The organism is Streptomyces sp. NPDC005963 (assembly GCF_040638655.1).
In the GTDB taxonomy this organism is placed as follows: domain Bacteria; phylum Actinomycetota; class Actinomycetes; order Streptomycetales; family Streptomycetaceae; genus Streptomyces.
The window spans coordinates 169,805-227,475 of the sequence record NZ_JBEXVD010000004.1 but is presented as its reverse complement, the minus strand read 5'-3'; the positions used below and the strand labels follow the sequence as shown (position 1 = coordinate 227,475).

Below are 57,671 nucleotides of genomic sequence, written 5' to 3'. Positions count from 1 at the left end.
CGGCCGGACCGGGGCGCGGACCACCTGGCGGAGTTCTCCACCATCGCGGGCAACACGATCGCCTACGGTGCGACCGGCGGCGAGATCTTCCTCCGCGGGCGCACGGGTGAGCGGTTCTGCGTCCGCAACTCCGGTGCCACCGTGGTCTCCGAGGGCGTGGGCGACCATGGCTGCGAGTACATGACCGGTGGTCACGCGGTGGTCATCGGCGAGACCGGACGCAATTTCGCGGCCGGCATGTCCGGCGGTGTCGCCTATCTGATCGACCTCGACCGGGACAACGTCAACGCCGGCAACCTGGCCGCGATCGAGCCCCTCTCCGACACCGACAGGCAGTGGCTGCACGACGTCGTGCGCCGGCACCAGGAGGAGACCGGCTCCACCGTCGCGGCGAAGCTGCTGGCCGACTGGTCGGTGAGCGTCGAACGATTCAGCAAGATCATCCCAACCACGTACAAGGCAGTGCTCGCCGCCAAGGACGCCGCTGAGCTCGCCGGTCTCTCCGAGCAGGAGACCACTGAGAAGATGATGGAGGCGGCGATCAATGGCTGACCCCAAGGGCTTCCTGACCACCGGGCGCGAAGTCGCCACGTCCCGCCCGGTGGGCGAGCGTCTCAAGGACTGGAACGAGGTCTACGTTCCCGGCTCCCTGCTGCCGATCATCAGCAAGCAGGCCGGCCGCTGCATGGACTGCGGCATCCCGTTCTGCCACAACGGCTGTCCGCTGGGGAACCTCATCCCCGAGTGGAACGACTACGCCTACCGCGAGGACTGGGCAGCCGCCAGCGAGCGGCTGCACGCCACCAACAACTTCCCGGAGTTCACCGGGCGGCTGTGCCCCGCTCCCTGTGAGTCGGCGTGCGTCCTCGGCATCAACCAGCCGGCCGTCACCATCAAGAACGTCGAAGTCTCCATCATCGACAAGGCGTGGGACTCCGGCGACGTCACCCCCCAGCCGCCCGAGCGGCTCTCCGGCAAGACGGTCGCCGTCATCGGCTCGGGACCGGCCGGGCTCGCCGCCGCCCAGCAGTTGACCCGGGCCGGTCACACCGTCGTCGTCTACGAGCGCGCCGACCGGATCGGCGGACTGCTGCGGTACGGCATCCCCGAGTTCAAGATGGAGAAGGTGCACATCAACCGCCGCATCGAGCAGATGCGCGCGGAGGGCACCAAGTTCCGTACCGAGGTCGAGATCGGCCGGGACATCGAAGCGGCCCAGCTGCGCCGCCGCTATGACGCGGTGGTCGTCGCGGCCGGCGCGACCGTCTCCCGCGATCTGCCCGCCCCCGGTCGTGAGCTGCGCGGCATCCACTTCGCGATGGAGTACCTGCCGCTGGCCAACAAGGTGCAGGAAGGCGACTTCATCGCCCCGCCGATCACCGCCGCGGGCAAGCACGTCGTCGTGATCGGCGGCGGTGACACGGGCGCCGACTGCGTCGGCACCGCCCACCGCCAGGGTGCCGCATCGGTGACCCAGCTGGAGATCATGCCCCGCCCGGGTGAGGACCGCAGCACCGGCCAGCCCTGGCCCACCTTCCCCATGCTCTACAAGGTCACCTCGGCCCACGAGGAGGGCGGCGAGCGGGTGTACTCCGTCTCCACCACCCACTTCGAAGGCGACGAGGACGGTAATGTCCAGTCGCTGCACCTGGTCGAGGTGGAGTTCAAGGACGGCAAGCTGGAGCAGAAGCCCGGCACCGAGCGCAGCATTCCGGCCCAGCTGGTCACGCTCGCGATGGGCTTCACCGGCACGGACCAGGAGAACGGTCTCGTCCAGCAGTTCGGTCTTGACCTCGACGGCCGCGGGAACATCGTGCGGGACGCCGATTACGCGACCAATGTCGAAGGCGTGTACGTTGCAGGTGACGCCGGACGCGGTCAGTCGCTGATCGTGTGGGCCATCGCCGAGGGCCGCTCGGCCGCCCGTGGAGTGGACCGCTATCTGACCGGGGCGAGCGAGTTGCCCGCACCGGTCCGCCCGACGGACCGGGCGCTGACCGTCTGACCCGTCCCCGCCGGGGCTGATCCGCCCCGGCCCATGATCGTCCCGTACAACGGCGTGCGGAACTAGCGCGGCGCCTGCCCCGTCCCCGACCGGACCCGGGCAGGCGTCGCATCGCTTTGTCCGCGCCCCGGTATGACCCGGGTCCGAGTGGTCACGCGCTCGTGATCCGGTTCGTGCTCCCATGACACCGACGGTTCGTGCTCCCGTGAGACCGACGGTTCGTGCTCCTGTGACACCGATGGCTGCGGCCCGTCCACCCGGTTCGCGCCCGGTCGCAACAACCGATGGACCAGCACGGCGGCCAGAGCGAGTACGAGCGCGATCCCCGTCACCACCAGCTGCCACGCGTCGGTGAACTCGCCGGCGACTTCGGGGCGCTGCCCCGCCGTCACCCCGGCGGTCAGTCCGCGATCACCGGTCCGGGCATCCACCAGCGTCACCAACAGGGACCCAAAGCCCGCCATGACCAGGGCGCCCGCCCCACCGCGAGCCGTTCCCAGCAGCCCCGACGCCATGCCCACCCGCTCCGGGGCGACCGCCCCGAGCGCCTGGACCTCGATCTGTCCGAGCGCCAGCCCGTTGCCCATGCCGATGAGCAGCAGGGGAGCGGCCAGCCGTGCGAGCCCGGCGTCCGGCGCGAGGGCGAGGGCCAGCCAGAGGTTGCCCGCGGCCGTCAGCAGTAGGGCGCCCAGGATCAGCTGCCGTGCGGGCAGCCCGCGGGCCACGAGCCGTCCGCCGACGGCGGGGAAGACAAAGACCGGGGCGGTCGCCATCACCAGCACGAGCCCCGCTTCCTGGGCGGAGAGCCCGCCGGTGCCCTGGAGGTAGGTGGGCAGGAAGACCAGCACACCGACGGAACCCGCGGTGATGAACACCGCCCCCACCAGCCAGCCGGAGAACGCGCGGTCGCGCACCAGGCCGAGGTCCAGGACCGGATGGGCACTGCGCTGCTCGACGGCCACGAAGACCACCAGGAGCACCGCGCCCACCGTCAGCGGCGCGAGGACGGCCACGCTGGTCCAACCCGACTGGGAGCCCTGGGTGACGGCGAACATCAGCAGCGCCAGGGCGGCCACGAAGCTCGCCACCCCCGGCCGGTCGACGCGGGGCCGCACGGCCGCGCGTGACTCGGGTATCAGCCGGGCGGCGAGCACGATCAGCGCCCCGGCGACCCCGAAGACCAGGAAGGACGAGCGCCAGCCCAGCGCTCCGACCAGCCATCCCGACAGGGTCGGACCGATCGCCATGCCCACGCCCGCGGTGGTGCCCACCGCGGCGAACGCCCGGGCTCGCGCCGGACCTTCGAAGACGGTCGCGATGATCGCACCCCCACCCGCCATCACCGCGGCCCCGCCGACGCCCGCGACCGTCCGTGCCAGATCGAGGAGCAGTACGTGGGGGGCGGCTGCCGCGCCGAGCGTGCCGGCCGCGTAGAGGAGGGCTCCGAGCGCGTACACCCTGCGTCTGCCGAAGAGGTCGCCGAGCGAGCCGGCCACCAGCATCATGGACGAGGCGGCCAGCATGTACCCGGTGACGACCCACTGGAGGGCGGCGCCGGAGGCGTCGAGGTCCCGGCCGATCTCGGGCAGGGCGACGGAGGTTCCCGTCATGCCCATCGGCAGCGAGAGATAGCCGAACAGGACGACGAGCAGGGTCAGGAGGGGCCGGGACAACCGTGGTGGGGTCATGCGTTCCATCGTTGGACCTCAACTTCGCTTGAGGTCAAGCCCGTTGTCGACGGTGCCGGTCCGATGTCGTACGTATGGCGTAATCTCGGGTGCACTGTCGATCTACGGGGTCGATCCACGAGGGTGACCCGGGGGACGTCAGCCGCGAGCGGCGGACGAAGGGGGAGCAGCGCCATGGCCGTACTGCGCACTGCCGGGGGACCGGCGATCAGTCTTCAGAAGGTCGAACAGCGGGCGCCCGCGCTGGTCAGCCTCTACAAGTCGGCCGGGGTCTCCCTGCGCAAACACGGTCTAGACGGCCATCGCGTCGCGGTCTACCTGGTGTTGGACTACTCCGGCTCCATGAAGGACTACTACCGGGACGGCAGCGTGCAGGCGCTCGCCGACCGGGTGCTGGGGCTCTCGGCCAACCTCGACGACGACGGCATCGTCCCGGTGGTCTTCTTCTCCACCGATGTGGACGCGGTCACCGACATCGCCCTGGACAACCACCGCGGTCGGGTCGCGCAGATAGTCGCCGGCCTCGGACACATGGGCAAGACCAGCTACCACCTCGCGATGGACGCCGTGATCGACCACTACATCGACAGCGGCTCGACCGCGCCCGCGCTGGTGGTCTTCCAGACGGACGGCGGTCCGATCAACAAGTTCGCGGCCGAGCGGTACGTCTGCAAGGCGGCGAAGCTCCCGATGTTCTGGCAGTTCGTGGGCTTCGGCAATACGCGTAGCACCCAGTTCGACTTCCTGCGCAAGCTCGATGAACTGGCGGTTCCCGACAAGCGCCCGGTGGACAACGCCGGATACTTCCACGCCGGTCTCGACCCCCGCCAGGTGCCGGACGGCGAACTCTACGACCGGCTCGTGGGCGAGTTCCCGCGCTGGCTTGCCGCCGCCAGGGCACAGGGCATCGTCGGCTGAACGCGCCGGGAGGGGCCGGGCGGTCGTCGCTTCGGGGCGGGTGTCTCAGGCGGAGGTGTCTCAGGCGGGGGTGCCCTCCTTTCCGCCCAGCCAGTAGTTGTAGACCTCCTGCTGGACGGGCGCCTGTTCGGGGGCGCTCCAGCCGAGTCGTTCGGTGACCGGCATCATCACGGTGAAGAACTTCTCTATGGCTTCCGGGGACTCCCAGAGGTCGTAGACCTCAAGGCCCGTCGCGGTCTTCACGCACGCATGGGTGAGACAGCCGGCGAAGGTGTCGCCCGGGAGTGCCTGGAGTTCCTTGTGGAGCCTGTCGTACTCCTCGGTGGTGACACCGGGCAGTGTGGCGTGCAACAGGATCGCCATCGGGTCCTCCTTCGGGAGAAAGGGGCCAGCGTCCTCCCCGCCGCCGCTGCCGGCGGCACGTTCCCTCCTTCCAGGACAACACGTTTCCCCACGGGCGACACGTCCGCTGACGAAGGGTGCCCCGACACCAGGAAACTCGGACAGGAGATGTCGGGATTCCATGGTGAGGTGTGGCCATGACCGCTCAGACTCCCGCATCCGACGCCTCATGGGCCTTCTTCCTGCACGCCGAACCGGACTTCGCCCGATCCGTGCAGGACCGCTTCGCCCGCCACCGCCACCACGTCCTCGCCACCCTGCGCAAGGACGGATCGCCGAGGGTGACGGGACTCGAAGTGATCTTCCGTGAGGGGCAGCTCTGGCTGGGCATGATGCCCGACTCGCTCAAGGCGCGGGACCTCCTGCGGGACCCGCGGCTGGCCCTGCACGCCAACCCGGGCGCGGACGACTCGATGGACGGGGGAGATGTGAAGCTGTCCGGACGGGCCGTCCAGATCACCGATCCCGAGGAGTTGGCCCGGTTCGCGGCATCCATCGAGCAGCCCCTGCCGTTCCATCTGTTCCGGGTGGAGATCGTCGATGTCGTGCGCACTTCGGTGGAGGGCGATGAACTCGTGCTGCGTTCCTGGCGTCCGGGCGAGGCGCTGGTGGTGCGCCGCCGCAACTGAGCGGGCGCACAGCCCTCGGAGATCGGGCGCGAACGCGCGGACGGGGGCGGAAAGAAGGGGACGCCGGCGCGCGAGGGGCGCGGAGGGTGGATCGGGTCGGACGTCCCGGCCGGTCGGTGGATTCTCTGGGTTGCCGGGCGGGCGGGCCCGCCCGGCTCCGTACGGTACGGCGCTATCGCCCGGGCCGGTCCGGGAGCCCCACCGGGTTCGGGAAGCGCAGCACCTTGGCCACCGCGTCCGCGAGCGGCGTCAGCGTCTCGGCGATCAGGGCCAGATCGGCTCCGACCCACGGCCGTGCGGACACCCGGTCGGTGGTGTCCTCGATCGCCGCGTGCAGCCGCCGGCCGTCCTCGGTGGCCCGACCGTCCGGCGCCAACAGGCCCCGTTCTTTGAGTCGTTGCCCGGCGGCTTCCCACTCCGCGTCGGTCCAGCCGCGGTAGGGCTGGAGTTCACTGCGCGGCAGGTCGATCCCCGTGCGCAGCAGCAGGATCTCGCAGCCGTCCAGGTCGGCCGCGGTCTGTGCGGCCACGTATCCGTCGCCGCGGTGCTCGCGCAGGACGGTCGACGCGTGCCACAGCCGGTCGAGCGGGTCCTTGGGCCAGGGGAGCGCGGCGTTCGCGGCGGCGAGGGTGCGGCCGGCGCAGTCGGGCGCCGCGGCGACCTCCGACAGCAACTCGGCTGCCTGTTCGGCCCGTTCCTCCTGGCCCTCCAGGAGTCGCGCCAGTGCGGCCCGTGCGCCGTCGCGCCGTACGTCGAGCGCCTCGGACGGGGTGATCTGGGCCCAGACCGAGGGCAGTGCCTCGGCGACCATCGTGGGCGCGTACGAGCAGAACGCCCCCGTCGCCGCTCCGGCGCCCACGGTTCCCAGGGGCGCGGACCGTCCGGCGAAGTAGCCGCGCCAGAAGCCGCGCAGTCCGGCCTCCTCGAACACGGAGGTGCCCTCGGGGGTGAAGTAGGTGACGGAGTGGATCGGTTCGAAGAGAAGCCAAAGATCACGGGACGTGACGGCCTTGGTGCTCACGGTAGTGGTCATGAGGGCATTGTGCCGCCACTCGTCAGGCGTTAGTACCTCTTGTCCGAATACGACTGACCTGGTGCGATCATCTGAACCATGAGCAGACACAGAGAACAACAAAAGCAAAGAAGAGTGTTGGGACTTCTCGCTGGTGTGTCCCTTTCCGTCTTTCTGCTTCCCGGCATATCCATGCCGGGGGGCTTTTCGCTCGGCGCGCTGATGGTTCCCCTCGGCCTGTTCCTGATCATCACTCAGCTGATCAGCGCCTGGCCCGAGAACATCAGGACCGCGCCACCGCTGATGGTCCTTATGCTCGCGGCGATCGGGATCGTCCAGGACTTTCTGATCTGGCTACTCGTCTCCTGGGCCGCCGACCAACTGGATCTCTCCCTCGCGATCGACGGAGTTCTCCCGATGGTGTGGGGTGCGTTCGTCGTCAGGTTGACGGCGCTGGCGTTCCTCGCGCTGCCGTCCCGTGTCCCCGAACGCGAAGCCGAGGGCGCATAGCGTCGGGTATGCGCCCGTGTCTCACCTGGTGCGCTCGCCCAGTGCCTCTTCCAGCAGTACCGCGATCTCCCGGTGCCCCGTCTCCCGCTCCTTGCCTGCGAACGGCTCCCCGTCCCGCAGCAATTCCACCACCACCGTCTCGATCCCCTCCCGGTTCGTCTCCCTGCGCACCACGGAACGGTGGCCCCCGCCATGGGCGTGCACCAGTTCGGCGTGCAACCCGTCGGCCACATCGCGGTCCAGCCAGGTCCGGGCCTCAGTGAGGGCAACCCGCTGGTGAGCCGCGCTCACGCCATGGTCCAGCAGCACCCGCACGGCAGGGGACGAGCCCCGGCGTACGGCGGTGAGCAGGGGAGATTCTCCTTCCTCAGCGCAGAGTTCGGGGTCCGCGCCGAAGGCGAGCAACACCCCGGCCGTGGTGGCGTGTCCGTTCCTCAGCGCACTCAACAGCGCGGTGTCGCCGAACTCGTCACGACGGTCGGGGAGCGCTCCGGCCTCCAGGAGTATGCGTACCGCCTCCGTGTGACCCCAGGTAGCCGCCCCGGCGAGGGGCAGTTCGCCCTGCTCGGGGCCGCTGCCCCGGTTGGGGTCGGCGCCGGCGGACAGCAGGAGCCGTACGATCCCCGGTCGGTCCTGGACGGCGGCCAGGTGCAGTGCGGTCTGCTCGTCCTCGTCGGCCGTCTCCGCGCCCACACCGCTGCCGAGCAGTTCGGCGACGGTCTCGTCGTCGCCCAACAGGACCGCCGTGAACAGTGCTTCCGTCCCCATTGCCACCTCGTGTGTCATGCGCGGAGCCTAGGGGGATCGCTCATGTGTCGCATTCGAGAATCGAGCGGCACAGTCCGCAGCGGGCACGGGTGTGTCCGCGCACGGGAAGGCGGATGCGCTGGTGGCAGGTCGGGCAGGGGAAGGACACCCGCAGCCCCTGCGGCCCCGGCTCGAAGACGTAGGACGACGGGTCACCCGACGGACCGCTCGTCGGGCCGTGCTCCAGCGCCTGGCGCCGGTCCTTGGCATAGCGGTGCCTGGCGGTCCATCCCGCCGTGGTCAGCGGTGGTTGCCGTGCCTCGCGCAGCGCCTGCGCGCGTCCCTTGGTGTACGCCGTGTACCCCTGGGGGCTGGTGAACCAGGTGGACGGGTCTTCGTGAAGGAACAGCGCACGTTTGGCAAGGACATAGCCGAACTCCTCGGGCGTGAGATAGCCCAGTTTCTGGCTGGAAAGTCGGTCCTCGCGGAATGCGTCGAGCAGCAGCCAGCCGGCGCCCAGATAGGTCGTCACGGTGTCGGTGAGGATCTCGTTGTCGTGGGTGCCGGGGAACGACAGGTCCAGCCGGTGCAGCCAGACATGGGTGATCTCATGCGCGAGGGCGGCGCCGACGTCGCGCCGGTGCCGGCGGAAGCGGTCGTTCAGTTCGATGAAGTACTCGGGGCCCGCGGTCAACTCGACCGTTGCCGCGTGACGCATCTCGCGAAAGCTGACGACCATCCTGGCGTCCGGTAGTCGCAGGTGGTTGACCAGCGTCTGGGCGACTGCCTGGGCGCCCAGGTGCAGATCGTCGCCGTCGGCGAAGGCCACGTCGGCGAGGAGCACGCTCGATGCGTAGGCGAGCAGCCCGTCGGGGGAGAGCCGGCGGTGGAGTGCGGTGATCGCGCGTTGCACGGTGTCGAGATGGGGGAAGCCGTGGACGACTTCGCTGTCCTTGGTCATGGGATCGCCATCAGATCGCTCACTCCTGCCGCGCGCCCCCGAGGCGCCCCCTTGGGGGATCAACTGTACGAAGAAGCGCCCCTGAACAGCCTTGCTGACATGGCCGAAAACTGCTCCTTGTGGCACCGCTGATCGACTGCTCATAATCCGGATCACCGCTTGTCGGGCACATGACAGTGCAGGCTCAGCAGTGAGATGTGCGGTCCTTGCCCGATGGGAGCGCAATTTCTCAACCCCCCACGAAGGGCAGACCGTTGAAGCTTCTCCGTACCCTCAAGAGATGCGCCGCGGCCGGCGCCGTCCTCCTCGCCGCCGTCAGCCTCCAGCCCAGCACCGCATCCGCCGCAGCCCCGCCCGTCGTCGGCGGCACCCGCGCCGCCCAGGGGGAGTTCCCCTTCATGGTGCGGCTCTCCATGGGCTGTGGCGGTTCGCTGATCAGCCCGCAGGTCGTGCTGACCGCCGCCCACTGTGTGAGCGGCTCCGGTCCCAACACCTCCATCACCGCCACAGCGGGCGTCGTCGACCTCCAGAGCCCCAGCGCGATCAAGGTGCGCTCCACCAAGGTCCTCCAGGCGCCCGGCTACAACGGCACCGGCAAGGACTGGGCCCTGATCAAGCTCGCCCAGCCGATCAACCTGCCGACGCTCAAGCTCGCCGAGACCGCCACGTACAACACCGGCACCTTCACCGTCGCCGGCTGGGGCGCGGCCCGTGAAGGCGGTCCGCAGCAGCGCTACCAGCTCAAGGCCCAGGTCCCGTTCGTCTCGGACGCCAACTGCCAGCGCTCCTACCCGAGCCTGGTCGCCCGTGAGGAGATCTGCGCCGGATACACATCGGGCGGCACCGACACCTGCCAGGGCGACTCCGGCGGTCCCATGTTCCGCCGCGACAACGCCAACGCCTGGGTCCAGGTCGGCATAGTCAGCTGGGGTCAGGGCTGCGCACGGCCCAACTACCCCGGTGTCTACACCGAGGTCTCCCACTTCGCCGCCACCATCAAGTCATCGGCGGCCACCCTGTAGTGAGCTCCGAGACGGCGGGGGCTGGTGTGGTTAAGTCCAACACCTGCCCCCGCTTTGTCCATGGGCCGCGCCCGCCGTCACGGCCAGATTGACGTGAACCGCATCACCGTGACGAGGAGGACGAGCGTGTACGCAGAAGATCGCGGGCCCAGTCGCAGAGCCGTGGTGGCCGCAACCACCCTCGCCGGTGCCGGTGCGGCCCTCGGTGTCGCGGGAACTGCGTCCGCCTCTCCCACCGGACCCGCTGAAACGGTCCTGCGCTCCTCCGTGCTCGACGTCACGGTCGACAGCGGCTTCCCGCGCATCCTGTCGTACACCCACCGTGAATCCGGCGCCCGGCTGTACGGCCAGGAAGACCCGATCACCTCCGTACTGATCGACTCGGTCGCCCGCACCCCCGACACCGTCACCGCCCGCGCCCGCCGCGACCGCGTCTCCTACACCCTCGGCTTCGGCCCCACCGAGATCGACGTCGAGATCCGCGCGGAAGGGTGGCAGGTCCACTGGCGCGTCACCCGCATCGCGGACAGTGGCGCACTGCCCGTGGGCACCTTGCAGATCCCGGACCTCGCGCTGCTCTCCGTGCGCAGCGACCAGCCCGGCGCCCATCTCCACGCCGCCCGCATCCACCTCGACAAGTCCGCCAGCGGCGACACCCTCGTCCGGCTCACACCCCAGACCCCCGCGGAGGCCCGCGCCACCGGTTGTGCGTACGCCGTCGTCGCTCATGACCGGCTCGGCGGGGCGATCGAGACCAACACCGTCTGGGACAAACCCACCAGCGCGGCCGGCACCACCTGGGAGAACGGTCGGCTCTGGCGTCAGACGCTCGTCCGTGACGGCTATGTGAAGGCCCAACTCGCCCCCGGCCAGTGGACCCATCGCGCGGCCACCGCACCGACCGACTCCACCGAACCCCTCCCGTACGCCACCGTCGTCATCACCCGTGACCGCGGCGGGGACGGCGTCGTCGACTGGCAGGACGCGGCCATCGCCTTCCGGGACATCATGGTCACCCCGCTCGGCGCCGACGAACAGCATCTGCGCGTGGTGCCCCACATCCCCTTCAACTTCGCCTCCCAGGCGACCAACCCCTTCCTCGCCACCCTCGACCAGGTCAAACGGATCTCCCTGGCGACGGACGGGCTACGGCAGTACACCCTGCTCAAGGGCTACCAGTCGGAGGGCCACGACTCCGCCCACCCCGACTACGCCGGCAACCACAACAAGCGCGCGGGCGGACTGGGCGACCTCAACACCCTGCTCCGCGAAGGGCAGAAGTGGAACAGCGACTTCGGTGTGCACGTCAACGCCACCGAGTCCTATCCGGTCGCCAACGCCTTCTCCGAGACGCTCGTCGACAAGTCCAACGAGCAGTGGGACTGGCTGGACCAGTCGTACCGCATCGACCAGCGGCGCGACCTGGTCAGCGGTGACATCGTGCAACGCTTCGCCGATCTGCGCGCCGAAACCCATCCCGCCCTGAACATGCTGTACATCGATGTCTTCCGCGAATCCGGTTGGACCTCCGACCGGCTCCAGCGCGCCCTGCGCGACCAGGGCTGGCAGATCACCACCGAATGGGGCCACGGTCTGGAGCGCTCGGCGCTGTGGGCGCACTGGGCGACCGAGATCGACTACGGCCCCGACACCTCCCGCGGCATCAACTCGCAGCTGATCCGCTTTATCCGCAACCACCAGAAGGACGTGTTCGCCGACAAGTGGCCAACCCTGCTGGGCATCCCGCGCACCAGCAACTTCGAGGGTTGGGTCGGCAAGATCGACTGGCGCGCCTTCTACGAACTGATCTGGACCCACTCCCTGCCCGCCAAGTACCTCCAGGCGCACCCCATCAAGCGCTGGACCGAGCACGAGATCACCTTCTTCGGCCCCACCTCGGTCTCGGACGTCGACGGCAGCCGCAAGATCACCACGGACGGTCGTCTGGTCTACAGCGGCGGAACGTATCTGCTCCCCTGGGAGCCACAGCGCGCCACCGACCCGGACAAGCTCTACCACTACAACCCCGCGGGCGGCAGCAGCGAATGGCGCCTCCCGCGCGGCTGGCGACACCGGACCCGCGTGACGCTCTACCGCCTCACCGACCAGGGCCGCGAACACATCCAGGACCTCCGGGTGCGCAGCGGCGGCCGGATCACCATCGACGCCGAGCCCGGACAGCCGTACGTCGTCCACCGCACCCGCCAACCCGAACAGTCCGACCCCGACTGGGGTCAGGCCACCCCCCTCCACGACCCCGGATTCACCTCCGGCACCCTCGACGGCTGGCGGACCACCGGCCCCGCGTCGGTCGCCCTGAGCGCGATCGGGGACTACGAACTGGTGATAGCGGCCGGGGCCGCGGCTACCGTCAGCCAGCGGCTGAGCCGGCTGAAACCCAGCAGCTACGCCGCATCAGTGCAGGTCGAAGTGGGTGAAACCGCGGGCGAGCGCCGCCGTGCAGCCCTGGAGGTGCGCACCGCGGACGGGGTGCGGGCCGAGAACTGGACCGACATCTCAACGGCCGTCAACCAGGTGGCCGCCGACCGTAAACACGGCACGCGGTTCCAGCGGATGTTCACCCACTTCACGGTCCCCGAGGCCGGCGGCCCCATCACGCTCACCCTGCGGGCGGCGCCCGGTGACGCCCGCATCCGCTTCGACAACGTCCGTGTCGTCGCCGCCCGCCCTACCCGCAAACCGGGCACGGTGGCGTACGAGGACTTCGAGAACGTGCCCCAGGGCTGGGGCGTCTTCGTCAAGGGCGACGCGGGCGGCGCCACCGACCCGCGCACCCACATCGCCCAACGCCACACCCCCTTCACCCAGCGCGGTTGGAACGGCAAGGTGATCGACGACGTCATCGACGGCACCGAGTCCTTGAAGTCCCGCGGCGAGAACCAGGGCCTCGTCTACCGCACGGTCCAGCACCTGGTGCGCTTTGAGCCGGGCAGGCGCTACCGGGTGCGATTCCGCTACGAGAATGAAAGGGCGGGGGAGTACGCCTGGATCACCGGCGTCGACACCCGCGAACTCGACCGCGTCCCGATCCCGGTGGCCACCGAACCGACCCTGTGGAGCCATGAGTTCACGGCTCCCGACCAGGGCGAGGCATGGGTGGGGCTGCGGAAAACGGGCGGGGCGTGGGGGGCGGAGTTCGTCCTGGACTCCTTCGAGGTACGGGAGCTCTAGGAGGCGCTCACTGCGCCGCTGGGGTCCCTGCGACCTCTGCGTTCACTGCGCTCTCTGGGCTCTCCTGTCCATCGCGGAACAGCAGATACGCGTCGATGATCTCGTGCATCCGCTTGGCCCCGAAGCTCCCCCCGTGACCGGCGTGGACGAGGTCGACGTCGAGCCGGCGCAGCCGCTTCATGGTCGCGATGTACTGGCCGATGTCGGAGCCCTCCAGCGTGTCGAGGAGTTCGTCGTCGTAGAGGACGTCGCCGGAGAAGAGGACGCGCCGGTCCTCGTCGTACAGACCGATGCTCCCGGGGGTGTGCCCGGGCAGATGCAGTACGCGCAACTGCCGGTCACCGAGGTCGATGGTGTCGCCCTCCCTCAACTGCCGGGTGATCGAAACCGGATGCAGTTGGTAGGCGAGGGGGTCGTAGTCCGCGGTGGGCAGGGCGTTGATCAGCACCGGAGGGAGCTTCGCGGCTTCTTCGGGATCCCCGCCGAGGGCGTCGTTCAGCACGCGGGGGAGCAGGGAGCCGCGACCGGGTACGTCGACCGGTTCGGCCGGGTGGGCCCAGCACTCGGCGAACTCATGGGCCGAACCCATGTGGTCCAGATGGGCATGGGTGATCACCACGATCGGTTCGCGCCCGCCGAAGAGGTCCGGCAGCGCTTCCCGCAGGGAGGCGATCCCGAGCCCGGCATCGATCAGCAGATCGTGACGGGAGCCGCGCAGATGCCAGGTGTTGGCGCTGAGCAGCGGGTCCACATGGGGTTCCTGGATGAGGGTCAGGGACTCGTCGACGGGAGTGACGGTGTACCAGCGCTCGGCGACGGGCAGGTCGGTTCGGGCGGACATGCGGGTCAGTTCTCCTTGCCAGTGGTGCTCGTCGTGACCGCATGGGCGAGGGGCGCGGTGCGGTTGCGGGCGACGGCGTACTGCGCCGGGTAGAAGGCCCTGACCAGTACGAGGTAGAGGGTGGCGGCGACGATCGGCCCGAAGACGAAGGTGAGGTCGGCGCCACCGAGGGACGAGGCGATGGGGCCGGTGAACAGGGTGGTGTTCATGCACAGGGCCCCGACGCCGGTGCCCGCCACCAGCGCGGTACAGCCCGCCCAGTTGGTACCGCCGGAGAACCAGTACGGGCCCTGTGGGGATTCGTCGTGCAACTCCACACCGTCGTAGCGGTTGTGCCGCATCAGCAGGTCGGAGGCGATGATCGCGATCCACGGCCCGGCGAAGGCGACGGAGAGTTCCAGGATGTTGCTCAGGGCGTCGGTGAAGTCGGAGATGAACAGCGCGTAGCAGGCGATCGCGGTACCGAGCAGACCGCACAGCAGAACGGTGGCCATGCGGGGCAGTCGCAGTCCGACCGACTGGAGGCAGAGGCCGGAGCTGTAGAGGGTGATCACGTTGTTGGTGATCGAGCCGATGACGATCACCAGCAGGAAGACCGGGTAGAACCAGCCCGGCAGGATCGTGGCCAGCGACTTCTGGGCGTCGGCCATGTCGACGACGCTGCCGGCCAGTACGCCCACCGACCCGAGCAGGACGGCCGGGACGAATCCCCCGAGGGCGGTCCAGACGGCGACGGCCCTTCGGGAGGTGTCCGCGGGCAGATAGCGGGCGTAGTCGGGGCTGATGGCCCAGGACAGCGGGGACGAGGCGGTCAGGGCGATACCCGCGGTGATCACGGCCCAGAGCGCACCGCCGGACAGTGCCGACTCGGCGGCGGGTGCGTAGTTCCAGTCGGCCTTGGTGAGGACGAAGCCGCCGAGGACGGCCATGCACAGAGCGAGCGCCGTGGTGATGGCACCGCTCACCTTGAGGATGGTGGCGTACCCATACACGCTGATCGTCAGGGTGAGGGCGGCGATCAGCAGCACGATCACGATCTGTACGGGCCGCTGGGCGGCGAGGCCCACCTGTTCGGTGAACGCGAAGGCGGCGAGCCCTCCCACCGAGAGGTTGATGGCCCCGTAGGCGATGAAGCTGGGCCAGCTGAAGAGTCCGACGATGACCCGGTTCCCGCGGGTCCCGAACATGGCTCGGGTGATGACCCCGCTGGGTGTTCCGGACACCGGGCCGCTGGTGGCGAGCAGGCCGATGGCCGCCCAGAACAGATTGCCCACGACGACCACGGCGAGGCCCTGCCACACGGTCAGTCCGAAGACGATCAGCAGGCCGCCGAGGATGATGTAGAGGTAGTTGACGCTGGCGAAGGCCCAGATGCGGACCAACTCGCGCGGGTGGCCGTGGCGTTCGTCGTCGGGGATGCGGTCGATGCCGCGGCTCTCGATCTTTCCGAACGCGTTGGCGTTCGTTCTCTCCGGGTCTGTCTGCTCGGCTATGGACATGGGACGCTCCTGAACTGGTGCAGAGCCTTATTGAGCATGTGCTCAATTGCCTGTTGAGCGAGCAGTCAATAGAGTCCTCCCCGTGACGTCAACCCCTAGAGCCAAAGTCCGTCGGAAGTCCGCCGAAGACCGGCGCGCGGAGATCGTGGCCGCAGCCTCCGCCTTAGCCCTGAGTGAGGGGCTGGAACACATCACGCTCCGGAGCGTCGCCGACCGGCTGGGGGTGGCGGGCAGCCTGGTCAGCCACTACTTCCCATCGGTGGACAGCCTGCTCGCCGAGGCGTTCACGGCCGCCGCCGTGGCGGAGAGCCGCGAGATCGACGCCGTTGTCGAGACGGCGGATCTGCCGGTCGACCGGCTGCTCGCGCTGCTGCGGTTCCACACCGCCGGAGATCGCGACCGGATGAGCCTGCTCTGGCTGGACGCCTGGCGGCTGGGCCGCAAACGGCCCGCACTGCACAGCGCGGTCGCTGCCCAGATGGGGGCGGACGTCGGCCAACTCGTCGGCCTGATCGACGAGGGCATCCGGTCCGGCGACTTCACCACCGCCGACCCCCGGGTCAGCGCCTCGCGCATCCTCGCCGTGCTCGACGGGCTGAGCGTCCAGGCCGCCATGCTCAAGGCGGTCAACTATGGCACGGTCGAGGAACTCGTCTTCATCGTCGCCGAACGCGAACTCGGCCTGCCGGTGGGCGCGTTCAGTCCCTAGAGCGCAGGTCGGGACGGCCCCAGGGGAAGCCCTGGCCGCTCGCAGGAACGGCCAGGGCGGCGCTTCGCTTTTACCTCGTCCGCTGCGCGCGCTCCGGGAGGGTCAGCTCGGCCCAGACGATCTTCCCGGGGCCAGTGCGCGAAGCGACGCCCCAGGCATCGGAGAGCGCCGCCACCAGCGGAAGCCCCCTGCCTCCTGTCGCATCCTCCGCGGGTACGGTCAGCCGCGGCCGTGCGTCGGAAGCGTCATGCACTTCGATCCGCACCCCGCGCCACAGCGGCAGATAGCGGGTCTCGATTTCACGCCCGGGTACCCGCGCGTGCCGCACGGCATTGGTCAGCAACTCCGACAGCACGATCAGCGCCGCCTGCTCGATGGGTGCCAGCCCCCAGCCATTGAGAACGTCCTGGAATTCCGCCCGTGCCTGCCCGACGCTACGGGGAGTCGGACGCCATCGGGACAGGGGGAAGGCGCCGCCGCAGGTGTCGCTCATGGGGCGACCTCCACAACGCCCTGAGAAGCCGCCTTTTGCGTCATCGAAGGCGGATCTTCGGACGTTGGCAAGGCGTACGGGTGAAGAGCAATGAAGTGGTCGATAGCGTTGGTCATGCCGACGCTCCTTTCAAGCGTTGGCCAATGCCCCCGCACCGCTTACCCGGTTGCGGGGGTCCTCGCTGTGGCCCGATACATCGGGCGAGGGATTCCGCCCCGACTGCCGGGGCGTCGCTATTACCATCGACGAAAGGGCACGTCAGGTACCTGTTCTACCTGTCACCAAAAGCTCTCTGTGGACAGGGAATTGAAGGTGAGTTCGATCGTGGAGCTGAACAACGAGGACGGCGGGAAACCCACTCCGCGCACGGTGCTGGGGCGGCGCTTGCAGCGCCTGCGGATGGAAGAGGGTTTGTCACAGCGCGCACTCGCTGAGCGGGTGACGTATCCGCACACATATCTCAGCCGGGTGGAGCGCGGGGAGCAGTTACCGTCGGAGGCGCTGGCTCAGGCACTGGACATGCATTTCCGCACCCATGGATTGTTCGTCGAACTCTTGGACATGGCTCAGGATTCGACGATTCCTGACTATGGCCGGACGATCGTAGAAAGTGAAAAGGGTGCCGCCCGGATTCAGGTGTTTGAGTGCAGCCTGGTGCCCGGTCTACTGCAAACCGAGGGTTACGCTCGTGCGCTGTTTCAAGCGTCGCTCCCCGGATTTTCGGGGGATGACGTTGAAAGCCGGGTTGCCACTCGGATGCGGCGCAAGCAGATCTTTGAGCGCGAAGATCCGCTGCTCTACTGGGCAATCATGGATGAGGCGGCCGTTAAGCGCCCCATGGGTGGAATGAGTTGTATGGCCGGCCAAATCGCTCACCTTCTCGCGGCTGCTGAGAGTTGGAACATCTCGGTCCAGATCTTGCCCTTTGCCCGTGGTCAACATCCCCTGCTGGGTGGGAGTCTGAGCCTCCTGACCCTGGCAAACGGCGCTACGCTCGGGTACGCAGAGAGCTTTGTTTCCGGCGAACTGGTCGAGTCACCGAAAGGTGTTCTCGGTCTGACCCAGCGCTTCGACGTGGCTCGCTCCATGGCTCTGCCGGAGAGGGAGTCGCTCGGCCTCCTCCGCAGTTACCTGAAGGGGTACGAAGAAGGATATGAAGATGACGACCATTCCTGAGTCCTCAGTCCTCACCGGCTGGCGCAAGTCCAGCCACAGCAACGGGGATGGCGCTGCCTGCGTCGAGGTGGCAGATGTCCACGTCGGCCTGCTGCCGGTGCGGGACAGCAAGAACCCCCAGGGCCCTGCTCTCCTCATTCCCACCCACGCCTGGGCCGACTTCATAGACGACATCAAGGCCCGCCGCCCCGGCCTGTGAACGGACCTCGCCCCCGATGCGGAGCACCAGGCATCGGGGGCGAGGCGTGTGTGGGGGGTGGAGGGTGCGAGGGGTGGTGGGGTCAGCGGTCTCCGGGGAGGGGTGGGCGGACCCAACGGCCGCCGTGGCTGCCGCACTGGTCGTACGCGGAATCGAGGCGGCTCATCACGACCACCGGGCACCTCGGTGCGTGGGCTTGGGCCGGTGACGGGGGTGGTGTCCGTCGTGGGGAGCCCCTCGCGGACGTGGTCGTTCCCACCAGCATCACCAGGGGAAGCACCGTCACCAGGATGCTGAGCGCACGCTTCTTGGAAGGGAGCTTGGTGCCAGTTCTCACGGACACTCCTCCGAACGGTCCGGGAGTCCCGGACGGGAGATCAGAAACCGTGCGCCGCACCGCGTTGACTTGAGCGTAGGAAGGGGCTCCGCTCCCGGTCAACGATTATGGGTGGATTGTCATGTGATGAGAGAGACCTTCATTCGGTGGTGCGGCGCGCCCCGGGCAGGAGCACCGAGCAGGCCCGTACGAGAAATCTGCGTGGGTGCCGACGGCCATCTCCCGTCGGCACCCACGGCCGGGCTCAGCGGAGCGTGACCCCCGATCCCGCCTCCTCCAGCTCAAGGATCCAGATGTCGTTCGTGCCCCGCTTGAGCACCGAACCCGGCAGGAACAGGCCCTGTTGGGGGCCGACCCACCAGTAACGGCCCAGGCAGAAGCCGTTCACCCAGATGAAGCCCCTCGTCCAACCGGGCAGTTCGACCCTGGCGTCCCCGGGGGTGTCGATCTCCGTCGACGCGCGGTACAGACCCGGGGCTCCCGACCCCGCGGGCAGGAACGGCACGCTCTCCACTGCCTCCGGAGTGAACGACGCCAGCCGTAGCCCCCGTGCCCGTACGCCGTGCAGATACTGGCGTTCGTGCAGCACGCCCCCCGTGATGCCCTTCGGTTCGCCCAGGCGCGGACCGTAGTTGACCCTTCCCTGCGACTCCACCCAGAGATCCACGTCGGCCGGGCCGGGCACCAGGTCGGGGAGGGTGTCGTGGTCCTCGCTCAGGACACCCGCACGTACGCCGTCCACGTACACCACCGCCCGGTCACGCAGCCCCGAAGCGCGCAGCGGAAGTGGTCGGCGCAGTCCCGGCACGCGGACGCGGTAGCGGACCAGGCCCCGGTCCACGCCCAACTCCTCGAACGTCGGAGGGGTGGGGGCCGTCGTCTCCGGGTCGCCGAGGACGTCCAGTACGGCATCGAGCGGTGACCAGTCGGCGGGGCGCACATCGACCGGTGCGCCCAGTACCGGGGGAGCGGGCGGGACATCGGGGATGGGCTGCTCGGCGTACTCGGCGAAGACGTCCCGGAAGGCCCAGAACTTCTCCGTCGGCCGGCCGGACTCATCGATCGGTGCGTCGTAGTCGTACGAGGTGACCGTCGGCTCCAACACCCCGTCGTGCAGGGCACCCGCCCGGTTGGCGCCCGCCCAGCCGGCGAAGTTGGTTCCGCCGTGCGCCATATAGAGGTTCACCGAGCCGCCGAGTTCAAGGACCTCGCGGAGTTCTTTCGCGGCCTGTTCCGCGTCCCGGGTCACGCACTCGTCGCCCCAGTGCGCGAACCAGCCGCACCAGAACTCCATGCACATCAGCGGCCCGCTCGGGCGGTGGCGGCGCAGGGCGGCGAAGGCATCCATCGCACCCGATCCGAAGTTGACCGTGGCGAGCACGTCAGGCAGCGAACCGCCCGTGAGCATATGGTCCTCGGGGCCATCCGAGGTGAACAGTGGGACGCCCACCCCGCAGTCGCGCAGGACGTCCGCCACGTGTTGCAGATAGCCCTGGTCGCTGCCGTAGCTCCCGTACTCGTTCTCCGCCTGGACCATGATCACCGGACCGCCGTGGTCGATCTGGCGCTCCACGACCTGGGGGAGGAGCCGGGTGAACCACCCGTCCACGGCGGCCAGGTACTCGGCGTCGTCCGTGCGCACCCGTCGACCGACCAGGCCGGTCAGCCACGTCGGCAATCCGCCGTTCTCCCACTCGGCACAGATGTACGGTCCCGGGCGCACGATCGCCCACAGACCTGCCTTCTGCGCGGCGTCCAGGAACCGGCCCAGCGCCTCCACGTCGACGTACTCGCCGCGGGCGGGCTCATGGAGGTTCCACGGAACGTATGTCTCCACGCAGTTCAGCCCCATCGCGCGGAGCATCGCCAGCCGATGGCCCCACTGCCCCTCTTCCACCCGGAAGTAGTGCAGGGCGCCCGACAGCAGCCGCACCGGCCGTCCATCGAGCAGAAAGTCCGTCTCACCCACGCCGAATTCAGCCACCCGCCCACCTTTGACCCCTGGCGGCCGACCGGTCCATGGACAAAGATCGGCACTGTTTGGACACAAGCGAGCACGCAGAAGCGCAGACGATCAGCCGAGAAGGGGCAAAGGCGGATGTATCACACCTGGATGCGCTACTTCACCCCAGGTGCGGTCCATCGTCGGCTGGGCCTGGTCTGCCTCGGTGTCGGTCTGCAACACGGCAGCCTGCCGACCGTGGGACCCCGCACGCTCGATCACCACGTGGCCGTGGTGATCAGCTCGGGCAGCGGCTGGTTCCGCGCACCGGACGGACAGCACCTCGCCGTCTGCGCACCCGCCCTGATCTGGATCACCCCCGGCGTCCCCCACCACTACGGACCCGATCCCGGCGGCTGGGACGAGAGCTTCGTCGACTTCGACGGCCCCGCCACCGACACCTACACCGAACTCGGGTACATCGACCCCGACCGGCCCGTCGTCCCGCTCTCCGACGCGGCGGGCCCGCGCGCCGCCATCGGCCGGATCGCCCGGGCCGCCCGTCGCGGCAACCCCCTCCTCGAAGTCGAGACCGCGGCGGCCGTCCATGAACTCCTCGTCGCCCTGCGCCGAGCGCGCGCCGACACCAGCCCCGCCGGAGACCCCGTACTCACCGCCCTCGCGCGTGACGCCTTCCAACCGCTCTCCGTCGCCGAACACGCAGCCCGACACGGAATGACTCCCGCCGAACTACGGACGGCGGTGCGTCGGGGCGCCGGATGCAGCCCCAAGGACTACCTCCTCTCCATCAGGCTCCGACGGGCCAAGGAACTCCTCGCCGCCACCGAACTCTCCGTCGCGTCCATCGCCCGAAGGGTCGGCTACGAGGACCCCGCGTACTTCTCGCGGCTGTTCACCCGACGCGTGGGCACCGCGCCCGTCCGCTTCCGTGAGCAGCAGGGACGTTCCGTACCGGGCGGGTGGAGCGACCGCATCCCAGACCCTGAACACCCGCCCACCATCAGCACCCGGTCCACGTAAGCTCACCAACCATGACGACCAGGGACATCGACGAGAACGTACGGGCCGAGCTGGACCGGCTGCGCGGAAGCATCGACAACATCGACGCCGCCCTCGTCTACATGCTCGCCGAGCGCTTCAAGTGCACCCAGCAGGTCGGTCATCTCAAGGCACACCACCAGTTGCCGGCCGCGGACCCGGCGCGCGAATCCCGCCAGATCGAGCGGCTGCGCAGGCTCTCGGAGGACGCCCGGCTCGACCCGGCGTTCGCGGAGAAGCTGCTCAACTTCATCATCGCCGAGGTGATCCGTCACCACGAACAGATCGCCAGCGACCCCCTGACCGGCGAGTAGCCCCGTCCGGCCGGTAGCGCGACGGCTCGCCGGCACTCAACTGCGAGCCAGCGCACATTGCTGCCGCGGGAACGGTAACCGCGTCGAGCCGCGCTGGCCGACCGTCCTCCACCAGGTACTTACCCAAGGGTGAGTACCTGACTTATTTGTCCGTACTGGTCAACCCCATCGACTCCGGAGAGGATCGAACGGAAGGGCAAACACAAGGGGGAGCGCTCAAACAATGGCAACAGACCGCAGTGTTCAGGTGAGTGTTCTCGGGCTGGGGGCCATGGGCAGCGCCCTCGCCGGAGCCCTGGTGAAGGCGGGACACGAGACCACCTGTTGGAACCGTTCGCCGGGGAAGACGGACGACCTCGTTGCGCAGGGCGCCCGGGCCGCCGACTCGGCGGCGGACGCGATCCGGGCCAGCCGACTGGTGATCGTCTGCCTGTTTGACCATGCGTCGGTCCACGAGGTGCTCGATCCGCTCGCCGCGGAGCTGGCCGGACGAACCGTGCTCAATGTGACGACGACGACCCCGGTCCAGTCACGGGAGTCGGCCGAGTGGGCCGCCCGGGCCGGAATCGAGTATCTGGACGGCGGCATCATGGCCGTACCGGAGATGATCGGACAGTCCGGGGCATCGGCCCTCTACAGCGGATCTTCCGATGCGTTCCACCGGTACGAGCCGCTGCTCGACCTCTGGGGTACGAGCACCTACTTCGGTGAGGACGCCGGGCTGGCGTCCCTGTACGACCTCGCCCTGTTGGCGGGTATGTACGTCATGTTCGCCGGCTTCATCCACGGCGCCGCCATGGTCGCGCCGGCCGGAGTGACGGCGCGTGCGTTCGCTGCTGCGGCCACACCATGGCTGACCGCGATGACCAGTGCTTTCGACGAGTTCGGCGCGATCATCGACGGCGGGGACTACACCGTCGAAGGGCAACAGAGCCTCCGGTTCTCGAACCTCAGTGACCTCCTGACCGCCAGTTCCGACCAGGGCCTCAGCACCGAGGTGGTCGCCATGGTCCAACGGCTCATCCAGCGCCAGATCGATGCGGGCCACGGAGAGGAAGGATTCGCCCGAATCATCGAGAGCATCAGACAACCGGGGTAGAGCCTGCGCCGACAGGGTGCATGCGCCGACCGACGGGCGGGTCGCCCCGGAACTCGGAGGTCTGCACGGCGCAGAGGGGGAGACGGGCCGTTCGCCCGGGACGCGCGGGGCCCGTGCGGCCCTCCAGGACACGGGCCCTCCAGCGCTGGTCCGGTCTACTCGCAGCCGACTCCGTCTCCGTCGCGGTCCAGATGGCGCCCGTAGCCGGGGTCTCCGCTGCGGATGGGATCGGCGTCTGCGGCCCGGACCGCCGTGCAGTTCGCGTAGGAGACGGAGTTGCCGCCTCCCCCGAAGTCGTCGCCCTCGACGCTGACGTCCGCGGGGGCGACGGTGACGCGTACGGTCTTCGTCTTGGTGACGGTCGGGACGGGTGCGGGGGAAGCGGTCACCGTGGCCGTCGCGGCGGGGGCCGCTGCGGTTTCCGTGGCGGTTGCCGTGGCCGTCACCGTGGTGGTGGGGGCGGGCCTGGCGCTCGTGGCCTTCTCCGTCTCGGGCGCGTCGGTGCCGGCCACGACCCCGATGAAGAAGATGAGCAAGCCCGCCGGGATGAGGACGCGCTTCCGGGCCCACTTCGGCCGCCCGGCCGGCGGAGTGGGTGCGATGTACGGGTGGGGCGCGGCGGGTGGTTGCGGCTGGTACTGAGACATATGTCCCCCACGGTGCGATAGGTGGAGGTTGACCGTAGCGAGGCATTGGTCACTCGACGGCGACTATGAGCGGTTAGTGACGCTTTCGTAACTCCAGTGCTGTGACCGGAAAGGTTTGCCGTGGGTCGGTGAACGTTTCCGGTCACAGCACGAGGCACCGGTGCGGGGCCACCGCCCCGCTCCGGGCGCGGCCACTCACCATCGGGGACGTGCGCCACATCACTCGCTCCGTCCTCCTGGTGGCACCACCGGTCCACCCACGACCGCCGGGCGCAGAACCCACACGCGGCACACGCCCGTCCTCCCACCGGTTGCTCCCGGGACACGCGGGACACCACGCAATCGAAATGTGCCGCAGCAGCCCTTTATGCGAGGCCCTCGTGCGCTCAAAGCGCAACCGATACCCCATGTGCTCGGCCCCGTCGATCAGGCAGCATGGCACCCATGTCCGTACTCACGCGCGACGAAGCGCAGACTCGTGCACAGCTTCTCGACGTCCACCGCTACACCGTGGATCTCGACCTCACCGCCGGGGCGGGGGTCCCTCCCGGGAAAGAGGCCGAGACCTTCGGCTCCACCACCGTCATACACTTCACCGCCCGCGCGGACGGTGACACCTTCGTCGAGGTCAAGCCGGCCGAACTGCACTCCGTGACGTTGGACGGACATCCGCTCGACCCCGCCGCGCTCGACGGCAATCGCTTCCCGCTGACCGGACTGGCACAGGGAGAGCACGAACTGCGCATCCAGGCGGACATGCGCTACTCGCGCACCGGCGAAGGAATGCACCGCTTCACCGACCCCGCCGACGGCGAGACCTACGTCTACACCCAGCTCTTCCTGGACGACGTCCAGCGGGTCTTCGCGGCCTTCGACCAGCCCGACCTCAAAGCCGTCTTCGACGTGTCGGTGACCGCACCCGACGGCTGGACGGTCCTCGGCAACGGTGTCGCCACCCACCAGGGCGACGGCACGTGGACGTGCGCGACCACCACCCTGCTCTCCACCTACCTCGTCGCGGTCGCCGCCGGCCCCTGGCACTCGGTGCGCACCGAACACGCCGGGCTCTCCTTCGGCCTGCACTGTCGTCGCTCGCTCGCGCCCCACCTCGACGCGGACACGGACGAACTCTTCGAAATCACCCGGCAGTGCTACGACCGGTACCACGAGAAGTTCGAGGAGCCCTATCCCTTCGACTCGTACGACCAGGCGTTCGTCCCCGAGTTCAACGCGGGGGCCATGGAGAACCCCGGGCTGGTCACCTTCCGTGAGGAAATGGTCTTCCGCTCCGCCGTCACCGACACCGAGCGCCAGACACGGGCGATGGTCATCGCCCACGAGATGGCCCACATGTGGTTCGGCGACCTGGTCACCATGGTCTGGTGGGACGACCTCTGGCTGAACGAGTCCTTCGCCGAGTACATGGGCTTCCAGATCCTCACCGAAGCCACCCGCTTCACCGACACCTGGGTCGACTTCGCCGTCGCCCGCAAGGGCTGGGGGTACGACGCCGACCAGCGGCCGTCCACCCACCCCGTGTCGCCGGACCCGGACGCGGTCCCCGACACCGCCGCGGCCCTCCTCAACTTCGACGGCATCTCCTACGCCAAGGGCGCCTCCGCACTGCGCCAACTGGTCACCTGGATGGGCGAGAAGGACTTCCTCGCCGGCATCAACACCCACTTCGCGCGCCACAAGTTCGGCAACGCCACCCTCGCCGACTTCATCGACTCCCTGTCCCAGGCCACCGACCGCGACCTCCCGGCCTGGGCCGAGTCGTGGTTGCGCACCACCGGCGTGGACACGCTCACGCCCACGGTCACCGAGGCCCCCGGTACCTGGTCGCTCTCGGTCGCCCACCAGGGCACCCGCCCGCACCGCATCGCCGTCGGCGCGTACGACATCGACCCCGTCGACCCGACCCGAGTCGTCCTACGCAACCGATATGAACTGGACATCCCCCAGGGAGACGGTGCCACCGAGCAACACCCCGGACGGCGCCCCGCGCTCGTCGTCCTCAATGACAACGACACCACCTACGCCAAGGTCCGTCTCGACCCCGGCTCGTGGGAGACCGCGGTACGCATCCTGTCGTACGTTCCGGACGCCCTGACCCGCGCCGTCATCTGGAACGCGGCGCGCGACATGGTCAGGGACGGAGAGCTGGACCCCCGGGCCTATCTGGAGGCCGCCCGGGTGCAACTGCCCCGGGAAACGGACCTGGCGATCGCCCAGGGCGTCCTCGCCTTCGCGACCGCCCACATCGCGGACCGTTACGTACCGGCCGCCGAACGCTCCGCGGCCCTCGGTGCGATCCGTGACATCTGCCGCGGACTGATGCGGCGCACCGAGGACGGCAGCGACCCGGGGCTGCGGCTGATCGCCGCACGCCACTTCATCGACGCGGCGGCCCAACCCGAGGCGATCCAGGAATGGCTGGCCGAAGGCAGCGTCATCGGCGGCCCGGAACTCGACCCGGAACTGCGCTGGCGGATCCTGTACCGGCTCGCCGTGCTCGGTGAGACGGACGAGGCGGCCATCGCCGCCGAACTGGAAGCCGACCCGAGCGCCACCGGCCAGCAGGGGGCGGCCCGATGTCGCTCCGCGCTGCCGACCCCGGAGGCCAAGGAAGCGGCCTGGGAGCGGCTGTTCGCGTCGGACGACCTCTCCAACTACCTCTTCCGTGCGACGGCCCAGGGCTTCTGGCAGCCCGAGCAGGCCGAACTGGTCGCCCCGTACCTCACGCGGTACTACCCCGACACGGTCGACCTGGCGAACCGCAGGGGCCCGGCGATAGCGGAGGCCGCCGGCCGGTACGCCTTCCCGCTGCACGCGGTGGACGAGGAGGCACGGGAGTTGGGCGAGGCGAGTCTCCGGGACGCGCAGATGATCCCCGCCCTGCGCCGCAGCCTCTCCGACCAACTGGACGACCTCCGCCGCGCGCTGGCGGTACGGGAGGCCAACCCGGCCTCGTGATCGACTCCGGGGGCTGACCGACCGCCGGTCAGCCCCCTCACGTGCTCGCGCCCGGTCTCGCGCCGAAACGCCGACGACAGGGTGTGCGCCGGGCGGTCACCGGCCGGCGCCGAGCGCTTCGACGCGCCCTCCGGGCGCCGGCACCACGCCCGGGCCGAACCTCCTCCTCGCCAGACTCGTTGAGCACGGCGCGCACCCCTCCCACCGGGGTCGCCCCGCCCACGCAGCCCGCGGAGGACGCCCATGAGCACGCCGAGCGCACCCGACCCGAGATCCTCACCGGTACCGGCCGCAGCCGCCACGGCCCCCGGCGAAGCCGCCGCAACCAGCCCGGGGCCCGCACCTCTCGCCGGCGGCACCCACGGCCCCGACGCCCTGCGCCCCCTTATCGGCCTGGTGCTCGAAGCACTCAGGGAAGGCGCCGCCGACCGCGGAGGCCCCTTGCCACCGGGCGGGCCCCCGAGCGTTGCCGCCCAGGTCCGGCAGGCAGCCGAACCGGTGCTGCCCGACCAAGGCATCGGCGCGGGCGACGCCCTGCACCGGCTCGTACGGACCATGGCGTACGGCGCGGCCGACCCCGCCGACCCGCTGTGCGCCGCGCATCTGCACACCCCACCGCTGGCGCTCGCCGTCGCCGCCGATCTCGCGGCCTGCGCACTCAACCAGTCCCTGGACTCCTGGGACCAGGCGCCCGCAGCTTCCGAGCTGGAACACCTGGTGGTCGGGGCACTCGCCGCCGAGGTCTATCCCGACGCACCCGAGCCCGACGCCCTCGTCACCACCGGAGGCACCGAGTCCAATCAACTCGCCCTCCTCCTCGCCCGTGAACGCCACGGCGCGATCCAGGTGATCTGCGGCGCAGGCTCCCACCACTCCGTACAGCGCGCGGCCTGGCTGCTGGGCCTGCCAGCGCCCGTGGTCGTACCGGCGGGCGGCGGCACCCTCGACCCGGTCGCGCTCGACGAGGCACTCACCGAGCTCCACGGACCGCGGCTCGTCGTGGCCACGGCCGGAACGACCGACTCCGGCCGGATCGACCCGCTCCCCGAGATCGCGGCACTGTGTGAGCGACACGGCGTCGAACTCCACGTGGACGCGGCGTACGGCGGACCTCTGCTCTTCAGCGAGCGCCACCGCCCTGCGCTCGCGGGGCTGGAACACGCCGACTCCGTCACCCTCGATCTGCACAAACTCGGCTGGCAGCCCGTTGCGGCAGGACTGTTCGTGGTGCGCGAGAGGTCCCGACTGGGCCCGTTGGCGATCACCGCCGACTACCTCAACCCCGACGACGACACCGAGGCCGGACTCCCCGACCTCCTCGGACGCTCCCTGCGGACCACGCGCCGACCCGACGTCCTCAAGGTCGCCGTCACCCTCCGGGCCCTCGGCCGCAGCGGGTTGGCCGAGTTGGTGGACGCCACCCTCGCGAGCGCCGGTGACTTCGCCGCCCTCGTCGCGGCGAACGGCCGACTCGAACTGTGGGACAGCCCCACCCTCAGCACCGTCCTGTTCCGGCCACGCGATGCGACGGACGAACAGACCGCAGCAGTCCGTCGCACCCTCCTCAGCAGCGGGCGCGCCGTCCTCGGCCGTGCCCACGTGGATGGCCGCCTCTGGCTCAAAGTGACGCTCCTGAACCCGTACACCACCGCGGACGACCAGCGCCGACTGGTCAACCTCGTGACCGAACTCGTGGAAGGCACCCACCGATGAGCGCAACGCCCCCCGCCGAAGCCGAGCAGCCCCATGACCTCGTGGGCATCGGCATCGGACCGTTCAACCTCTCGCTCGCCGCACTGGCCCACGGCCTGCGCAGCCCCCTGCACAGCGCCTTCTACGAGCAGGGCCACCACTTCAGCTGGCACCCGGGCCTCCTGATCGAGGGCGCCCGCGTCCAGGTGCCGTTCCTCGCCGACCTGGTGAGCCTCATCGACCCCGCCAGTCCCTGGAGTTTTCTGAACTACCTCCGCTCCCGGGAGCGGTTGTTCCCCTTCTACTTCGCCGAGCGGTTCCACATCCACCGTGCCGAGTACGAGGCGTACTGCCGCTGGGTCAGCCACAGCCTGCCGGGGCTCCACTTCGGCCACCAGATCGACTCCGTGCGCTGGAGTCCCGACCGCCAACTGTTCGAGGTCGACTTCACCCAACTCGACGGCGACGGCGAGGCCGAGGCGCTGGGCCGCACCTACGCGCGCAACATCGCCCTCGGGGTCGGCACCGAACCCTATGTACCCGAACCGCTCAGACCCCTGGTCGACGCACCGACCGCCCCGGTGATCCACTCGGCCGACTACCTCGACCACCGCGACCGACTGCTCGCCGCGGAACACATCACGGTGATCGGCTCCGGACAGTCGGGCGCGGAGATCTTCCTCGATCTGCTGCGCCAGCGACCCCTGGGGCGGGAGGGACTGCACTGGCTGACCCGCACCGAGGCGTTCACCCCCATGGAGTACTCCAAACTCGGTCTCGAACACTTCACCCCCGACTACAGCCGCTACTTCCACGCGCTGCCCGAACAGACCCGTGACCACCTGGCGTTCGGGCAGTGGCACCTGCACAAGGGCATCGACGCGGGGACTATCGCCGACATCCACGAGGAGCTCTACCGCCGCACCCTGCACGGCGGCTGGCCGGACGCCGTACTCACCCCAGGGGTACGGGTCCGAACGGCGGGCCGGGTCGCCACCACCAAGGTCGAACTGCATCTGGAGCACCTCCAACAAGCGGTCCGGTCACGGCTCATGACCGACGCGGTCGTCCTCGCGACCGGCTATCGCGAACGCCCTGTGGACCTCCTCCTCGCGGGCATCGATCCCTACCTCCGCCGGGACGCCGCCGGCCGCCCCCATATCGACACCGAGTACCGCATGGTCACCGACAACCTGGTGACCGGCTCGATCTATGTGCAGAACGCGGAGACGCACACCCACGGCGTGGGCGCGCCCGATCTGGGACTCGCAGCTTGGCGCAGCGCCACCATCCTCAACTCGCTGACCGGCCAGGAGCCCTATCCGCTGCCGCGACGCACCGCCTTCACCAGCTTCGGACTTGAGCAGCCGGCGCCGCCCCGCGTCCCCGTCCAGGGCATGCACTTCACCCCGCTCGCGCCCAGTTTCTGACGCCCGAGGTCGCTCGCGTCCCCGTTGTCGGACCCGGATGCGACAGTGGGGGCGACACCAGCCGTCAGTAGGCCGGTCCCTGCCGCACGACCCGTGCGGCAGGGACGGACGAACGAGGGAGCCCGACCAACACCATGGACGCATCCAGCACCGACGCACCCGTTCCCGCCGCCCCGTACGGCACCCCCGAAACCCCGCGCGTCGCCGTCCGCGGCGAGGCCCGGCTGGAAGTCGACCCGGAGATCGCCCGGATCGGGATCACCGTCGGCGCCCGCGGCTCCGACCGCCGTGCCGCGCTCGAAGACCTCACCCGGCGCAACGCCGCCGTGCTGGACCTCGCCAGGTCCTTCGGGGAAGCCGTGGAGAAGTTGGAGACCGGCGCCTTCTCCATCACCCCGGAGCTCACCAGGAGGGGCAAGGGGGAGCGTGTCCGTACGTACCACGGCAAGGTCTACGTCATCGCCGAGCTGGCCGACTTCACCGCTCTCGGGGAGCTGACGACCCGTCTCGGGGATCTGGAGATGACCCGGGTGGATGGGCCGTGGTGGAAGCTGCGGCCCGATTCGCCCGCCCATGGAGAGGCCCGCCGCCAGGCCGTGCTCGAAGCCGTCCAGCGGGCCCGGGAGTACGCGGGGGCGCTCGGGGCCCGGCTCTCGGCGCTGGTGGAGTTGGCGGACCTGGGCGCGGAGAACGGCGGCGCCTACGCCATGGCCAGGCCCGCGGCGCCCATGCCCTTCAGCGCCTCCGCAGAGCTGGCCGGAGCCCCGCCTGCCCTCGATCTCGAACCGCAACGGCAGACGGTCTACGCACAGGTGAACGCCCGCTTCACGATGACCCCGCCGGCGCTTTAAGGGATTTCTCAGACACGCCCTAACGGAACATCGCAGAAAGGGCGCTCCGGGCAGCGGAATTGCTCATCGGAGCGCCCTTGCGCACATTTCGACGGTTGTCAATGACCTTTCACGCAAAGGTTGTTGGGAAGAAACCTGGAATCAAATCCCTACCGAGTGGGTATGCCCTAGGGTCGTTCTATGCGCCGAGCGAAAATCGTCTGTACTTTGGGCCCAGCCACCGACTCGTACGACCAGATCAAAGCCCTGGTCGAAGCCGGAATGGACGTGGCCCGACTCAATCTCAGCCACGGCAGTTACACCGAGCACGACGAGCGCTACCAGCGCGTTCGCAAGGCGTCCGACGAGACGGGTCGCAGCGTCGGCGTACTGGCTGATCTCCAGGGTCCGAAGATCCGACTTGGGCGCTTTCGCGAAGGTCCGGTCCTGTTGGAGCGCGGTGATGAATTCACCATCACCGTCGAGCCGATGGAAGGCGACCGCAATATCTGCGGAACCACCTATCAGGGACTGGCCGGAGACGTCGCTCCGGGGGAGCGCATCCTCGTGGACGACGGAAAGGTCACCCTCGAAGTGACCGCCGTCGACGGACCGCGGGTCCACACCACCGTCATCGAAGGCGGCATGGTCTCCGACAACAAGGGCCTCAACCTCCCCGGAGTCGCCGTCTCCGTCCCCGCGCTCTCCGAGAAGGACATCGAAGACCTCCGCTGGGCGCTGCGCACCGGTGTCGACGTGATCGCCCTGTCTTTCGTCCGTAGCGGGCGGGACATCGAGGACGTGCACCGGATCATGGACGAGGAGGGGCGCCGACTGCCCGTCATCGCCAAGGTCGAGAAGCCCCAGGCCGTCGACAACATCGAAGACATCGTGGCCGCCTTCGACGGCATCATGGTCGCCCGGGGCGACCTCGGCGTCGAAATGCCGCTGGAGCAGGTGCCGATCGTCCAGAAGCGGGCGATCAAGCTGGCGCGGCGCAATGCCAAGCCCGTCATCGTCGCCACGCAGATGCTGGATTCGATGATCGAGAACTCCCGCCCCACCCGCGCCGAAGCCTCCGACGTGGCGAATGCGGTCATCGACGGCACCGACGCGGTGATGCTCTCGGGCGAGACCAGCGTGGGCAAGTACCCCATCGAGACCGTGCGCACCATGGGCCGGATCGTCGAGGCGGCCGAAGAGGACGTGCTCGCCAAGGGGCTGCCGCCGCTGACCGAGCGGAGCAAGCCGCGTACCCAGGCCGGTGCGGTCGCCCGTGCCGCGGCTGAGATGGGCGACTTCCTCGGGGCGAAGTTCCTGGTCGCCTTCACCCAGTCCGGCGACACCGTGCGGCGGCTCTCGCGCTACCGCTCGCCGATCCCCCTGCTCGCCTTCACACCCGATCCGGCAACCCGCTCCCAGCTCAATCTGACCTGGGGCGTGGAGACCTTCCTCGGCCCCCATGTGGAGTCCACCGACGCCATGGTCGCCCAGGTCGACGAGGAGCTGTTGAAGATCGGCCGGTGTGAGCGGGGTGACATCGTGGTGATCACCGCGGGATCACCGCCCGGAGTGCCCGGCTCCACGAACCTGGTGCGCGTGCACCACATCGGTGTGGACGACACCACCAGCTGAGGGACGCACGACGGCTGGGGCCCCTCTCGGGGGCCTCGGTCAGGGGCGCAGAACAATCATGGTCGCGATTGTGAAATCGCGACCATGGAATTGCAGGGAAAGTACCCCGGGTGGGATTCGAACCCACGCTGGATGGTGTTTGAGACCATTGCCTCTACCGCTGGGCTACCGGGGCGCCTTAGAAACGTAGGGTGGCGGGCACCCTTCGTGCCCCCACCATACAGGAGCTCGGTAGGCTCATGGGGAGCACCCTGCATTGGAACGCCTTGGAATGCCTTGGAATGAGGAGCCCGTGACCGCCCCCGACTCGCCCCAGCCCGTCGCCGACGACGACAAGTCGCACGTCCCCCCGCTCACCACCCGAGTGGTCATCGCCGAGGACGAGGCCCTCATCCGGCTCGACCTCAAAGAGATGCTGGAAGAAGAGGGATACGCGGTCGTCGGTGAGGCCGGAGACGGTCAGCGCGCCGTCGAGCTCGCCCGGGAACACCGGCCGGACCTCGTCATCCTCGATGTGAAGATGCCCGTGCTCGACGGCATCTCCGCGGCCGAGAAGATCGCCGAAGAAGCCATCGCGCCGGTGCTGATGCTCACCGCCTTCTCCCAGCGCGACCTGGTCGAGCGAGCCAGGGACGCGGGCGCGATGGCCTACCTGGTCAAGCCCTTCAGCAAGAGCGACGTGGTGCCCGCCATCGAGATGGCCGTCTCCCGCTTCACCGAGCTCAAGGCGCTGGAGAAGGAGGTCGCCGACCTCTCCCAGCGGCTGGAGACCCGCAAGCTGGTCGACCGCGCCAAGAGCATCCTCCAGACCGAGTACGGGCTCAGCGAACCCGCCGCCTTCCGCTGGATCCAGAAGACCTCCATGGACCGACGCATGTCCATGCAGCAGGTCGCCGAAGCGGTCATCGAGGACGCCGAGGAGAAGAAGGCGGCCAAGGGCCAGTAGCGGCCCCGTATGACGACAGGGCCCGAGTTCCCCCGCCTGAGAATCGGCGGCGGAACTCGGGCCCTGCCCGTGGGCCCGAAAGGACTTCAGTCCTCGCCCAGGTACGCCTTGCGCACCGACTCGTCGTGCAGCAGGTGCTCGCCCGTTCCGGACAACACGATCCGGCCGACCTCCATCACATGGCCGTGATCGGCGAGCGAAAGCGCGGCCTGCGCGTTCTGTTCGACCAGCAGGATCGTCGTGCCCTGCGCCTTCAACTCGGTGATCGTCGCCATGATCTTCTGCATCATGATCGGCGAAAGGCCCATCGAAGGCTCGTCGAGCATCAGCAGCTTCGGCTGACACATCAGCGCCCGCCCCATCGCCAACATCTGCTGCTCACCGCCGGAGAGCGTGCCCGCCGCCTGCTTGCTGCGCTCTCCCAGGATCGGGAAGAGCTCGTAGGCGCGCTGGATGTCCCGCTCGATGCCGGGCTTGTCGCTCCGCAGGAACGCACCGAGCCGCAGGTTCTCCTCGATCGACAGCCGCGGGAAGATGTGCCGGCCCTCGGGGGAGTGGGCGAGGCCCATCGCCACGATCTTGTGCGCGGGATAGCCGCTGAGCGGCTTGCCGTCGAAGACGATCCGCCCGCTGGAGGGCTTCAACAGTCCCGACAGCGTCCGCAGGGTCGTCGTCTTGCCCGCGCCGTTGGTGCCGATGAGGGTCACCACCTGGCCGGCCTCGACGCTGAAGGAGATGCCCTTCACGGCCTCGATCTTGCCGTAGGCGACCCTGAGGTCCTCGACCTCCAGCAATGTGCTCACTGGGTCTCCCCTTCCGGGCTGGTGGTGCCGGTGCTTCCCTGTGCGCCGGAGCCGGATGCCGGGGTGCCGCCCGCAGCGGAAGCGGCGGTGTTCTGTGCCTCCGCGGCCTCGACCTCGGCGACCTCCTCCGCACCCGGAGCCCCCTCGAAGGGCGTTCCGAGATAGGCGGCGACCACTCGCTCATCGCCCTGGACGACCTCCGCGGTGCCTTCGACGAGCTTTTCGCCCTGCACCAGACAGGCCACCCGGTCGCAGAGGTTGAAGATGAACCGCATGTCGTGCTCGATGACCAGGACGGCGATGCCCTGGTCTCGGATGGCGAAGATCAGCTCCTCGGCCGCCCGGGTCTCCTGCGGGTTCATACCGGCGGTCGGTTCGTCCAGCAGCAACAGGCCCGGATCGCTGGCCATGGCCCGGGCGATCTCCAACTTGCGCTGCTCGCCGTACGGGAGGTTGCGCGCCAGATGGTCGGCCTTGTGCTCCAGGCCGATGAACGTCAGCAGTTCCATCGCGCGCTCGTGCGACGCCGCCTCGGCCCGCTTGAAGCCCGGCCCGCGCACCAGCGCGGACCACAGCCCCTCCTTCGTACGGGTGTGCCGTCCGACCAGGACGTTCTCCAGGACGGTCATATTGGCGAAGAGCCTGATGTTCTGGAAGGTCCGCGCGACCCCTGCGGTGGTGACCAGATGGGGTTTCGGCGGGAGTACGGTCCCCTTGTAGCGGACCTTGCCTTCCGTGGGCACGTACAGCCCCGTCAGACAGTTGAAGAACGTGGTCTTGCCGGCGCCGTTGGGCCCGATCAGACCGACGATCTCGCCCGCGTTGACGGTGAGGTCGACCGAACGGACGGCGGTGAGGCCACCGAACTTCATGGTGACCCCGCTCGCCTCCAGAACGGGGGAGGTGTCGATGGTGGTGGTCGTCATGGCCTTCACGCCCCCGCCTTGGTGATGCCGACGCCGGGGCCGGTCAGGCCCTTGTCCGGCACATCGAGCTGGTCGTTCTCGTGGTACTCGAGCTGAGCCCGGCGGTTGGCGATCAGTCCCTCGGGACGGAACCGCATCAGCAGGATCAGTGCGAGACCGAAGCCGAGGAGCTGGTAGTCCTGGAGGAACTGGAGCTTCGCCGGGATCATGTACAGCAGCGTGGCACCGAGCAGCGGTCCGGTGACCGTGCCCATGCCGCCGAGGATCACGGCCGCCAGCAGGAAGGCCGAGTTGGGCGGCACCGGTCCGGCGAACTGGTACATCTCCGGGACCACGGTGTGCTGCACATGGGCCTGTACGGTGCCGGCCAGACCGGCCAGCGTGGCGCCGAGGGCGAAGGCGATCAGCTTGACCCGGAAGCCGTTGATGCCCATCGCGGTGGCGGCGGTCTCGTCCTCCCGGATGGCGACCCAGGCCCGGCCGATGCGGGAACTGCCCGCGCGGCTGAAGACGATGATGACGAGCGCCATCGCCAGCAGCATCAGCAGGTAGTAGTTGGCGTAACTGCCCAGTTCGATCCCGAAGACGGTGTGCGACTCACCGAAGTTGTACCCGAAGAACTCCAGGTCCGGGATGTTGGGCACACCGTTGGGACCGTTGGTGATCTGCGGGCCTGACACTCCGTCGAGGTTGCCCATCGCGATGCGGAAGATCTCGCCGAAGCCCAGGGTCACGATGGCGAGGTAGTCGCCTCGCAGTCGGAGCGTCGGAGCGCCGATGACCACACCGAAGATGAGCGACACGACGGCACCGGTGAGGACGGCGGCCCAGAAGGGGAAGTGCACGTCGAACGCGGATGCCGTCGAACCGGACACCAGGGCGGCCGTGTAGGCGCCGACGCCCAGGAAGGCGACGTAACCGAGGTCCAGCAGACCCGCCAGACCGACGACGATGTTCAGACCCAGGGCGACCGTCGCGAAGATCAGGATGTTGACCGCGATCAGCGTGTACGTGTCGGTGTTTTGGGTGAACGGGAAGGCGATGGCGGCGGCGAACGCCGCGATCACGGTGACCTGGCGGTACTTGGTGGTGAGCCCCGAAAGACGCGCGGTCAGACCGGACTTGATCAGACCGCCCACCGCGAACCCGACGGTGATGAGATAGCCCGTGAACAACTCGGCGTACTCGGTGTCGATGCCGTACGTCACGACGTACATGCCCACGGCGAACGCCGCGACGATCAACAGGATCTCGGCCCAGGACGGCAGCTCCTTGGGGCGGGCCGCCTTGCGGGTGTCGTCGGGCAGGGCGAACGCGGCCAGCGGTATCGCCGATGCCACGGAGGCGACGAAGGCGCCCGGTTCGAGATTGACCAGCCCTTCGAGCTGCCAGGCGATGGCGATCGTCGTGAACCAGGTGGTGGCGAACGCGCCGAGGGCGAGGAAGCGCAGCGCCTTCGTCGTGCCCGCGGGTGCCAGCCAGCCGAGGCCCTTAACGCCGAGCGAGGCCAGTCCGTAGAGGACGACGAGCGCGCCGGCGACCAGGGTCAGGACCTGGAGTCCACCGGGGTAGCCGTAGACGGTCAGATCGCCGGGGAAGGCGTCCGTGTACGTCCAGGCGGTGAAGGTGCTGCCGATGGTGGCGAGGCCGCCGGCCGTCACGATCCAACGGATCAGCCCGGCCCGGGAGGCGTCATCGGGCGCCGAGTCGACTTGGGTGATGGTGTCCGTGGTCATCGCTCTCACGCCCGATCCGCGACGCGCTCACCGAGCAGACCCTGCGGCCTGACCAGGAGCACGACGATGAGGAGTACAAACGCCCAGACGTTGGCCCAGGCGCCGCCGCCCAACTGCTGCATACCGGGGATCTCTTCGATGTAGGCGATCGACAGGGCCTCGGCGAGACCGAGGACGACGCCGCCGACCATCGCGCCGTAGATGTTGCCGATGCCTCCGAGGACCGCGGCGGTGAACGCCTTCAGTCCGAGGATGAAGCCCATCTCAAAGTTGATCTGGCCCTTGTCCAGGCCGTAGACCACGGCTGCGACCGCGGCGAAGGCGGCACCGATGGCGAACGCCAACACGATGATCCGGTCGGTGTTGATGCCCATGAGCTTGGCGGTGTCCGGGTCCTGTGCGGTGGCCTGCATGGCCCGTCCGTTGCGGCTCTTGGAGACGAAGAGTCCGAGCGCGAGCATGCAGAGCGGGGCCAGGACCAGCACGAACGCATCAGCGCGCTGGATCGTCAGATTGTCCAGGATCTTGAAGGACTCTCCGGTGAACTCCGGGAAGCTCCGGGCCTTCTTGGCGTCCGGGTACCAGCTCCAGACGGCCTGCTGGAGCACGATCGACAGTCCGATCGCGGTGATCAGTGGGGCGAGCCGAGGCGCGCCACGCAAGGGCCGATACGCGAATCGCTCGGCTAGCACGGCGACGCCGACGGAGGCTATCGCGCCACCTATGATCATGAGGGGAATCGCTACGAAAAGGCTGATTCCGCTGGGGAGCCATATATAGGTGGTGAGGGCGCCAAACCCCCCGATCATAAAGATCTCGCCATGGGCGAAGTTGATGAGCTGGACGATGCCGTAGACCATGGTGTACCCGATGGCGATGAGACCGTAGAGGGCACCCAGGGCTAGACCGTTGGCCAGCTGTTGCGGCAGTTCGTTCACCGCAGAGCCTCCGATGTCCGATGAGCGTGTCGGATATGACTCCGCGCGAGGGCGCTGTTTGCGCCCTCGCGCGGTTGGTTCAGTGCTGCGGGGCAGTGCTGGGGACTAGTCCTTGAACGTTTCGCTCTTGACGTCCGTCCACTTGCCGCCCTTGACGGAGTAGACGGTGAGCTGCTTGTTCGTGGTGTCGCCGAACTCGTCGAAGGACACCTTGCCGGTGACTCCGTCGAAGGACACCTTCGACATGGCCTCGGTGACCTTCGCGCGGGCGTCCTCGGGCAGCTTGCCGTCGTTGTCCGCGACGACCGCCTTCACGGCCTGGACGATGGCCCAGCCGGCGTCGTAGGAGTAGCCGCCGTACGCCGCGTACGGGTCGCCGTAGCCGCCGGCCTCGTAGTCCGTGATGAACTTCTTCGCGGTTTCGAGCTTCTCGACCGGGTAGCCGACCGACGTTGCGAAGTCACCGTCGTTGGACTCGCCCGACGCGCTGATGAACGCGGGGTCGTAGATGCCGTCGCCACCCATCGTGGGGATCTTCGCGCCGGTCTTCTTGATCTGGTCCGCGAGCAGTCCCGCCTCGGGGTACTGACCACCGAAGTAGACCGAGTCCGCGCCGGACGACTTGACCTTGTCGGCGGTGCTGGAGAAGTCGGTCTCCTTCACCGTGACGTGGTCCGTACCCGCGACGGCACCGCCGAGGCGCTTGAACTCCTCGGCGAAGATCGCCGCCAGACCGGCGCCGTAGGTCTGCTTGTCGTCGACGACGTAGACCTTCTTCTTCTTGGCGTCGTTGAAGAGGTACTGGGCGGCGAACTTGCCCTGGATGACGTCGGTGGTGGAGGTACGGAAGTACGTCTTGAAGGGGCGCTTCTTCTCACCCTTGCCCCAGTTGTCGCCCTGGGACAGCGACGGGTTGGTGTTGGCCGGGGACACCTGGGTCAGATTGGCCTTGTCGAACTCACCCTGCATGGACTGTGCCACGCCGGAGTTCAGCGGGCCGACGACGCCGAGGACGTCCTTCATGCCCACGAGCTTGGTGGCGTTGGCCTGCCCGGATGCGGGAATGGCCTGGTCATCGAGTGCTTCGATCTTGAATTCAACACCCGGGACCTCGTTGTTCTTGTTCGCGGTCTTGGCCGCGAGGTCCACCGAGTTCTTGATTCCCTGACCGAGCGCAGACAGCGAACCCGTCAGCGGTGCATCGACACCGATGATCACAGTGGTTTTTTTGCCACTGTCGGACTTCTTGTTGTCATCGTCGCGCGATCCGCATGCGGTGAGGGTGAGCGCTCCCGTGGTGACCACGGCGGTGAGTATGAGCAAGGAACGGTTTCGCACGATAAGTCCTTTCCCTGGCGCGGCCCCTCCCCTGAAGGGCCGATGCGTCGCCGAGCCGAACGGGCGTACACGTGTCACGCTGTCATGAGCCCGGCGGCGCGGTGACTGGCCGTGACTCTAGGCGTAGCTGGATGGGTGGGTCAGTAGCCGAGTCAGGATGTGACTCTCTTGTTATGCCGAGGTCAAATATCGGTGAGGTAGGGAGTCGCAGATCGGTCATTCGCGCTACCAAACCTCAGCCACATGCTGAGAACGCCCAGTTCCCCTAAGGGGCTTGAGCCGATATTGGTGCTGACTGCACACATCTGGGGCCGGGGGCGTGGAGGGCTCTGCGGGTGTGGGTTTCCTGCCATGGGGAGCCCAAGATTCCGCCAGGGAAATGACTACTGAGAGTGATGATTGATGGAGGGTGGCTATCCGTCATATCCGGCTAGGTTCCGACTTCCACCCTCCGGCCTCCCTGGGGCGGAAGGGGCGGGAGCGGTACGGGTGGGTGCTGCGGTAGAGCCGCCGGCTCCCTCCCTGGCGCGGGTCCGTCAACCCTGCGGAATGGGCGGTCTCCAGTTCTCCGAATTGAGGGTCGCGCCCTGCCGTCGTGTGCACTCCTGCCTGGCTCGTACATCGATCAACTCAAAGGCTACTTGGCGACCTTGATGCCTTTCCTCGGTCCGCGCGGCCGATACAAGATCTTCATGGATTTCGAACTGCTCGTTGGTCAGGCCCTTCTGTTCCCAGTCGAGCCCCGCCCATTTGCTGCCCTTGAGCGCCTCTTTAGCCCAGTAGGAGACGAGAGTTGTGCATATAGCGATAGCTGGGGAGTTTCGCGGCGTGGGGCTTGAGGTGGCCGCGGCATCGGATCGCGGAGGCGGGACGCAGCCGCTCGCGGTGGCGATGAGAAGGGAGAGTGTCAGCGTGAATCCGGCCGAAGTGTGTCGTGGGACCCTCATGCTGACCACGCCCATTCGTCACGTTCGGTAACTCGGTGGTGGCGACGTTCCGGGCTTCGTTGCAGGGGGAACAGGGTTCGCGAATCGTTCCCGGGTGCCGGTCCGGCCTTCCGGTCGCCATGATTCATGGGTCGGATCCTCGTCGCCACCCGCTGCGGGGGAGATGTGGGGGAGACCCCCTCACCTCGCCTACGCGTCACACCGAAACGGCCCATGACGGCACTCGGACACCCATCGGGCGGCCCTTTTGGCGCGACAGTGGCCTCTATGGCGATGCATATCGCCTGAGGTTGCCGAATTCTTCGGTTCGGGGCGTTTCTGTACGCACTTAAGGGTTGTGCGGCGAAGATCGACCTTTGTGCAGGGTGTTTTCCGTCCCTGCTGCCTGCGGATGCGGAGATGTAGGAGGGAGCGGGGGCCAGGGCAGGGTAGACAGGCGGGGCTTTGCGGACACGACCTCCCAGGACCCTAGGTCCGGTCACGCAGTCCGTCGGCTTCGGCCGGCCGCACCTCGCGCACCATGCACGTCAGCCGGGCCGAGCAGACCCGCCTGTCCTGCTCGTCCGTGATCACGATGTCGTACGTGGTCGTCGACCGGCCACGATGCAACGGTGTCGCGACCCCTGTGACCAGTCCGGAGCGCACCCCCCGGTGATGGGTGCAGTTGAGGTCCACACCGACCGCGATCTTGCCGCTGCCACCGTGCAGCATGGCGCCGATCGAGCCGAGCGTCTCCGCGAGCACAGCCGAAGCACCGCCGTGCAGCAGTCCGTAGGGCTGGGTGTTCCCCTCGACCGGCATGGTGCCGACGACCCGTTCCGGCGATGCCTCGGCGATCTGGATCCCCATCCGGCTCCCCAGATTGCCCGCGGAGAAGAGTGCCGGGAGATCCACGCCGAGGGCGGCGTACTCGTCGATGACCTCCTGCGGAAACTTCACGGTTGAGTGTTCGCCCATGGGTCCGACTCCGATCGCTGTAGGTGCGTGGTGCGCACACCGTCCTATCAGATGGTTGAGCGAACGCTGAGAGCGCCTTGCTCACCCGTACCGCGTCCCGGCGGTCCCCTGCACCCCGGTTGCCACCGAGGGCCACGGGCCCGTCGCGCGGAAAGGGGGCACCTGCGGCAGAGTCCTACGGAAGCCGGCCCGCCGGTCGTGACCGACGACCGGCGGCGCCCCACCGCTCAGACGGGCTCGAACCGCACCACCACGGATTTGCTCGCCGGCGTATTGCTCGTGTCCGCCGTGGAATCCAGCGGTACGAGGACATTGGTCTCCGGGTAGTACGCGGCGGCACAGCCGCGTGCCGTCGGATAGTGCACCACCCGAAACCCCGGAGCCCGACGCTCCACCCCGTCCCGCCACTCACTGACGAGATCCGTGTACGCGCCGTCCGCCAACCCCAGTGCCACGGCGTCCTCCGGGTTCACCAGGACGACCCGACGGCCGCCCTTGATGCCCCGGTAGCGATCGTCCAGCCCGTAGATCGTGGTGTTGTACTGGTCGTGGGAACGCAGGGTCTGGAGCAGCAACCGCCCCTCGGGCACCTTCGGGAACTCCACCGGTGCCGCTGTGAAGTTCGCCTTCCCGGTGGCGGTCGGGAAACGGCGCTCGTCCCGCGGCCCGTGCGGCAGGGCGAAGCCGCCGGGCCGCGCGATCTTGGTGTTGAAGTCCTCGAAGCCCGGCACCACGCGGGCGATCCGGTCCCGGATCGTGCCGTAGTCCCGCTCGAAGTCCTCCCAGGGCGTCGCCGACGCCGAGCCGAGGACCGCCCGCGCCAGCCGGGCCACGATCGCCGGTTCGGAGAGCAGGTCGGGGCTCGCCGGCGGAAGGTTGCCCCGCGAGGCGTGCACCATGCCCATCGAGTCCTCGACGGTCACCACCTGCCGACCACCGGCCTGCACGTCCTTGTCGGTACGCCCCAGGGTGGGCAGGATCAGCGCCCGTCGACCCGTCACCGCGTGAGAGCGGTTGAGCTTGGTCGACACGTGCACCGTCAACCGGGCCTTGCGGATGGCCGCCTCCGTGACCTCGGTGTCCGGCGTCGCCGCCACGAAGTTGCCGCCCATCGCGAAGAACACCTTCGCCCGGCCGTCGCGCAGGGCCTCGATGGACCGGACGACGTCGAAACCGTGCTGGCGGGGCGGTGCGAAGCCGAACTCCCTCTCCAGGGCGTCGAGGAAGGCCGGTGCGGGACGCTCGAAGATCCCCATGGTCCGGTCGCCCTGCACGTTGGAGTGACCGCGCACGGGACACACACCGGCGCCGGGACGCCCTATGCTGCCGCGCAGCAACAGGAAGTTGACCACCTCGCGGATGGTCGCCACCGAGTGCTTGTGCTGGGTGAGGCCCATCGCCCAACAGACGATCGTCCGCTTCGACGCCAGCACCATCTCCAGGGCCCGCTCGATCTCGGCCCGCTCCAGGCCCGTCGCTGCCAGCGTCTCGTCCCAGTCGGCCGCCAATGCGGTGGCGCGGAACTCCTCGTACCCGTGGGTGTGCTCATCGATGAACGGCTGATCAACGGCCCCGGCACCGGCTTCCAGGATGAGTCTGTTCAACAATCGGAACAGTGCCTGGTCGCCGCCGATGCGGATCTGGAGGAAGAGGTCGTTCAGCGCCACCCCCTGGACGAGGCCGCGGGGCGTCTGCGGATTCTTGAACCGTTCCATCCCGGCCTCGGGCAGGGGGTTCACCGAGATGATGCGCGCGCCCGCCTTCTTGGCCCGCTCCAGGGCAGACAACATCCGCGGATGGTTCGTCCCGGGGTTCTGCCCCGCGACGATGATCAGATCGGCCTGATGGATGTCCTCCAGGGACACACTGCCCTTGCCGACCCCGATCGTCTCGGTGAGCGCCGAGCCGGAGGACTCGTGGCACATGTTCGAGCAGTCGGGGAGGTTGTTCGTACCGAATTCACGGGCGAACAGTTGGAACAGGAACGCGGCCTCGTTGCTCGTGCGCCCCGAGGTGTAGAACAGTGCCTCGTCGGGGGAGGACAGGGCCGTCAACTCCTCGGCGATGATCGAGAAAGCCCGCTCCCAACTCACCGCCTCGTAGCGGTCGGCACCCTCGGGGAGGTAGACGGGCTCGGTGATCCGCCCTTGTTGCCCCAGCCAGTAGCCGCTGCGCATCGCCAGGTCCGACAGCGGGTGCTCCGCGAAGAAGGCGGGGGTCACCCGGCGAAGGGTGGCCTCCTCGGCGACCGCCTTCGCCCCGTTCTCGCAGAACTCGGCCGCATGGCGCTTCTCCCCTTCGGGCCAGGCACACCCCGGACAGTCGAAACCGTCCTTCTGATTGACCTTGAGCAGCGTCTGAGCCGTGCGCCGCACACCCATCTGCTGCTGGGCGATCTTGAGCGTGTGGCCGATGGCGGACAGGCCCGCCGCCGCATGGAGCGGTGCGTCGACCTGCGGCGCGTCCTGAATCGGATCACCTGCGGGAGGCTTGCCGGCCATCGTGCTCCTCTGTGAGCGCGTTGATCTGTCGGTACGTGTCGTGCCCATCGATCCGGATGATGCCCCGCCGGACGCCACTGCCGGTCTCGACCGGCTGTGGCGTCGGGCAACGGCCGGTGAAGAGGCGGGCGCACATTTGTACGGGAAAGTCGTCCACGTTCGATCCTGCCACGCCCCACCGACAAACCCCACCGACAAAGGGGACGGCGCACCCGCAGGGACCTCGTCCGAGGGGCGCCGGACCGCCGCATGGCGGGCGATGTCAGTGGCACGTGGCAGGATCGTGTCCGTGGCTGAGACAGCGTCGAAGAAGACCCCAGACGACAACCGTCCGCGCCTGCTCCTGATGGACGGGCACTCCCTGGCGTACCGGGCGTTTTTCGCGCTCCCCGCGGAGAATTTCTCGACCGCCAGCGGTCAGACGACCAATGCCGTCTACGGCTTCGCCTCCATGCTGGCGAACACGCTGCGCGACGAAGCGCCCACGCATTTCGCCGTGGCCTTCGACGTGTCGCGCAAGACCTGGCGCTCGCAGGACTTCCCGGAGTACAAGGCGAACCGCTCGGCCACCCCGGACGAGTTCAAGGGCCAGGTCGAGCTGATCGGCGAGCTCCTCGACACGATGAACGCCGTACGGTTCGCCGTCGAGGGCTTCGAGGCCGACGACGTCATCGCCACCTTGGCCACGGAGGCCGAGGCCGCCGGCTTCGACGTGCTGATCGTCACCGGCGACCGGGACTCCTTCCAACTCGTCAGCGAGCACACCACCGTGCTCTACCCCACCAAGGGCGTCTCCGAGTTGACCCGCTTCACTCCGGCCAAGGTCGAGGAGAAGTACGGACTGACCCCCGCCCAGTACCCCGACTTCGCAGCCCTGCGCGGCGACCCCTCCGACAACCTCCCCGGCATCCCCGGCGTCGGCGAGAAGACCGCCACCAAGTGGATCAACCAGTTCGGGTCCTTCGCCGAGCTCGTCGAGCGCGCGGACGAGGTGAAGGGCAAGGTCGGACAGTCCCTGCGGGACCATCTGGAGGCCGTCAAACTCAACCGCCACCTCACCGAGCTGGTCCGGGACGTCGAGTTGTCCCGGCCCGTCGCAGAACTGGAGCGCGCCCCCTATGACAGGGAGGCGCTCAAGGGGTTCCTCGAAGTCCTGGAGATCCGCAACCCGAGCCTGCGCGAGCGGCTCCTCGCGGTCGACCCGGGCGCCGTTGCGGAAGAAGCGGCTCCGCCCGCTGCCGGCCTGGAGCTCGACGGTTCCGTCCTCGCCACCGGTGAGCTCGGCCCCTGGCTCGATCAGCACGGTGCACAGCCGCTGGGTGTGGCCCTGGTCGCCAGCTGGGCCCTCGGCGTGGGCAGCATCAGCGAAGTCGCCCTGGCTGCTGCCGACGGAAGCGCCGCATGGTTCGACCCGACCCGGCTCGACGAATCCGACGAGCAGGCGTTCACCGCCTGGAGCGCCGACGCGTCCCGCTCCAAGGTCCTGCACAATGCCAAGGACGCGCTGCGGGTCTTCCCCGAGCACGGTTGGCAGCTCGCCGGTGTCTCCATGGACACGGCCCTCGCCGCCTACTTGGTGAAGCCCGGCCGCCGGTCCTTCGCTTTGGACGCGCTGTCCATCGAGTACCTCCACCGTGAGTTGGCCCCGGCAGCCGCAACGGACGGCCAGTTGGCCTTCGGCACCGACGAGCAGGCCGAGGCCGATGCCATCATGGCCCAGGCCCGGGCGATCCTCGATCTGGGCGACGCCTTCGGGGAGAAGCTGACCGAAGTCGGCGCCACCGAACTGCTTCACGACGTCGAACTGCCCACCTCACTGCTCCTCGCCCGTATGGAGCGGTATGGCATCGCCGCCGACCGGGCCCATCTGGAAGCGATGGAGCAGTTGTTCGCCGCTGCGGTCCAGCAGGCGGTGAAGGAGGCCCACGCGGCCGTGGGCCACGAGTTCAACCTCGGTTCGCCCAAGCAGCTCCAGGAAGTCTTCTTCGGCGAGCTCAACCTGCCCAAGACCAAGAAGACCAAGACCGGCTACACCACCGACGCGGACGCCCTGGCCTGGCTCGCAGCACAGACCGAACACGAGCTGCCCGTCATCATGCTGCGCCATCGCGAGCAGGCACGACTGCGGTCCACGGTCGAGGGTCTGATCAAGACGGTCGCCGCGGACGGCCGGATCCACACGACCTTCAGCCAGACCGTCGCCGCGACCGGGCGGCTGTCCTCCACGGACCCCAACCTCCAGAACGTCCCAGTCCGTACCGATGAAGGCCGAGCCATCCGCCGCGGCTTCGTCGTCGGCGAGGGCTTCGAGTCGCTGATGACCGCCGACTACAGCCAGATCGAGCTGCGGGTCATGGCCCACCTCTCCCAGGACGAGGGGCTGCTCCAGGCGTTCACCTCCGGCGAGGACCTCCACAACACCGTGGCCTCCCAGGTGTTCAACGTGAAGACCTCCGAGGTCGACGCGGAGATGCGCCGCAAGATCAAGGCCATGTCGTACGGGCTCGCCTACGGGCTCTCCGCATTCGGCCTCTCCCAACAGCTCAACATCGAAGCTGGCGAGGCCCGGGCGCTGATGGACACCTACTTCGAGCGCTTCGGTGGGGTCCGCGACTACCTCCACCACGTCGTGGACGAGGCCCGGGCGACGGGATACACCGCCACCATGCTCGGTCGGCGCCGCTATCTGCCTGATCTCAACAGCGACAACCGCCAGCGCCGCGAGGCAGCCGAGCGCATGGCACTCAACGCACCGATCCAGGGCACCGCGGCCGATATCGTCAAGATCGCCATGCTCAAGGTCGACGGGGCGCTGCGGGAAGCAGAGCTGTCCTCACGGCTGTTGCTCCAGGTCCACGATGAAATCGTGCTGGAGATCTCGCCGGGTGAGCGGGCGGCCGTGGAGGAGATCGTGCGTCGAGAGATGTCCTCGGCGGCATCCCTGAGCGCTCCGCTGGACGTTTCGGTGGGTGTGGGAGCCGACTGGGAGTCCGCCGCCCACTGATCCGTACTGACTGATCCACAACGATGGGTGCTGCGGGCGCCGTCAGGGTTTCCCTGACTGCACCCACAGCACCCATTGGGCGTGCCGACGCCATACGCATCGGCGCCGCCCGGTGAAACGGTCAGTGTTCTCCGCCAGGACGGGAGGGTGCCCGCTCGACCGTTTCGGTGTGCGCCCGAGCTCCTGGTACGCGCATTGCTGAAGCCGATCTGGCCACCGCCGCATAGAGCAGTACGCCGATGGCCCACCCGGCGCCCGCACCGAAGCAGGCGGTCGGGATCAGATCGAGAGGGGCGAGGTCACCGTCCCACGTCTGATAGAGCACGAAGCATCGTTGGAGCGCGCCACCCAGTGCGAACGCCAGGAGCGTCAGACAGACCGCGCGACGGATGGGCCGATCCAAGGGCTGCCAGCGCGACACCGAGTGAGACGGCTCCGCGGGCGGTGGCCATTCCGACTGTCGACGCAGCGCGGACACGGCGAACGCCCCGATCACGACCAGCGCGATCGCCGACGACCCGTATTGCGCGAACTTGTGGACCCCGAAGCCGCCCCAGGTCTCACCCAGCACCGGCACCACCCTCGTGCCCCATCGGCCTTCGTGGGTGAAGGAGTCCCAGAAGATGTGTGTGGCCGCACCGATGACCGCCGACACGGCGAACCTCACGACGTACGAGGGTCCCCACCGGATCGGCGGACCGGTGAGCCAAGCGCGGCCACGGAAGTGCCAGGCCGGGGGCAACAGGGCGAGCACGGGGTCTCGAACCACCCACCAGAGGGCCACCAGGAGGGCCGTCAGGACCACATCGACGGTCAACAGCCCGATGAGTCCATGGGTGAAGTCCCCCCAGACCATGGCGTTCGGCACCACGGAGGCCGCGAAGTAGGTCACGTCCGGTGAGAAGGAACCCATCACCAGGGCCGAGGTGACCAAGGGCCCGCGGGCTGTGCCGTCCCTTCGGAGTCCCGGGAGAACCGCGGCGGCATGGCTGAGCGTGAAAGGCATGGGAGTCCTCGGTGATCGCCGAGGACGAACCCCCGACCATCGCCGTTCTGTCCGTGCGAGGTGACGAGTTTGGACACCTGGCGATGCGGAGGTGGCGAACTGGTGAATGCAGGTCAAGGCCCGGTGTTGTCGAGCCTTTAGTTGCCGTAGGGTCGCGTGAGTATTGCATTTAATCGCACTGGGGAGCGCGGGGGCGTCGCTTTCGGGAGGGAACAGACGTATGGCAGCGCACATCGGCCGACGGCTGCGCAGAGGGGCGACGAGCACCGCGGTCGCCGCCGCCGCCGTCGCGGCACTCTCCGCTTCGCAGGCACCGGGAGTCACCCCCTCGGGGACGGGTGACGGCTCGGCCCGCGGCAGTGGCCAGAGCGCGTCCGACGCAACGCCACCCCCCGGTACGCCCGTTACCGGTAACTCTCCGTATCACACGGACTTGCCGCCCCTGACGACCCCGGGGAAGCCCGGTACATCAACGGACCTTCCGGTCATCACCGGCCCCGCCGAAGCGGGCATCCCGGCCACGGTCCTCGCCGCCTACAAGCAGGCCGAGCAGACCATCGCCAGCTCGGACCCCGGCTGCAAGGTGCCCTGGCAACTCCTCGCCGCCATCGGGAAGGTGGAATCGGGCCAGGCCAGGGGCGGTCGGGTGGATGCCCAGGGCACCACGCTCGCCCCGATCCGCGGACCCGTCCTCAACGGTGTCGGCTTCGCCAACATCCCCGACTCCGACAACGGCGCACACGACGGTGACACCGTCTACGACCGCGCCGTCGGCCCGATGCAGTTCATCCCCACCACCTGGGCGACCTGGGGGCAGGACGCCAACGGTGACGGGCTCAAGGACCCCAACAACATCTATGACGCCGCCCTGGCCGCAGGCCGCTACCTCTGCGCGGGCAGCAGGGACCTGACGGTCAAGCAGGACCTGGACCAGGCCATCCTCGGCTACAACCACTCCCGGGAGTACCTCCGTACGGTCCTCTCCTGGTTCGAGTACTACAAGAACGGTACGCACGAGGTTCCCGACGGCGAAGGCGTGCTGCCCGGGTCCACCATCCCCGACAGCCCGGGAACCGAGCCGGGCTCCATACCCGGCGGGGAATCGCCCGGCATCACGCCTCCGATCACGCCGCCCAGCTCGGAGAGGCCCGGACCCAAGCCTCCCAAGGGACCGGGCACCGGGGAGGAGGAGCCGTCGACTCCGCCCTCCACGAAGCCGCCGCAGCTCCCCAATCCACCGGGGAAGCCCAATCCGAAGCCGCCGACACCGCCGGGGAAGTCGCCCGTCACCAAGATCGAAGATGCGGGCACCGGCACCTTGACCGCTGCCGCAGGGCGCGACTTCGACGAGGCGATCACCGTCCGCGTGCGCGATGCCGCCGGCCGTGGCGCCCCTGAGAAGGATGTGCGCTTCGAGATCGTCGGGACCACCGATGCCCGCTTCAGCGGTGGCAGGACCAGCGTCATCCGTACGACCGGGGCTGATGGCACCGTCGCTGCGCCGACGCTGAAGGCCGGATCGAAGACGGGACGGTTCACCGTGTGGGCCAGTGTCGTGGGACGAGAACTCAAGCCGATCTCCTTCTCCGCCGAGGTCACGGCGCCCGTGGCCGACAAGCTCTCCAGGGTCGGCGACAAGGCTCTGACGACCACTGCCGGTTCTGAGTTCGCCGAGCAGATCACTGTCAGGGCCGGCCATCAGGGCGCGAGCGCCGCCGGAGTGGCGATCACCGCCACGATGATCAAGCCCGTCGAGGGCGCCGAAGCCATCGAGAACGACAAGGGCCCCTACTTCAAGGGCGCCGACGGCAACCCCCTCCGTACCCTCTCCGGTCTCACCACCGACGCGGACGGAAGGCTCACACTTCCGAAGGTCTTCGCGGACGAGTCGACCGGCCCCTTCCTGCTGCGGCTGACCGCGGCCGGCGGGGTGAGCATCACCATCGAGCTTGAGGTGACTGCATCGCCTTCGCCGTCCCCCACCCCATCCGCTTCCTCTCCATCCCAGTCCCCCTCTGCATCCCCCTCGTCGACCTCGACCAGGACCTCCACCGGCTGACCCGGCCACCGCCCACCGCGCCGGCAGCCCCTTCGCCCCCGGTGGTGGAGGGGCTACCGGCTCCCTGTGCCCTCCATGTGCCGGGACCCGCGGCTGTTCTACGGTTCCCGCGACCCGTCCCGTGCGGACCGGGCCTTGGTGTGGCGGGTCGGTTGCGCGGTCAAGGGGTCCAAGGGCCAGGGGTGCTTGGGATACCGCCCGCGCAGTTCTGCGCGCACGGACCGGTATCCCTCCTTCCAGAAGGAGGTCAGGTCAGCAGTCACGGCAGCTGGCCTGCCCGCAGGCGAGAGCAGGTGCAGCAGCACTGGCACCCCTGCGACCGAAGGGGTCTCGCCCAACCCGAACAGCTCCTGGAGCTTCACCGCCAACACCGGCTGGCCGCCGCTGTACTCCACCCGTATGCGGGAGCCGCTCGGCACACCGATTCGTTCGGGTGCGAGCTCCTCCAGCCTGGCCGCTTCGCCGCTCGCCCACGGCATCAACCTCTGCAATGCCTCGCGCGCCGGGATGCGACCGAGGTCAGCCCGCCGTTTGGCACGGGACAACTCCGGCTCCAGCCATTCTCCGCTCCGGGCCAACAGTGCCTCGTCCGCCATGTCCGCCCAGGGGGCGCCCAACTCCCGATGGAGGAAGCCGAGCCGATGGCGCAGATCGTGGGCTTCCCTCGTCCAGCGCAGCAGTCCCAGCCCCTCCCGTTGCAGTCCGTCAACGAGCGCCGTACGGACCAGATCGGCGGGGGGATGGCGCAAGGGCCGTGCGACCAGTTCGATGGCGCCCAGCCGTCTGACGCTCCGGGCCACGACATCACCCTCGTGCCAATGGACCTCCTCGCCCTCGCTCAACAGCCGCCCGGCGGCCGACAGGGCGATGTCCTCCTCCACCACGGCTGCGAGCCGGACACGGGCCGCTGCCGCAGCCATGGGGCGATCCGCTACGGCCACTGCCAGCCAGGGCACTCCGCTCAACCCGGAACCGCCTCTGACCTCCGCTGCCGTACCCGACGCCATGAGGAAGGCACCTCCGCCCCGCGCCCTTGCGACTCTCTCGGGGAACGCGAGTGCAGTGATCAGCCCCGCCGCGGTGTCATCGCTGATGCCGGATCGCATCGACGCGTCCCCTGGGGCTGAGGCAGCATCGAGGAGCAGTCCCGTCGAACGGGGGTCGGTCGGGGCCGTCGAAGAGCTCTCGGACGCGATGGGCTTGGGAACGCTGACTTCCGAGCCCGCCGGGACTTCGGGAGCTGCCGAGTCGGACGAGGCTCTGCGAGCAACCGACTCTTCGGACAGCGACGAGGACAGCCGTCTGGTCTCGGCGCGCCACCGTGCTGCGTAACCGTCCCTGCCGTGACGTGCCGCACGCCAGGCCGCCGTGAGATCGTCCCCGTACTCACGCGGCGACTCCTCGCTGAGCAGCGCGACGATCTCCGCCGCCCGTCGTGCACCCACCGTGGGAGCGCCGTCCAGGAGGGCTCGGGCAAGGCGCGGATGCAGCCCGATGCGGGACATCCGAACGCCCCTCTCGTTGGCGCGACCGGCCGCGTCCACCGCCTCCACTCCCGTGAGCACCTCCCGGGCCGCGGCCATGGCCCCCGCCGGCGGTGCGTCGAGCAGCGCGAGACCTCCTGCCGAGGGGTCTCCCCAGCAGGAGACGCGGAGCGCGAAGGACGCCAGGTCAGCCGTCTTGATCTCGGGGGAGGGGAACCGGGGGCGTCGCAGATCGTCCGCCTCGGCCCAACAGCAGTAGACGGTGCCGACGGCTTCGCGGCCGGCTCGACCCCTTCGCTGCGTCGCCGCTGCGATCGAGACGGGAACGGTCGCCAGCGAACCGAGACCGCGAGCGTGGTCGGTGCGCGGCTCGCGTGCGAGTCCGGAATCGACGACCACGCGCACGCCCGGCACGGTCAGGCTCGACTCGGCGACCGACGTGGCGAGCACCACGCGCCGCCGGCCGGCACTGCCGCTGAGCACGGCGTCCTGCACTGCCGCGGGCGCGCGTCCGTGCAACTGGAGGACTTCTGCGTCCACCCCGTCCAACATTCCGGCGGTCCGGGCGATCTCACCCGTCCCCGGCAGAAAACACAGCACGTCACCCGGATGGCGATCGAGCGCCATCCGCACGGTGCCCGCGACATGACGCAGGAGTCCGGGGTCCACCCAGGTCCCGTGCGCCGGTCTGATGCCCGCCGGCGGAGGGGCGAAGTGCACGGTGACCCCGAATCCCGTACCCGAGCTCGATACGACCGGGGCGGGCCCGGATCCGTCCAGCGAGCCGAGCAGGTCGGCCCAGGCCGGGGTGTCTCCCGTGGCGGAGGCCGCGATGAGCTTGAGCTCCGGCCGCAGTGTTGCTCGTACGTCCACCAGGAAGGCCAGTGCCGTGTCGGCATCGAGATGGCGCTCATGGCACTCGTCGATGAGCACGACATCGACCCCGGCGAGTTCGGGATTCCGCTGGAGCCGCTGGAGCAACACACCGGTGGTGACGACCTCGACCCTGGTCGACGGACCGACGCTTCGCTGGCCGCGCACGGTGAACCCGACCGAACGCCCCGTCTCCTGCCCCAACAGCCAGGCCATCCGCTGAGCTGCCGCCCGCACCGCCATCCGTCGGGGTTCGGCGACCAGAACACGCCGTTGGGGACCCGCGCCGACCAGACCGGCGAGGACCAAGGGCACCAAGGTCGTCTTGCCGGTGCCCGGCGGCGAGTGCAGCACCGCCGTGCCGCGCTCGTCGAGAGCGGCCAGCAGGTCGGGCACGGCCTCGCGGACCGGGAGCCGGTCAAGTGCGTCGGTTCGGATCATGCGCCCAGTCTCGTACCTCGGACCGTGTCCTGCCGCGGTCCGTCCACAGGGCCGAACATTAGATCTGTTGATATGACCAATGCTTCGTCAGGGGGGTGCCGGGTGCCGGGATCATCGCGTCAGTCCCGTTCGCAGACGAAGATCGCCGTCCCCGGGATCAGGCTGCCCCGCAGCGGTGACCACCCTCCCCACTCCTGGGCGTTCCAGGCGGGCCATTCCGGTTCCACCAGGTCCAGCAGGCGAAAACCGCCGGCGACCACGTCCCGCACCCGGTCCCCGATCGTCCGGTGGTGCTCCACGTAGACCGCACGTCCCTGCTCGTCCTGTTCCACATAGGGGGTGCGGTCAAAGTAGGAGGCGCTGATGCTGAGCCCCTCGGGCCCCGGTTCGTCCGGGAAGGCCCAGCGGATCGGGTGCGTGACCGAGAAGACCCAGCGGCCACCGGGCCGCAGGACCCTGCGTACCTCGGAGAACACCCGCACCGGGTCGGCGACGAAGGGCACCGCTCCGTACGCGGAACACGCCAGGTCGAACGAACCGTCGTGGAAGGGCAGTGCCCCTGCGTCGGCCTGGACCAGCGCGGGGGCTACGCCTGACGCATCCGCCGTCTCCGCCTCGATGCGCAGCGCGTGCTGGAGCTGTCGGTGGGACAGGTCCAAGGCCACGGGATGCGCACCACGGGCGGCCAGCCAGCGCGAGCACTGCGCCGCGCCGGCCCCGATCTCCAGCACGTCGAGACCCTTCAGCTCCTCCGCGGGACCGAGCAGGCCGGCCTCGGCCTCGTCGAGCCCTTCCGGACCCCACACGAAGCGGTCGTCCCCGAGGAAGGAACCGTGCTCGCTCTGGTACTCGTCGGCGTTGCGGTCCCACCAGCTCCGACTGGCCCGACTGCTCTCCGTGGCGTCCGCGACACGCCTGGTCGCCTCGGGTTCGAGCTCATGGGCAGGCGCGGGTTCACGGAGAGCCCCGGGGCGTGCGGATTCCGTAGGGTCTTGAGGATGCTGGATCATCTTCACCGTCGTTGTGGTTTGCGTTCGGCGGACCGATGACGGCCATCGTGGCCTCTGCAAACATTAGTTGTGCCGGGTATGCGGTGATCCGCCCCGGGTGTGCGCCTTCGCGCATTGACCGGCTCCGGCTGCCCCCGTATGCTACAAGTTGCGCTGCGGGCCTGCGTGCCTCAGACAGAGCAGGCCGCGCTCGCATCTGTATGTATGTCCCCTCGGTTCACGAGGCGCCTCCATGCGGGTCGTCTTCGAAGTCTCCATGACTTCGCGGACGCTCAGACACTCATGGGATAGGCGTTTCCTAAGCTGTCCGGCTTCTTGCAGCTGCGATACGGGCTCACGGCGTAGCAGTACCTACGACTTCAATGTCCGCACCGGAGCCCTTTCCCACATGACGAGCAGCACCGAGACCACCGCCACTCCGCAGGTAGCGGTCAACGACATCGGTAACGAGGAAGCCTTCCTCGCCGCGATCGACGAGACGATCAAGTACTTCAACGACGGCGACATCGTCGACGGCGTCATCGTGAAGGTCGACCGGGACGAGGTCCTGCTCGACATCGGTTACAAGACCGAAGGTGTGATCCCGAGCCGCGAGCTCTCGATCAAGCACGATGTTGACCCCAATGAGGTCGTCAAGGTCGGCGACGAGATCGAGGCCCTTGTTCTCCAGAAGGAGGACAAGGAAGGCCGCCTGATCCTCTCGAAGAAGCGCGCCCAGTACGAGCGTGCCTGGGGCACCATCGAGAAGATCAAGGAAGAAGACGGGATCGTCACCGGTACCGTCATCGAGGTCGTCAAGGGTGGTCTCATCCTCGACATCGGCCTCCGTGGCTTCCTCCCGGCCTCCCTGGTCGAGATGCGTCGCGTCCGCGACCTCCAGCCGTACGTTGGCAAGGAGCTTGAGGCCAAGATCATCGAGCTGGACAAGAACCGCAACAACGTGGTCCTGTCCCGCCGTGCCTGGCTTGAGCAGACCCAGTCCGAGGTTCGCCAGACGTTCCTCACCACCCTCCAGAAGGGGCAGGTCCGCTCCGGCGTCGTGTCCTCGATCGTCAACTTCGGTGCCTTCGTGGACCTGGGTGGCGTCGACGGTCTGGTCCACGTCTCCGAGCTCTCCTGGAAGCACATCGACCACCCCTCCGAGGTTGTCGAGGTCGGCCAGGAAGTCACCGTCGAGGTTCTCGACGTCGACATGGACCGCGAGCGCGTCTCCCTGTCGCTCAAGGCGACGCAGGAAGACCCGTGGCAGCAGTTCGCCCGTACGCACCAGATCGGCCAGGTCGTTCCCGGCAAGGTCACCAAGCTGGTTCCGTTCGGTGCGTTCGTGCGCGTCGACGAGGGCATCGAGGGCCTGGTCCACATCTCCGAGCTGGCCGAGCGCCACGTGGAGATCCCGGAGCAGGTCGTCCAGGTCAACGACGAGATCTTCGTCAAGGTCATCGACATCGACCTTGAGCGCCGTCGCATCAGCCTCTCGCTGAAGCAGGCCAACGAGTCCTTCGGTGCTGACCCGGCCTCGGTCGAGTTCGACCCGACGCTGTACGGCATGGCCGCGTCGTACGACGACCAGGGCAACTACATCTACCCCGAGGGCTTCGACCCGGAGACCAACGACTGGCTGCCGGAGTTCGACACGCAGCGCGAGGCGTGGGAGACCCAGTACGCCGAGGCGCAGCAGCGCTTCGAGCAGCACCAGGCTCAGGTCATCAAGTCCCGCGAGGCCGACGAGGCCGCTGCTGCCGAGGGTGGCACCGCCGCTCCGGCCGCCGCGCCCGCCAGCGGTTCCTACTCCTCGGAGTCGGACGACAACTCCGGCGCCCTGGCGTCGGACGAGGCGCTCGCCGCCCTGCGTGAGAAGCTGGCCGGAGGCCAGAGCTGACGCTCGGCACCTGCTGAGGGATAGCTGAACAGCGAGGCCCGCTCCTTCCGGAGCGGGCCTCGTCGTATGTGAACTCCCCGCTCCCTCTCGAATTCCGCTCCTGCGACGGAGTGTTCGCGCCCTGAGCGGGGAATGCCCGTGCCAGACCGTGTGTTCTTGTCTACGGAGACGAGGAGGAGCGGTAACCGTGCTTGATCCCCAGGGATTGTACGAATGGGAGCCCAAAGGCCTCGCGGTCGTCGATATGGCGCTCGCGCAGGAGTCGGCGGGTCTGGTCATGCTGTACCACTTCGACGGATACATCGATGCGGGGGAGACGGGCGACCAGATCGTCGGCAACATCCTCGACTCGCTGCCGCACCAGGTCGTGGCTCGCTTCGATCACGACAAGCTGGTGGACTACCGGGCCCGGCGCCCGCTGCTGACCTTCCGCCGCGATCGGTGGACCGCATACGAGACTCCCACCATCGAGGTGAATCTCGTCCAGGACGCCACGGGGGCGCCGTTCCTCCTGCTCTCCGGACCCGAGCCCGACGTGGAGTGGGAGCGGTTCGCTGCAGCTGTCGCCCAGATCGTCGAGCGCCTCGGAGTGCGGCTGTCGGTCAACTTCCACGGCATCCCCATGGGCGTACCGCACACCCGCCCGGTCGGTCTCACGCCGCACGGTAACCGCACAGATCTGATGCCCGGCCACCGCAGCCCCTTCGACGAGGCCCAGGTTCCGGGCAGCGCGGAGTCCCTCATCGAGTTCCGGCTGATGGAAGCCGGTCAGGACGTACTGGGCGTGGCCGCGCACGTACCGCACTACGTGGCCCGCTCCTCGTATCCGGATGCGGCGCTGACCGCACTCGAAGCGATCACCGCGGCCACCGGGCTCGTGCTGCCGGGTGTCGCCCACACCCTGCGCACCGAAGCCCATCGCACCCAGAACGAGATCGAGCGCCAGATCGGCGAGGGCGACGAAGAACTCGTCGGCTTGGTCCAGGGCCTTGAGCACCAGTACGACGCCATGGCGGGCGCCGAGACCCGAGGCAATCTGGTGGCCGAGCCCGTGGACCTGCCGTCCGCGGACGAGATCGGGTTGGAATTCGAGCGCTTCCTCGCGGAGCGCGAGGGCGACGGCTAGCCGCACGCGCTCGGCCCCGGTGGCTCGGCCACCGGGGCCGAGCGGGCTCACCGGGGTCGTTGTACCGCCCCGTTTCTCCAGGGGCTAGGCTGCTGGCCATGCTGTCCGTGGGCCTGACCGGTGGAATCGGCGCCGGCAAGAGTGAAGTCTCCCGACTGCTGACCTCCTACGGGGCGGTGTTGATCGATGCCGATCGCATCGCTCGTGAGGTGGTCGAACCCGGAACTCCCGGCCTCGCTGCCATCGTCGAGACCTTCGGCCCGGGCGTGCTGGGCGCCGATGGTGCATTGGACCGACCGAAGCTCGGATCGATCGTCTTCGCCGACGCCGAGCGACTCGCCGCCCTCAACGCCATCGTGCATCCCCTGGTCAGGGCACGCTCGCACGAGTTGGAGGAGGCTGCAGCTCCCGATGCGGTGGTGGTGCACGACGTTCCCCTCCTCACCGAGAACGGACTGGCTCCGCTGTACGACCTGGTCATCGTCGTGGATGCCACGGCCGAGACCCAGTTGAAGCGGTTGGTCCAAGGACGTGGAATGACCGATTCTGAGGCACGTGCGCGCATGGCGGCGCAGGCCACCCGCGAGGAGAGGCGTGCCATCGCCGATCTAGTGATCGACAACGACGGGCCCTTGTCGGCCCTGGAGCCCCAAGTGCGTGCCGTGTGGGACGAACTGGAGGAGCGCGCCGCCCGACGCTAGGGCTTGCGTCAGACCGGTGTGATTTTTCCGCCGCTCCGCGTCAGGTCTGCGTCAACCCGTCTTGGCGAGTCGCCCCCATCTGCCTAACCTCGGCGATGTGGAGCCCATCTTCGCCGTCTTCACGGCCATGGCAGGACTCGTGGTGGTGCTAGCCGGGGCGCACGGTCTGCGCCACACCCGCCGTATCGTCGGCTCCTGTTACTTCGCCCTCGCGCTGGTCAAGCCGCCACCGCGCGGTGCCCTCCGTCCCTTGCTGGCCTACGAGACGCTGGACGGCAGGGTCGTCGAGATCGTATCTCCCGTGGTGCTCGATGCGGCGACCGACAGCGTCAGGCTCTGGTACGACCCGACCGATCCCCACGACGTGGTCATTGACGGGTACCAGCGCAGAGGACTCGACCGGGCGCTCATCGCCGCGGGAGTCGTGTTGCTGGCCATCGGCCTGGGGCTTGCCGCTGCCGTCCTGATCCATGCCGTGGCCGGCTGACCAGGGGCTCGTCCACGCTCCGGCGTCTCGGGAGCCGTGAAGGGCGACTTCGGGCGTCATGCGCTTTCGTCCAGCGCGACTCCACCGCTGCTGGCGATCATCGGAATACCGCCAAGGGTCGTGGTGTTGGAACCGGTCAGTCATGGGAAGGATGTTGCCGTGCCCAACAGCAACCCGGATACACACGTCATCGACTTCCGCGCAGCTGAGCAGCTGCTCGCGGCGAGGGATCCGCGTGGCGCCGTGAAGCTCCTGGACTCGGTCATCGCCGCCCATCCCGAGAACACCGCCGCTCGGCTGCTGCGTGCTCGCGCGTTCTTCGCCGCGGCCCAGTTGCGGGCTGCCGAGCTCGAATTCGAGCTGGTGCTGGAACGCGAACCCGACAATGCCTTCGCGCACTTCGCCCTGGCGCGTACGTTCGAGCGCTCGGGCCGTCCCGAGCAGGCCAGACGGCACTTTCGATTGGCTGCCGCGCTCGATCCCAAGCCGGAGTACTTGAAGGCCGCCCGCTTCGACGCACAGGGCTGACGTCCGGGTCGTCTAGG

The 57,671-nt window shown here is 68.5% G+C and carries 48 protein-coding genes and 1 tRNA gene (2 of these 49 running past the window's edge); 26 read left to right on the top strand and 23 right to left on the bottom strand.

The genetic code is table 11. The features are described from left to right. Together gltB and ABZ348_RS08865 are read left to right on the top strand one after the other, a co-directional pair. On the top strand, nucleotides 1–552 hold the end of the coding sequence (gene gltB, locus ABZ348_RS08870) for a glutamate synthase large subunit (RefSeq protein ID WP_358930810.1). 4,014 nt of this gene lie to the left of the window's left edge; the window shows 552 of its 4,566 coding nt (coding positions 4,015–4,566); the start codon falls outside the window, past its left edge; it ends in the stop codon at nucleotides 550–552. Next, nucleotides 545–2,005, top strand: a complete 1,461-nt coding sequence (locus ABZ348_RS08865) for a glutamate synthase subunit beta (protein ID WP_358930808.1) — start codon at nucleotides 545–547, stop codon at nucleotides 2,003–2,005. Before gltB ends, ABZ348_RS08865 begins: the two co-directional genes overlap by 8 nt. A 62-nt stretch (nucleotides 2,006–2,067) precedes the next feature. Here ABZ348_RS08865 and ABZ348_RS08860 read toward each other — a convergent pair whose 3' ends face one another. Next, nucleotides 2,068–3,693, bottom strand: a complete 1,626-nt coding sequence (locus ABZ348_RS08860) for an MFS transporter (RefSeq protein WP_358930807.1) — start codon at nucleotides 3,691–3,693, stop codon at nucleotides 2,068–2,070. A 174-nt stretch (nucleotides 3,694–3,867) separates the two neighbouring features. Between ABZ348_RS08860 and ABZ348_RS08855 the strand changes: the two genes are divergently transcribed. Beyond that, a complete protein-coding gene (locus tag ABZ348_RS08855; RefSeq protein ID WP_358930805.1) occupies nucleotides 3,868–4,611 on the top strand; it encodes a VWA domain-containing protein in 744 nt (247 codons plus the stop codon). Between the two features lie 60 nt (nucleotides 4,612–4,671). Here ABZ348_RS08855 and ABZ348_RS08850 read toward each other — a convergent pair whose 3' ends face one another. After that, on the bottom strand, nucleotides 4,672–4,974 hold the full coding sequence (locus ABZ348_RS08850) for a hypothetical protein (RefSeq protein ID WP_358930803.1): 303 nt from the start codon (nucleotides 4,972–4,974) through the stop codon (nucleotides 4,672–4,674). A gap of 176 nt (nucleotides 4,975–5,150) precedes the next feature. Here ABZ348_RS08850 and ABZ348_RS08845 point away from each other — a divergent pair, with 176 nt between their 5' ends. Then, on the top strand, nucleotides 5,151–5,642 hold the full coding sequence (locus tag ABZ348_RS08845) for a pyridoxamine 5'-phosphate oxidase family protein (RefSeq protein ID WP_358930801.1): 492 nt from the start codon (nucleotides 5,151–5,153) through the stop codon (nucleotides 5,640–5,642). Between the two features lie 172 nt (nucleotides 5,643–5,814). Here the strand turns inward: ABZ348_RS08845 and ABZ348_RS08840 are convergent, their stop codons facing one another. Continuing rightward, the gene (locus tag ABZ348_RS08840; protein ID WP_358930800.1) at nucleotides 5,815–6,675 is read right to left on the bottom strand and encodes a hypothetical protein; all 861 of its coding nucleotides are present in this window, start codon (nucleotides 6,673–6,675) and stop codon (nucleotides 5,815–5,817) included. Between the two features lie 117 nt (nucleotides 6,676–6,792). On the opposite strand from ABZ348_RS08840, the gene ABZ348_RS08835 reads away from it, so the two are divergent. Further along, nucleotides 6,793–7,164 (top strand): hypothetical protein, encoded by a 372-nt coding sequence (locus ABZ348_RS08835; protein WP_358930798.1) that lies wholly within the window; start codon nucleotides 6,793–6,795, stop codon nucleotides 7,162–7,164. Between the two features lie 21 nt (nucleotides 7,165–7,185). Here the strand turns inward: ABZ348_RS08835 and ABZ348_RS08830 are convergent, their stop codons facing one another. Together ABZ348_RS08830 and ABZ348_RS08825 are read right to left on the bottom strand one after the other, a co-directional pair. Then, nucleotides 7,186–7,950: an ankyrin repeat domain-containing protein gene (locus tag ABZ348_RS08830; RefSeq protein ID WP_358930796.1), complete on the bottom strand. Its 765-nt coding sequence runs from the start codon at nucleotides 7,948–7,950 to the stop codon at nucleotides 7,186–7,188. Between the two features lie 22 nt (nucleotides 7,951–7,972). Beyond that, nucleotides 7,973–8,872 (bottom strand): hypothetical protein, encoded by a 900-nt coding sequence (locus tag ABZ348_RS08825; RefSeq protein ID WP_358930794.1) that lies wholly within the window; start codon nucleotides 8,870–8,872, stop codon nucleotides 7,973–7,975. Nucleotides 8,873–9,126: 254 nt separating this feature from the next. Here ABZ348_RS08825 and ABZ348_RS08820 point away from each other — a divergent pair, with 254 nt between their 5' ends. Beyond that, the gene (locus ABZ348_RS08820; RefSeq protein ID WP_358930792.1) at nucleotides 9,127–9,894 is read left to right on the top strand and encodes a serine protease; all 768 of its coding nucleotides are present in this window, start codon (nucleotides 9,127–9,129) and stop codon (nucleotides 9,892–9,894) included. A gap of 60 nt (nucleotides 9,895–9,954) precedes the next feature. Then, on the top strand, nucleotides 9,955–13,086 hold the full coding sequence (locus tag ABZ348_RS08815; protein WP_358930790.1) for an endo-alpha-N-acetylgalactosaminidase family protein: 3,132 nt from the start codon (nucleotides 9,955–9,957) through the stop codon (nucleotides 13,084–13,086). Nucleotides 13,087–13,093: 7 nt separating this feature from the next. Here ABZ348_RS08815 and ABZ348_RS08810 read toward each other — a convergent pair whose 3' ends face one another. Both ABZ348_RS08810 and ABZ348_RS08805 read right to left on the bottom strand, forming a co-directional pair. After that, nucleotides 13,094–13,927 (bottom strand): MBL fold metallo-hydrolase, encoded by an 834-nt coding sequence (locus ABZ348_RS08810; RefSeq protein ID WP_358930788.1) that lies wholly within the window; start codon nucleotides 13,925–13,927, stop codon nucleotides 13,094–13,096. A gap of 5 nt (nucleotides 13,928–13,932) precedes the next feature. After that, nucleotides 13,933–15,426, bottom strand: a complete 1,494-nt coding sequence (locus ABZ348_RS08805) for a cytosine permease (RefSeq protein ID WP_358930786.1) — start codon at nucleotides 15,424–15,426, stop codon at nucleotides 13,933–13,935. An 82-nt stretch (nucleotides 15,427–15,508) separates the two neighbouring features. Between ABZ348_RS08805 and ABZ348_RS08800 the strand changes: the two genes are divergently transcribed. Next, entirely contained in the window at nucleotides 15,509–16,135 is a 627-nt protein-coding gene (locus ABZ348_RS08800; protein ID WP_358930784.1) for a TetR family transcriptional regulator C-terminal domain-containing protein, read from the top strand. Between the two features lie 70 nt (nucleotides 16,136–16,205). On the opposite strand, the gene ABZ348_RS08795 is transcribed toward ABZ348_RS08800, so the two are convergent. Next, nucleotides 16,206–16,628: an ATP-binding protein gene (locus ABZ348_RS08795; protein WP_358930782.1), complete on the bottom strand. Its 423-nt coding sequence runs from the start codon at nucleotides 16,626–16,628 to the stop codon at nucleotides 16,206–16,208. Between the two features lie 312 nt (nucleotides 16,629–16,940). Between ABZ348_RS08795 and ABZ348_RS08790 the strand changes: the two genes are divergently transcribed. Then, a complete protein-coding gene (locus ABZ348_RS08790; protein WP_358930780.1) occupies nucleotides 16,941–17,804 on the top strand; it encodes a helix-turn-helix transcriptional regulator in 864 nt (287 codons plus the stop codon). Continuing rightward, entirely contained in the window at nucleotides 17,788–18,003 is a 216-nt protein-coding gene (locus tag ABZ348_RS08785; protein ID WP_358930778.1) for a DUF397 domain-containing protein, read from the top strand. The genes ABZ348_RS08790 and ABZ348_RS08785 overlap by 17 nt, the downstream gene beginning before the upstream one ends. An 82-nt stretch (nucleotides 18,004–18,085) precedes the next feature. On the opposite strand, the gene ABZ348_RS08780 is transcribed toward ABZ348_RS08785, so the two are convergent. After that, entirely contained in the window at nucleotides 18,086–18,340 is a 255-nt protein-coding gene (locus ABZ348_RS08780; protein WP_358930776.1) for a hypothetical protein, read from the bottom strand. Nucleotides 18,341–18,584: 244 nt separating this feature from the next. Continuing rightward, nucleotides 18,585–20,324 (bottom strand): beta-galactosidase family protein, encoded by a 1,740-nt coding sequence (locus ABZ348_RS08775; protein ID WP_358930774.1) that lies wholly within the window; start codon nucleotides 20,322–20,324, stop codon nucleotides 18,585–18,587. Between the two features lie 114 nt (nucleotides 20,325–20,438). Between ABZ348_RS08775 and ABZ348_RS08770 the strand changes: the two genes are divergently transcribed. The 3 genes from ABZ348_RS08770 (at nucleotide 20,439) to ABZ348_RS08760 (ending at nucleotide 22,754) form a co-directional block, all read left to right on the top strand. Further along, complete coding sequence (locus ABZ348_RS08770; RefSeq protein ID WP_358930772.1) at nucleotides 20,439–21,323, top strand: AraC family transcriptional regulator; 885 nt, start codon at nucleotides 20,439–20,441, stop codon at nucleotides 21,321–21,323. A gap of 11 nt (nucleotides 21,324–21,334) precedes the next feature. Continuing rightward, on the top strand, nucleotides 21,335–21,655 hold the full coding sequence (locus ABZ348_RS08765; protein WP_358930770.1) for a chorismate mutase: 321 nt from the start codon (nucleotides 21,335–21,337) through the stop codon (nucleotides 21,653–21,655). 247 nt (nucleotides 21,656–21,902) lie between these two features. Next, nucleotides 21,903–22,754: an NAD(P)-binding domain-containing protein gene (locus ABZ348_RS08760; protein ID WP_358930768.1), complete on the top strand. Its 852-nt coding sequence runs from the start codon at nucleotides 21,903–21,905 to the stop codon at nucleotides 22,752–22,754. Between the two features lie 155 nt (nucleotides 22,755–22,909). Here the strand turns inward: ABZ348_RS08760 and ABZ348_RS08755 are convergent, their stop codons facing one another. Next, on the bottom strand, nucleotides 22,910–23,401 hold the full coding sequence (locus tag ABZ348_RS08755) for an excalibur calcium-binding domain-containing protein (RefSeq protein WP_358930766.1): 492 nt from the start codon (nucleotides 23,399–23,401) through the stop codon (nucleotides 22,910–22,912). Nucleotides 23,402–23,845: 444 nt separating this feature from the next. Between ABZ348_RS08755 and pepN the strand changes: the two genes are divergently transcribed. From pepN to pyk, 5 genes are all read left to right on the top strand, one after another. Beyond that, on the top strand, nucleotides 23,846–26,377 hold the full coding sequence (gene pepN, locus ABZ348_RS08750) for an aminopeptidase N (RefSeq protein WP_358930764.1): 2,532 nt from the start codon (nucleotides 23,846–23,848) through the stop codon (nucleotides 26,375–26,377). Nucleotides 26,378–26,620: 243 nt separating this feature from the next. Further along, nucleotides 26,621–28,090 (top strand): aminotransferase class V-fold PLP-dependent enzyme, encoded by a 1,470-nt coding sequence (locus ABZ348_RS08745; protein WP_358930762.1) that lies wholly within the window; start codon nucleotides 26,621–26,623, stop codon nucleotides 28,088–28,090. After that, nucleotides 28,087–29,499, top strand: coding sequence for a SidA/IucD/PvdA family monooxygenase (locus tag ABZ348_RS08740; protein WP_358930760.1), 1,413 nt, complete (start codon nucleotides 28,087–28,089; stop codon nucleotides 29,497–29,499). Before ABZ348_RS08745 ends, ABZ348_RS08740 begins: the two co-directional genes overlap by 4 nt. 134 nt (nucleotides 29,500–29,633) lie before the next feature. Beyond that, complete coding sequence (locus ABZ348_RS08735) at nucleotides 29,634–30,350, top strand: SIMPL domain-containing protein (RefSeq protein ID WP_358930758.1); 717 nt, start codon at nucleotides 29,634–29,636, stop codon at nucleotides 30,348–30,350. Nucleotides 30,351–30,530: 180 nt separating this feature from the next. Next, entirely contained in the window at nucleotides 30,531–31,964 is a 1,434-nt protein-coding gene (gene pyk / locus ABZ348_RS08730; protein WP_358930756.1) for a pyruvate kinase, read from the top strand. Between the two features lie 102 nt (nucleotides 31,965–32,066). Here the strand turns inward: pyk and ABZ348_RS08725 are convergent. Beyond that, nucleotides 32,067–32,139 (bottom strand) — tRNA-Leu (locus ABZ348_RS08725). 117 nt (nucleotides 32,140–32,256) lie between these two features. Between ABZ348_RS08725 and ABZ348_RS08720 the strand changes: the two genes are divergently transcribed. Continuing rightward, nucleotides 32,257–32,910: a response regulator gene (locus tag ABZ348_RS08720; RefSeq protein WP_358930754.1), complete on the top strand. Its 654-nt coding sequence runs from the start codon at nucleotides 32,257–32,259 to the stop codon at nucleotides 32,908–32,910. A gap of 86 nt (nucleotides 32,911–32,996) precedes the next feature. On the opposite strand, the gene ABZ348_RS08715 is transcribed toward ABZ348_RS08720, so the two are convergent. From ABZ348_RS08715 to ABZ348_RS08685, 7 genes are all read right to left on the bottom strand, one after another. After that, the gene (locus tag ABZ348_RS08715) at nucleotides 32,997–33,713 is read right to left on the bottom strand and encodes an ABC transporter ATP-binding protein (RefSeq protein WP_358930752.1); all 717 of its coding nucleotides are present in this window, start codon (nucleotides 33,711–33,713) and stop codon (nucleotides 32,997–32,999) included. Next, a complete protein-coding gene (locus ABZ348_RS08710; RefSeq protein WP_358930750.1) occupies nucleotides 33,710–34,639 on the bottom strand; it encodes an ABC transporter ATP-binding protein in 930 nt (309 codons plus the stop codon). Before ABZ348_RS08710 ends, ABZ348_RS08715 begins: the two co-directional genes overlap by 4 nt. Nucleotides 34,640–34,644: 5 nt before the next feature. Beyond that, nucleotides 34,645–36,375, bottom strand: a complete 1,731-nt coding sequence (locus ABZ348_RS08705) for a branched-chain amino acid ABC transporter permease (protein WP_358930748.1) — start codon at nucleotides 36,373–36,375, stop codon at nucleotides 34,645–34,647. A gap of 5 nt (nucleotides 36,376–36,380) precedes the next feature. Continuing rightward, nucleotides 36,381–37,313, bottom strand: a complete 933-nt coding sequence (locus tag ABZ348_RS08700; protein ID WP_358930746.1) for a branched-chain amino acid ABC transporter permease — start codon at nucleotides 37,311–37,313, stop codon at nucleotides 36,381–36,383. Between the two features lie 105 nt (nucleotides 37,314–37,418). After that, complete coding sequence (locus tag ABZ348_RS08695) at nucleotides 37,419–38,651, bottom strand: branched-chain amino acid ABC transporter substrate-binding protein (protein WP_358930744.1); 1,233 nt, start codon at nucleotides 38,649–38,651, stop codon at nucleotides 37,419–37,421. A gap of 1,415 nt (nucleotides 38,652–40,066) precedes the next feature. Then, nucleotides 40,067–40,555 carry a hotdog fold thioesterase gene (locus ABZ348_RS08690; RefSeq protein ID WP_358930742.1) on the bottom strand — a complete coding sequence of 163 codons (489 nt, stop codon included), beginning with the start codon at nucleotides 40,553–40,555 and terminating at the stop codon, nucleotides 40,067–40,069. A 227-nt stretch (nucleotides 40,556–40,782) separates the two neighbouring features. Next, on the bottom strand, nucleotides 40,783–43,056 hold the full coding sequence (locus ABZ348_RS08685; protein ID WP_358930740.1) for an FdhF/YdeP family oxidoreductase: 2,274 nt from the start codon (nucleotides 43,054–43,056) through the stop codon (nucleotides 40,783–40,785). Between the two features lie 289 nt (nucleotides 43,057–43,345). Here ABZ348_RS08685 and polA point away from each other — a divergent pair, with 289 nt between their 5' ends. Next, on the top strand, nucleotides 43,346–46,060 hold the full coding sequence (polA, locus tag ABZ348_RS08680; RefSeq protein ID WP_358930738.1) for a DNA polymerase I: 2,715 nt from the start codon (nucleotides 43,346–43,348) through the stop codon (nucleotides 46,058–46,060). 121 nt (nucleotides 46,061–46,181) lie between these two features. Here polA and ABZ348_RS08675 read toward each other — a convergent pair whose 3' ends face one another. Next, nucleotides 46,182–47,066: a DUF4184 family protein gene (locus ABZ348_RS08675; RefSeq protein WP_358930736.1), complete on the bottom strand. Its 885-nt coding sequence runs from the start codon at nucleotides 47,064–47,066 to the stop codon at nucleotides 46,182–46,184. A gap of 220 nt (nucleotides 47,067–47,286) precedes the next feature. Here ABZ348_RS08675 and ABZ348_RS08670 point away from each other — a divergent pair, with 220 nt between their 5' ends. Next, entirely contained in the window at nucleotides 47,287–49,125 is a 1,839-nt protein-coding gene (locus tag ABZ348_RS08670) for a lytic transglycosylase domain-containing protein (protein ID WP_358930734.1), read from the top strand. Nucleotides 49,126–49,223: 98 nt separating this feature from the next. Here the strand turns inward: ABZ348_RS08670 and ABZ348_RS08665 are convergent, their stop codons facing one another. Then, the gene (locus ABZ348_RS08665; protein WP_358930732.1) at nucleotides 49,224–51,923 is read right to left on the bottom strand and encodes an ATP-dependent helicase C-terminal domain-containing protein; all 2,700 of its coding nucleotides are present in this window, start codon (nucleotides 51,921–51,923) and stop codon (nucleotides 49,224–49,226) included. Nucleotides 51,924–52,042: 119 nt separating this feature from the next. Further along, complete coding sequence (locus ABZ348_RS08660; protein ID WP_358930730.1) at nucleotides 52,043–52,933, bottom strand: class I SAM-dependent methyltransferase; 891 nt, start codon at nucleotides 52,931–52,933, stop codon at nucleotides 52,043–52,045. A 388-nt stretch (nucleotides 52,934–53,321) separates the two neighbouring features. Here ABZ348_RS08660 and rpsA point away from each other — a divergent pair, with 388 nt between their 5' ends. From rpsA to ABZ348_RS08635, 5 genes are all read left to right on the top strand, one after another. Then, on the top strand, nucleotides 53,322–54,812 hold the full coding sequence (gene rpsA / locus ABZ348_RS08655; protein WP_329017163.1) for a 30S ribosomal protein S1: 1,491 nt from the start codon (nucleotides 53,322–53,324) through the stop codon (nucleotides 54,810–54,812). A 187-nt stretch (nucleotides 54,813–54,999) separates the two neighbouring features. Next, nucleotides 55,000–55,938, top strand: a complete 939-nt coding sequence (locus ABZ348_RS08650; RefSeq protein WP_358930728.1) for a PAC2 family protein — start codon at nucleotides 55,000–55,002, stop codon at nucleotides 55,936–55,938. 98 nt (nucleotides 55,939–56,036) lie between these two features. Beyond that, nucleotides 56,037–56,639, top strand: a complete 603-nt coding sequence (coaE, locus tag ABZ348_RS08645; protein ID WP_358930726.1) for a dephospho-CoA kinase — start codon at nucleotides 56,037–56,039, stop codon at nucleotides 56,637–56,639. Between the two features lie 97 nt (nucleotides 56,640–56,736). Further along, nucleotides 56,737–57,126: a hypothetical protein gene (locus tag ABZ348_RS08640; protein WP_358930724.1), complete on the top strand. Its 390-nt coding sequence runs from the start codon at nucleotides 56,737–56,739 to the stop codon at nucleotides 57,124–57,126. A gap of 159 nt (nucleotides 57,127–57,285) precedes the next feature. After that, on the top strand, nucleotides 57,286–57,654 hold the full coding sequence (locus tag ABZ348_RS08635; protein ID WP_358930722.1) for a tetratricopeptide repeat protein: 369 nt from the start codon (nucleotides 57,286–57,288) through the stop codon (nucleotides 57,652–57,654). 12 nt (nucleotides 57,655–57,666) lie between these two features. Here the strand turns inward: ABZ348_RS08635 and ABZ348_RS08630 are convergent, their stop codons facing one another. Next, nucleotides 57,667–57,671, bottom strand: the 3' portion of a protein-coding gene (locus ABZ348_RS08630; protein ID WP_358930720.1) for a DUF6343 family protein. It continues 301 nt past the right edge of the window; only the last 5 of its 306 coding nucleotides appear in the window; the start codon falls outside the window, past its right edge; its stop codon occupies nucleotides 57,667–57,669.

Bases quoted from the DNA above. Each gene is read 5' to 3' on its own strand.
- ABZ348_RS08865 (WP_358930808.1), top strand. From the start codon at position 545: ATGGCTGACCCCAAGGGCTTCCTGACCACCGGGCGCGAAGTCGCCACG.
- ABZ348_RS08795 (WP_358930782.1), bottom strand. From the start codon at position 16,628: ATGAGCGACACCTGCGGCGGCGCCTTCCCCCTGTCCCGATGGCGTCCG.
- ABZ348_RS08785 (WP_358930778.1), top strand. From the start codon at position 17,788: ATGACGACCATTCCTGAGTCCTCAGTCCTCACCGGCTGGCGCAAGTCC.
- ABZ348_RS08660 (WP_358930730.1), bottom strand. From the start codon at position 52,933: ATGATCCAGCATCCTCAAGACCCTACGGAATCCGCACGCCCCGGGGCT.
- ABZ348_RS08840 (WP_358930800.1), bottom strand. From the start codon at position 6,675: ATGACCACTACCGTGAGCACCAAGGCCGTCACGTCCCGTGATCTTTGG.
- ABZ348_RS08670 (WP_358930734.1), top strand. From the start codon at position 47,287: ATGGCAGCGCACATCGGCCGACGGCTGCGCAGAGGGGCGACGAGCACC.
- pyk (WP_358930756.1), top strand. From the start codon at position 30,531: ATGCGCCGAGCGAAAATCGTCTGTACTTTGGGCCCAGCCACCGACTCG.
- ABZ348_RS08740 (WP_358930760.1), top strand. From the start codon at position 28,087: ATGAGCGCAACGCCCCCCGCCGAAGCCGAGCAGCCCCATGACCTCGTG.
- ABZ348_RS08710 (WP_358930750.1), bottom strand. From the start codon at position 34,639: ATGACGACCACCACCATCGACACCTCCCCCGTTCTGGAGGCGAGCGGG.
- ABZ348_RS08675 (WP_358930736.1), bottom strand. From the start codon at position 47,066: ATGCCTTTCACGCTCAGCCATGCCGCCGCGGTTCTCCCGGGACTCCGA.
- ABZ348_RS08685 (WP_358930740.1), bottom strand. From the start codon at position 43,056: ATGGCCGGCAAGCCTCCCGCAGGTGATCCGATTCAGGACGCGCCGCAG.
- ABZ348_RS08845 (WP_358930801.1), top strand. From the start codon at position 5,151: ATGACCGCTCAGACTCCCGCATCCGACGCCTCATGGGCCTTCTTCCTG.
- rpsA (WP_329017163.1), top strand. From the start codon at position 53,322: ATGACGAGCAGCACCGAGACCACCGCCACTCCGCAGGTAGCGGTCAAC.
- ABZ348_RS08850 (WP_358930803.1), bottom strand. From the start codon at position 4,974: ATGGCGATCCTGTTGCACGCCACACTGCCCGGTGTCACCACCGAGGAG.
- pepN (WP_358930764.1), top strand. From the start codon at position 23,846: ATGTCCGTACTCACGCGCGACGAAGCGCAGACTCGTGCACAGCTTCTC.
- coaE (WP_358930726.1), top strand. From the start codon at position 56,037: ATGCTGTCCGTGGGCCTGACCGGTGGAATCGGCGCCGGCAAGAGTGAA.
- ABZ348_RS08765 (WP_358930770.1), top strand. From the start codon at position 21,335: ATGACGACCAGGGACATCGACGAGAACGTACGGGCCGAGCTGGACCGG.
- ABZ348_RS08805 (WP_358930786.1), bottom strand. From the start codon at position 15,426: ATGTCCATAGCCGAGCAGACAGACCCGGAGAGAACGAACGCCAACGCG.
- ABZ348_RS08855 (WP_358930805.1), top strand. From the start codon at position 3,868: ATGGCCGTACTGCGCACTGCCGGGGGACCGGCGATCAGTCTTCAGAAG.
- ABZ348_RS08745 (WP_358930762.1), top strand. From the start codon at position 26,621: ATGAGCACGCCGAGCGCACCCGACCCGAGATCCTCACCGGTACCGGCC.
- ABZ348_RS08705 (WP_358930748.1), bottom strand. From the start codon at position 36,375: ATGACCACGGACACCATCACCCAAGTCGACTCGGCGCCCGATGACGCC.
- ABZ348_RS08770 (WP_358930772.1), top strand. From the start codon at position 20,439: ATGTATCACACCTGGATGCGCTACTTCACCCCAGGTGCGGTCCATCGT.
- ABZ348_RS08860 (WP_358930807.1), bottom strand. From the start codon at position 3,693: ATGACCCCACCACGGTTGTCCCGGCCCCTCCTGACCCTGCTCGTCGTC.
- ABZ348_RS08815 (WP_358930790.1), top strand. From the start codon at position 9,955: ATGGGCCGCGCCCGCCGTCACGGCCAGATTGACGTGAACCGCATCACC.
- ABZ348_RS08735 (WP_358930758.1), top strand. From the start codon at position 29,634: ATGGACGCATCCAGCACCGACGCACCCGTTCCCGCCGCCCCGTACGGC.
- ABZ348_RS08825 (WP_358930794.1), bottom strand. From the start codon at position 8,872: ATGACCAAGGACAGCGAAGTCGTCCACGGCTTCCCCCATCTCGACACC.
- ABZ348_RS08755 (WP_358930766.1), bottom strand. From the start codon at position 23,401: ATGTCTCAGTACCAGCCGCAACCACCCGCCGCGCCCCACCCGTACATC.
- ABZ348_RS08810 (WP_358930788.1), bottom strand. From the start codon at position 13,927: ATGTCCGCCCGAACCGACCTGCCCGTCGCCGAGCGCTGGTACACCGTC.
- ABZ348_RS08665 (WP_358930732.1), bottom strand. From the start codon at position 51,923: ATGATCCGAACCGACGCACTTGACCGGCTCCCGGTCCGCGAGGCCGTG.
- ABZ348_RS08690 (WP_358930742.1), bottom strand. From the start codon at position 40,555: ATGGGCGAACACTCAACCGTGAAGTTTCCGCAGGAGGTCATCGACGAG.
- ABZ348_RS08830 (WP_358930796.1), bottom strand. From the start codon at position 7,950: ATGACACACGAGGTGGCAATGGGGACGGAAGCACTGTTCACGGCGGTC.